Origin of the sequence: Streptomyces sp. NPDC048416 (assembly GCF_043200435.1) — a bacterium.
Taxonomy (GTDB): Bacteria; Actinomycetota; Actinomycetes; order Streptomycetales; family Streptomycetaceae; genus Streptomyces.
The window spans coordinates 1-57,671 of sequence record NZ_JBICXU010000039.1; the positions used below are offsets into that span (position 1 = coordinate 1).

At 70.1% G+C, this 57,671-nt stretch carries 47 protein-coding genes and 2 pseudogenes (1 of these 49 running past the window's edge); 27 read left to right on the forward strand and 22 right to left on the reverse strand.

Annotation, left to right across the window (positions count from 1 at the left end; translation table 11 throughout):
- The first annotated feature begins 240 nt into the window (after window positions 1–240).
- From ACGFW5_RS31855 to ACGFW5_RS31870, 4 genes and pseudogenes are all read left to right on the forward strand, one after another.
- Complete coding sequence (locus tag ACGFW5_RS31855) at window positions 241–630, forward strand: cell division protein SepF (protein WP_393837805.1); 390 nt, start codon at window positions 241–243, stop codon at window positions 628–630.
- 218 nt (window positions 631–848) lie between these two features.
- Entirely contained in the window at window positions 849–2,006 is a 1,158-nt protein-coding gene (locus ACGFW5_RS31860) for an AAA family ATPase (RefSeq protein WP_393837806.1), read from the forward strand.
- Window positions 2,003–2,323 (forward strand): annotated as a pseudogene (locus ACGFW5_RS31865) (nucleotide pyrophosphohydrolase); the annotation flags it as partial. The gene ACGFW5_RS31860 and the pseudogene ACGFW5_RS31865, both read left to right, overlap by 4 nt.
- A 263-nt stretch (window positions 2,324–2,586) precedes the next feature.
- Window positions 2,587–3,078 (forward strand): DUF6099 family protein, encoded by a 492-nt coding sequence (locus ACGFW5_RS31870; protein ID WP_393837807.1) that lies wholly within the window; start codon window positions 2,587–2,589, stop codon window positions 3,076–3,078.
- A gap of 191 nt (window positions 3,079–3,269) precedes the next feature.
- Here ACGFW5_RS31870 and ACGFW5_RS31875 read toward each other — a convergent pair whose 3' ends face one another.
- Window positions 3,270–3,524, reverse strand: a complete 255-nt coding sequence (locus tag ACGFW5_RS31875) for a hypothetical protein (protein ID WP_393837808.1) — start codon at window positions 3,522–3,524, stop codon at window positions 3,270–3,272.
- A 251-nt stretch (window positions 3,525–3,775) separates the two neighbouring features.
- Between ACGFW5_RS31875 and ACGFW5_RS31880 the strand changes: the two genes are divergently transcribed.
- The 3 genes from ACGFW5_RS31880 to argF all read left to right on the forward strand — a co-directional run bounded on the left by ACGFW5_RS31880 (window position 3,776) and on the right by argF (window position 7,239).
- Window positions 3,776–4,705 carry an LLM class F420-dependent oxidoreductase gene (locus tag ACGFW5_RS31880; RefSeq protein WP_393837809.1) on the forward strand — a complete coding sequence of 310 codons (930 nt, stop codon included), beginning with the start codon at window positions 3,776–3,778 and terminating at the stop codon, window positions 4,703–4,705.
- A 186-nt stretch (window positions 4,706–4,891) separates the two neighbouring features.
- Window positions 4,892–6,124, forward strand: coding sequence for an arginine deiminase (locus ACGFW5_RS31885; RefSeq protein WP_393837810.1), 1,233 nt, complete (start codon window positions 4,892–4,894; stop codon window positions 6,122–6,124).
- A gap of 89 nt (window positions 6,125–6,213) precedes the next feature.
- The gene (gene argF / locus ACGFW5_RS31890) at window positions 6,214–7,239 is read left to right on the forward strand and encodes an ornithine carbamoyltransferase (RefSeq protein WP_393837811.1); all 1,026 of its coding nucleotides are present in this window, start codon (window positions 6,214–6,216) and stop codon (window positions 7,237–7,239) included.
- A 53-nt stretch (window positions 7,240–7,292) separates the two neighbouring features.
- Here the strand turns inward: argF and ACGFW5_RS31895 are convergent.
- Window positions 7,293–7,807 (reverse strand): annotated as a pseudogene (locus tag ACGFW5_RS31895) (ATP-binding protein).
- Between the two features lie 298 nt (window positions 7,808–8,105).
- Between ACGFW5_RS31895 and ACGFW5_RS31900 the strand changes: the two are divergent.
- Window positions 8,106–8,933: an enoyl-CoA hydratase family protein gene (locus ACGFW5_RS31900; protein WP_393837812.1), complete on the forward strand. Its 828-nt coding sequence runs from the start codon at window positions 8,106–8,108 to the stop codon at window positions 8,931–8,933.
- Between the two features lie 2 nt (window positions 8,934–8,935).
- The gene (locus tag ACGFW5_RS31905) at window positions 8,936–11,251 is read left to right on the forward strand and encodes a bifunctional salicylyl-CoA 5-hydroxylase/oxidoreductase (protein WP_393837813.1); all 2,316 of its coding nucleotides are present in this window, start codon (window positions 8,936–8,938) and stop codon (window positions 11,249–11,251) included.
- A gap of 109 nt (window positions 11,252–11,360) precedes the next feature.
- Here the strand turns inward: ACGFW5_RS31905 and ACGFW5_RS31910 are convergent, their stop codons facing one another.
- Together ACGFW5_RS31910 and ACGFW5_RS31915 are read right to left on the reverse strand one after the other, a co-directional pair.
- Complete coding sequence (locus tag ACGFW5_RS31910; RefSeq protein ID WP_393837814.1) at window positions 11,361–12,233, reverse strand: PaaX family transcriptional regulator C-terminal domain-containing protein; 873 nt, start codon at window positions 12,231–12,233, stop codon at window positions 11,361–11,363.
- A 4-nt stretch (window positions 12,234–12,237) separates the two neighbouring features.
- Window positions 12,238–13,854 (reverse strand): AMP-binding protein, encoded by a 1,617-nt coding sequence (locus tag ACGFW5_RS31915; RefSeq protein WP_393837815.1) that lies wholly within the window; start codon window positions 13,852–13,854, stop codon window positions 12,238–12,240.
- 174 nt (window positions 13,855–14,028) lie between these two features.
- Here ACGFW5_RS31915 and ACGFW5_RS31920 point away from each other — a divergent pair, with 174 nt between their 5' ends.
- Together ACGFW5_RS31920 and ACGFW5_RS31925 are read left to right on the forward strand one after the other, a co-directional pair.
- Complete coding sequence (locus tag ACGFW5_RS31920) at window positions 14,029–15,138, forward strand: acyl-CoA dehydrogenase family protein (RefSeq protein ID WP_393837816.1); 1,110 nt, start codon at window positions 14,029–14,031, stop codon at window positions 15,136–15,138.
- Window positions 15,135–15,533: a RidA family protein gene (locus tag ACGFW5_RS31925; RefSeq protein WP_393837817.1), complete on the forward strand. Its 399-nt coding sequence runs from the start codon at window positions 15,135–15,137 to the stop codon at window positions 15,531–15,533. The genes ACGFW5_RS31920 and ACGFW5_RS31925 overlap by 4 nt, the downstream gene beginning before the upstream one ends.
- Window positions 15,534–15,605: 72 nt before the next feature.
- Here ACGFW5_RS31925 and ACGFW5_RS31930 read toward each other — a convergent pair whose 3' ends face one another.
- Entirely contained in the window at window positions 15,606–16,976 is a 1,371-nt protein-coding gene (locus tag ACGFW5_RS31930; protein ID WP_393837818.1) for an aminopeptidase P family protein, read from the reverse strand.
- A gap of 269 nt (window positions 16,977–17,245) precedes the next feature.
- On the opposite strand from ACGFW5_RS31930, the gene ACGFW5_RS31935 reads away from it, so the two are divergent.
- Window positions 17,246–18,157, forward strand: coding sequence for a dihydrodipicolinate synthase family protein (locus tag ACGFW5_RS31935; RefSeq protein ID WP_393837819.1), 912 nt, complete (start codon window positions 17,246–17,248; stop codon window positions 18,155–18,157).
- A 17-nt stretch (window positions 18,158–18,174) separates the two neighbouring features.
- Window positions 18,175–19,176 carry a proline racemase family protein gene (locus ACGFW5_RS31940; RefSeq protein ID WP_393837820.1) on the forward strand — a complete coding sequence of 334 codons (1,002 nt, stop codon included), beginning with the start codon at window positions 18,175–18,177 and terminating at the stop codon, window positions 19,174–19,176.
- Between the two features lie 76 nt (window positions 19,177–19,252).
- On the opposite strand, the gene ACGFW5_RS31945 is transcribed toward ACGFW5_RS31940, so the two are convergent.
- The 6 genes from ACGFW5_RS31945 to ACGFW5_RS31970 form a co-directional block, all read right to left on the reverse strand.
- Window positions 19,253–19,693, reverse strand: coding sequence for a hypothetical protein (locus ACGFW5_RS31945; protein WP_393837821.1), 441 nt, complete (start codon window positions 19,691–19,693; stop codon window positions 19,253–19,255).
- 204 nt (window positions 19,694–19,897) lie between these two features.
- Window positions 19,898–21,571 carry an MFS transporter gene (locus tag ACGFW5_RS31950; protein ID WP_393837853.1) on the reverse strand — a complete coding sequence of 558 codons (1,674 nt, stop codon included), beginning with the start codon at window positions 21,569–21,571 and terminating at the stop codon, window positions 19,898–19,900.
- A gap of 62 nt (window positions 21,572–21,633) precedes the next feature.
- The gene (locus ACGFW5_RS31955) at window positions 21,634–22,083 is read right to left on the reverse strand and encodes a MarR family winged helix-turn-helix transcriptional regulator (RefSeq protein ID WP_393837822.1); all 450 of its coding nucleotides are present in this window, start codon (window positions 22,081–22,083) and stop codon (window positions 21,634–21,636) included.
- Window positions 22,084–22,322: 239 nt separating this feature from the next.
- Window positions 22,323–22,580 (reverse strand): hypothetical protein, encoded by a 258-nt coding sequence (locus tag ACGFW5_RS31960; RefSeq protein ID WP_393837823.1) that lies wholly within the window; start codon window positions 22,578–22,580, stop codon window positions 22,323–22,325.
- Between the two features lie 371 nt (window positions 22,581–22,951).
- Window positions 22,952–23,221: a hypothetical protein gene (locus tag ACGFW5_RS31965; protein WP_393837824.1), complete on the reverse strand. Its 270-nt coding sequence runs from the start codon at window positions 23,219–23,221 to the stop codon at window positions 22,952–22,954.
- A 598-nt stretch (window positions 23,222–23,819) separates the two neighbouring features.
- A complete protein-coding gene (locus tag ACGFW5_RS31970) occupies window positions 23,820–23,993 on the reverse strand; it encodes a hypothetical protein (RefSeq protein WP_393837825.1) in 174 nt (57 codons plus the stop codon).
- 310 nt (window positions 23,994–24,303) lie between these two features.
- Between ACGFW5_RS31970 and ACGFW5_RS31975 the strand changes: the two genes are divergently transcribed.
- A complete protein-coding gene (locus ACGFW5_RS31975; RefSeq protein WP_393837826.1) occupies window positions 24,304–25,116 on the forward strand; it encodes an SGNH/GDSL hydrolase family protein in 813 nt (270 codons plus the stop codon).
- 56 nt (window positions 25,117–25,172) lie between these two features.
- Here the strand turns inward: ACGFW5_RS31975 and ACGFW5_RS31980 are convergent, their stop codons facing one another.
- Window positions 25,173–25,874, reverse strand: coding sequence for a response regulator (locus ACGFW5_RS31980; RefSeq protein WP_393837827.1), 702 nt, complete (start codon window positions 25,872–25,874; stop codon window positions 25,173–25,175).
- Window positions 25,871–27,121: a sensor histidine kinase gene (locus tag ACGFW5_RS31985; RefSeq protein WP_393837828.1), complete on the reverse strand. Its 1,251-nt coding sequence runs from the start codon at window positions 27,119–27,121 to the stop codon at window positions 25,871–25,873. The genes ACGFW5_RS31980 and ACGFW5_RS31985 overlap by 4 nt, the downstream gene beginning before the upstream one ends.
- A gap of 326 nt (window positions 27,122–27,447) precedes the next feature.
- On the opposite strand from ACGFW5_RS31985, the gene ACGFW5_RS31990 reads away from it, so the two are divergent.
- On the forward strand, window positions 27,448–27,723 hold the full coding sequence (locus ACGFW5_RS31990) for a DUF4190 domain-containing protein (protein ID WP_393837829.1): 276 nt from the start codon (window positions 27,448–27,450) through the stop codon (window positions 27,721–27,723).
- A 40-nt stretch (window positions 27,724–27,763) separates the two neighbouring features.
- Window positions 27,764–28,927, forward strand: coding sequence for a serine hydrolase domain-containing protein (locus ACGFW5_RS31995; protein WP_393837830.1), 1,164 nt, complete (start codon window positions 27,764–27,766; stop codon window positions 28,925–28,927).
- Between the two features lie 137 nt (window positions 28,928–29,064).
- Here ACGFW5_RS31995 and ACGFW5_RS32000 read toward each other — a convergent pair whose 3' ends face one another.
- From ACGFW5_RS32000 to ACGFW5_RS32020, 5 genes are all read right to left on the reverse strand, one after another.
- Window positions 29,065–30,591: a helix-turn-helix domain-containing protein gene (locus ACGFW5_RS32000; protein ID WP_393837831.1), complete on the reverse strand. Its 1,527-nt coding sequence runs from the start codon at window positions 30,589–30,591 to the stop codon at window positions 29,065–29,067.
- Window positions 30,592–30,978: 387 nt separating this feature from the next.
- Window positions 30,979–31,470, reverse strand: coding sequence for an HAD family hydrolase (locus ACGFW5_RS32005; protein WP_393837832.1), 492 nt, complete (start codon window positions 31,468–31,470; stop codon window positions 30,979–30,981).
- Window positions 31,471–31,679: 209 nt separating this feature from the next.
- The gene (locus ACGFW5_RS32010; protein WP_393837833.1) at window positions 31,680–32,540 is read right to left on the reverse strand and encodes an oxidoreductase; all 861 of its coding nucleotides are present in this window, start codon (window positions 32,538–32,540) and stop codon (window positions 31,680–31,682) included.
- Window positions 32,527–32,814, reverse strand: coding sequence for a hypothetical protein (locus tag ACGFW5_RS32015; protein ID WP_393837834.1), 288 nt, complete (start codon window positions 32,812–32,814; stop codon window positions 32,527–32,529). Before ACGFW5_RS32015 ends, ACGFW5_RS32010 begins: the two co-directional genes overlap by 14 nt.
- Window positions 32,700–33,164, reverse strand: coding sequence for a helix-turn-helix domain-containing protein (locus ACGFW5_RS32020; RefSeq protein WP_393837835.1), 465 nt, complete (start codon window positions 33,162–33,164; stop codon window positions 32,700–32,702). Before ACGFW5_RS32020 ends, ACGFW5_RS32015 begins: the two co-directional genes overlap by 115 nt.
- Before the next feature lie 487 nt (window positions 33,165–33,651).
- Here ACGFW5_RS32020 and acnA point away from each other — a divergent pair, with 487 nt between their 5' ends.
- The gene (gene acnA, locus ACGFW5_RS32025; protein WP_393837836.1) at window positions 33,652–36,390 is read left to right on the forward strand and encodes an aconitate hydratase AcnA; all 2,739 of its coding nucleotides are present in this window, start codon (window positions 33,652–33,654) and stop codon (window positions 36,388–36,390) included.
- A 78-nt stretch (window positions 36,391–36,468) separates the two neighbouring features.
- On the opposite strand, the gene ACGFW5_RS32030 is transcribed toward acnA, so the two are convergent.
- The 3 genes from ACGFW5_RS32030 to ACGFW5_RS32040 all read right to left on the reverse strand — a co-directional run bounded on the left by ACGFW5_RS32030 (window position 36,469) and on the right by ACGFW5_RS32040 (window position 42,627).
- A complete protein-coding gene (locus tag ACGFW5_RS32030) occupies window positions 36,469–37,410 on the reverse strand; it encodes an FG-GAP repeat domain-containing protein (RefSeq protein ID WP_393837837.1) in 942 nt (313 codons plus the stop codon).
- A 307-nt stretch (window positions 37,411–37,717) separates the two neighbouring features.
- Entirely contained in the window at window positions 37,718–38,653 is a 936-nt protein-coding gene (locus ACGFW5_RS32035; RefSeq protein ID WP_393837838.1) for an FG-GAP repeat domain-containing protein, read from the reverse strand.
- A 149-nt stretch (window positions 38,654–38,802) separates the two neighbouring features.
- A complete protein-coding gene (locus tag ACGFW5_RS32040; protein ID WP_393837839.1) occupies window positions 38,803–42,627 on the reverse strand; it encodes a GH92 family glycosyl hydrolase in 3,825 nt (1,274 codons plus the stop codon).
- Between the two features lie 484 nt (window positions 42,628–43,111).
- Here ACGFW5_RS32040 and ngcE point away from each other — a divergent pair, with 484 nt between their 5' ends.
- The 10 genes from ngcE to ACGFW5_RS32090 all read left to right on the forward strand — a co-directional run bounded on the left by ngcE (window position 43,112) and on the right by ACGFW5_RS32090 (window position 56,642).
- On the forward strand, window positions 43,112–44,536 hold the full coding sequence (gene ngcE, locus ACGFW5_RS32045; RefSeq protein ID WP_393837840.1) for an N-acetylglucosamine/diacetylchitobiose ABC transporter substrate-binding protein: 1,425 nt from the start codon (window positions 43,112–43,114) through the stop codon (window positions 44,534–44,536).
- A 45-nt stretch (window positions 44,537–44,581) separates the two neighbouring features.
- A complete protein-coding gene (locus ACGFW5_RS32050) occupies window positions 44,582–45,508 on the forward strand; it encodes a carbohydrate ABC transporter permease (RefSeq protein ID WP_393837841.1) in 927 nt (308 codons plus the stop codon).
- 10 nt (window positions 45,509–45,518) lie between these two features.
- Window positions 45,519–46,430 carry a carbohydrate ABC transporter permease gene (locus ACGFW5_RS32055; RefSeq protein ID WP_393837842.1) on the forward strand — a complete coding sequence of 304 codons (912 nt, stop codon included), beginning with the start codon at window positions 45,519–45,521 and terminating at the stop codon, window positions 46,428–46,430.
- Between the two features lie 225 nt (window positions 46,431–46,655).
- On the forward strand, window positions 46,656–47,855 hold the full coding sequence (locus ACGFW5_RS32060; protein WP_393837843.1) for an ROK family protein: 1,200 nt from the start codon (window positions 46,656–46,658) through the stop codon (window positions 47,853–47,855).
- A 133-nt stretch (window positions 47,856–47,988) separates the two neighbouring features.
- Window positions 47,989–49,092 (forward strand): sugar ABC transporter substrate-binding protein, encoded by a 1,104-nt coding sequence (locus ACGFW5_RS32065; protein WP_393837854.1) that lies wholly within the window; start codon window positions 47,989–47,991, stop codon window positions 49,090–49,092.
- A 202-nt stretch (window positions 49,093–49,294) separates the two neighbouring features.
- Window positions 49,295–50,083 (forward strand): ATP-binding cassette domain-containing protein, encoded by a 789-nt coding sequence (locus ACGFW5_RS32070; protein WP_328308512.1) that lies wholly within the window; start codon window positions 49,295–49,297, stop codon window positions 50,081–50,083.
- Window positions 50,080–51,384: a sugar ABC transporter permease gene (locus tag ACGFW5_RS32075; protein ID WP_393837844.1), complete on the forward strand. Its 1,305-nt coding sequence runs from the start codon at window positions 50,080–50,082 to the stop codon at window positions 51,382–51,384. The genes ACGFW5_RS32070 and ACGFW5_RS32075 overlap by 4 nt, the downstream gene beginning before the upstream one ends.
- A gap of 176 nt (window positions 51,385–51,560) precedes the next feature.
- Window positions 51,561–53,486, forward strand: coding sequence for a 1-deoxy-D-xylulose-5-phosphate synthase (dxs, locus tag ACGFW5_RS32080; protein ID WP_393837845.1), 1,926 nt, complete (start codon window positions 51,561–51,563; stop codon window positions 53,484–53,486).
- Window positions 53,487–53,633: 147 nt separating this feature from the next.
- Window positions 53,634–55,127: an amino acid permease gene (locus tag ACGFW5_RS32085; RefSeq protein WP_393837846.1), complete on the forward strand. Its 1,494-nt coding sequence runs from the start codon at window positions 53,634–53,636 to the stop codon at window positions 55,125–55,127.
- 363 nt (window positions 55,128–55,490) lie between these two features.
- Window positions 55,491–56,642 (forward strand): hypothetical protein, encoded by a 1,152-nt coding sequence (locus tag ACGFW5_RS32090; RefSeq protein ID WP_393837847.1) that lies wholly within the window; start codon window positions 55,491–55,493, stop codon window positions 56,640–56,642.
- Window positions 56,643–56,900: 258 nt separating this feature from the next.
- Here ACGFW5_RS32090 and ACGFW5_RS32095 read toward each other — a convergent pair whose 3' ends face one another.
- Window positions 56,901–57,671: the end of a 3-hydroxyacyl-CoA dehydrogenase NAD-binding domain-containing protein gene (locus ACGFW5_RS32095; protein WP_393837848.1), read on the reverse strand. Its footprint extends 1,362 nt past the window's final position; 771 of the gene's 2,133 nt are visible here — the last part of the coding sequence; its start codon lies off the right edge, out of view; its stop codon occupies window positions 56,901–56,903.

Genomic DNA, 57,671 nt, shown 5'->3' on the forward strand with positions numbered 1-57,671 from the left:
GTTGCCGAAACGCCCCGATAGCTCCGCTATCACGACGTTCCGGCGCCTTGCGATGCACCGCACCAGGCGCCGCACCCTGACCGACCCTGATCCACAAGACACCCCCTAGCGCTTCTCGTCGGCCGCCCGGCCAAAATGAGTCATGAGCGACACTCCGCAAGCCGTGTCGAAGTTGGGCTGAACGGGTGAGCGGCGTCATCATGGCCGGATGCAGATACAGCACGTGGGCGAGGTGGTCCGGTGAGCAGGTACGACGTCACCGACGAACAGTGGGAGGGCCTCGCCCAGGTCGTTCCGCTGCGCGGCCGCAACGAATGGCCGTCCAGAGTCGACCACCAGACCATCCCCGGCGACTACGCGACCGTCGAACACCGGCGCTTCGTGGTCCTACGGGTGCAGATCTTCGCCGACGCCCGCGAAGTGGCCGAATACCTCATGGCCCAGATCCCGGTCCTTCTCGACCTGACCGGCGCCGACCCGGACGTCGCCAAGCGCATCCTCGACTTCAGCACCGGCGTCGTCTTCGGCCTCGGCAGCGGAATGCATCGCGTCGACCGCAATGTCTTCCTGCTCGCCCCCGTCGGCACCGAGGTGGAAGGCATCGCGGCGGCAGCCGTCCCCCACCCCTGACCCACCCCTGTCCCCCTGACCCACCTTGTCCCCCCTGGCCCACAGCGGGCGCCACTGACGCCCCGCCCGCGCCTCGCTCTCCTTCGTCCCCCCTCGCTTTGGCCGTCGTGCCGCCCCCCACCCAGGACCGTCCCGCAACGCCGTGCCGTCCCTCATTCGTAGGAAGGCCGACGAGGCGGAACGGTTCGTCAGTTTTCGGGCTGCGTACGGTCCCAGCCATGACCACCATCAGTGACAGGAACGGCCGCCCCGATCGACCCACCGTCACCGAACTGCGGCTCTCGGCCTTCAGGACGCACCGCGGCGCGACCTTCTCCCTCGGCCCCCTCACCCTGGTCACCGGGCCGAGCGGCAGCGGCAAGAGCAGTGTCCTTGAAGCATTCGAAGCCCTCGCCAGACTCGGTTCCGGCGCGGCGCTGGGAGCCGTGTTCGGCGACCCGGTCGGCTGCGTGCCCGAACGCGCCGAAGCCGACGCACAGGGGCGCCGCGGATTCCGCATCGGCTGCACCGTGGACGGCCCCGCCGGACCGGTCCATCTCGACCTCGCGATCCAGGCCGAACCGGAACTCCGCGTCGTCGGTGAACGGTTGACGAGCGAGGGCCGGACGCTCCTGAGCACCGCCCTGCGGGACCCGGGCCGCTCCACCGTCCAAGCGGCCTGGCACACCGCGGGCGCGGTCCCCGTCACCCGCGCACCCCTCCCCGACGACCGCCTCGGCACCGCACTGCTGCCCCTGCGCGTCGCGGGGAAGACAGAAGGACAACGGCGCGTCCTGGCCGCCGCCGAGCAGGTCGTCGTCGCGCTGCGCTCGGTGTTCCCCTGCGATCCGCAACCCCAGCGCATGCGCGAACCCGTCGTCCCGGCCCAAGGAGCCGGCGGCGGGCGGCTGCGGCGCGGCTGCGACAACCTCGCCGAAATCCTGCTCCGCACCCGCACCGAGTGCGCCATCCGCCACGGCCGTCTCGTCACCGCGGCGCGCGCCGGCTGCCACGGCCCCGTCACCGGCCTCACCACCGAAGAGCTCGCCGACGGTACGTTACGAGCCGTACTCGCCCGCGGCGCCGACCGGCACGGCACCCCCGTCGGCCGCCTCGGCGAAGGCGAACTGCGCTATCTCGCCCTCGCCCTTGTGCTGCTCACGGGGCCAGGCGTGCTCGCCGTCGACACCGTCGCCGAAGTCCCCCCGGCCATGCAGACCCTCACCGTGCTCGCCGACGGCCTCGACCGCGCACTCGATCCGCGCCAGGCCCGCGAACTCATCACCCTCGCAGCCGAGATGTGCGCCCGAGGCCACCTCCGGCTGCTCGCCGCAGTCGGCGACGTGGCCGGCGCACGGGAGGCCCACGGGGCGACAGTGGTAGACCTGCGAGGGTGAATCCACTCGACGTACCGGCCCTGCAACGCAGGCTCGCCGCATTCGCCGCCGCCCGCGACTGGCAGCAGTACCACACCCCGAAGAACCTCGTCGCCGCGCTCAGCGTCGAGGCGTCCGAACTCCTCGAAATCTTCCAATGGCTCACCCCCGAGCAGTCGGCCCGGGTGATGGACGACCCGGACAAGGCCCACCGCGTCACCGACGAGGTCGCCGACGTCCTCGCCTATCTCCTCCAACTCTGCGACGTCCTCGGCATCGACGCCCTCGCGGCCCTCGCGGCCAAGATCGACCGCAACGAACTCCGCTTTCCCGCACCGGGCCCCGCTTCCGGCCGTGCACCCGCCCTTGACCCGGCCCTTGATTCCGCCCTCGACTCGGCCCTCGCACCCGCCACCGACCCGCCCGCGTCCTTGCACAACTCCCCGACAGACACGGAGAGTCACACTTTCGAGTGACCGGGATACTCACAATCGCCTTGCTGTGCACAGATTTCCGATTTCCTCTGGCTTTCCGGGCCGGGGGAGCTCACTCTAGGTAGTGGACGCGAACGCCGGGTCCATCACAGGGACGGGGGCATCGGATGGATGCAGCAAGGCTCTTAAAAGTCAGCCAACACGCACTGGCCCAGAGCCGGGCCGTGCTCGACATCGTCGCCGAGGCCTGGCAGGCGCAGGCGCTGGCCCAGGCGATCGGCGGCCACCTCGCGGCCTCCGGCCCCCCGGAGCTGAGGGGCGAAGCGCGTGGCCTCAGCGAAGCCGGCGGCCGGGGCTGCGCCGTCCTGGACCACCCCGGCATGCGCCGCGCCGGCATCCGGGCCGCCCAGCTGTCCGAAGTGGCCGACGCGGCAAGCGCGTTGACCTCTCTGAGCGTCCTGCTCGGCGACGTCGCCATGGCTTTGGTCTCCGTTGCCTGCGCCACGGACGACGAGAGTCTGTACTGGCAGTGCATGGAAGCCATCGACGCCGCCGACGAATCCAGCGACCGGGTCCGCGGAATGCTGCGCCGCCTCACCCTGCGGACCCAGGAAAGATCGCCGGAAGTGCTCCGGGACTCCACGACGGGTCCGCCATGACCGCCGCGAAGGGAGCCGCACGGGATTCCGCGATCCCGGTCGACGGGAAGGTGCCGCGAAGCCGGGCGACGCCGCCCCCACTCCGGCTCTGGGTGCGGCTACAACCGCGGCTACGGCTACGGCTACGGCTACGGCTACGGCTACGTCTACAACTACCGCTACAACTACGGCTACGGCTTTGCGATCTGCCGCTAGGGGCGGCCCTCGTGCTGCTCGCGCTTCGCGTCCCCGTGCGTCTGCCGCGCGTCACGCGGCTCGTCTTCGGGCGACGTCCGGTCGGTGGTGGACTGAAGATCCGCGTCGAGCTGCGTCAGATCCGCGTTCAGCGCCGCCATCAGCTCCTCCATCTGCTGCAACAGCCCCTTCGGCGCACCCTTCCGCTCGGATACGGCCTGCGGCACCGGCTGCTGCGGCACTGTCTGTTCCGGCGCGGCTTCCTGGGACATGGCGGCCTCCTCGGCCCAAGCCCTCCCGCAGGGGCGGACAGGGCGGAGAATCGGTCGACGCACCGGCCACGGCCGCCGACACGCGGGCCGGGCGCTCCGGCTCCGCCCGAGCCAACGACCGCTCGGCCTCAAACGTCACCGGTCAGAGCGGGCGCGAACCATCAGATCGACCAATTTTCACCCGACCGGGGTTCCATGGGGCGAGTGGTGAAGGCGGGGTTGACGACGGTCCCACGGTGCAGGATGGAGGCATGGATCTTCGCATCTTCACCGAGCCCCAGCAGGGCGCCGGTTACGACACCCTCCTGACCGTCGCCAAAGCCACCGAAGACCTCGGCTTCGACGCCTTCTTCCGCTCGGACCACTACCTCCGGATGGGCACCGCCGACGGGCTCCCGGGCCCGACCGACGCCTGGATCACCCTGGCCGGGCTCGCCCGCGAAACCAAGCGCATCCGCCTCGGCACCCTCATGACCGCCGGCACCTTCCGGCTGCCCGGCGTCCTCGCCATTCAGGTCGCCCAGGTCGACCAGATGTCGGGCGGACGCGTCGAACTCGGCCTGGGCGCAGGCTGGTTCGAAGAAGAGCACAAGGCGTACGGCATCCCCTTCCCCAAGGAGAAATTCGCCAGACTGGAGGAGCAGCTGGCCATCGTCACCGGACTCTGGGCCACCGAAACAGGCCAGACCTTCGACTACCACGGCACCTACTACCAGCTCAGCGACTCACCCGCGCTGCCCAAACCCGCGCAGACCAAGGTGCCCGTCCTGATCGGCGGACACGGCGCGACCCGCACACCGCGCCTCGCCGCGCAGTACGCCGACGAGTTCAACATCCCGTTCGCCTCCGTCGAGGACAGCGAACGGCAGTTCACCAGGGTCAGGGCGGCCGCAGAAGGCGCCGGACGCAGGGCGGACGATCTCGTGTACTCCAACGCGCTGGTGGCCTGCGTGGGCAAGAACGACCAGGACGTGGCCCGCCGGGCCGCCGCCATCGGAAGGGAGGTGGAAGAACTCAAGGCCAACGGGCTCGCGGGATCGCCCGCCGAGGTCGTCGAGAAGATCGGCAAGTACGAGGCGACCGGTTCGTCCCGCATCTACCTTCAGATGCTCGACCTCCAGGACCTCGACCACCTCGAACTGATCTCCTCGCAGGTGCTGCCCCAGCTGACCGGGGCCTGACCCAGCCGGTGGACCTGGACCCGGGGCTCTGACCCCGGACCGAGGTCTCCGGTCCGCCGGCGGCCGCCCCGCCCCGGGCCGTCGTTTCGTGCGGCGGGCCGGGCCCGGCCCCGTTGCCGGCGCGCTCGCCCGTGCGGCGGTTGTGTTCACCGGGTGAGCGGGGTCGTTGCGGGACAGGATGGGGGCATGGGATTCCATGTCGATTCCGAGACCGGGCGGCTGCGCCGCGTCATACTCCACCGGCCAGATCTGGAGCTGAAGCGGCTCACGCCCAGCAACAAGGACGCGCTGCTCTTCGACGACGTGCTGTGGGTGCGCCGGGCCAGACAGGAGCACGACGGGTTCGCGGACGTGCTCCGCGACCGGGGGGTGGAGGTGCACCTCTTCGGGGATCTGTTGCGCGAGTCGCTTCAGATTCCGGTGGCCCGCACCCTCGTCCTCGACCGGGTCTTCGACGAGAAGGAGTACGGGCCGCTCGCGACGGGCCATCTGCGGGCGGCCTTCGAGGACCTGCCGGTCGCGGAGCTCGCGGAGGCGCTGGTCGGCGGGATGACCAAGCGGGAGTTCCTGGAGGGGCATCCGGAGCCGACGTCGGTGCGCTTCCACGCGATGGACCTGGACGACTTCCTGCTCGGCCCGCTGCCCAACCACCTGTTCACCCGCGACACCTCCGCGTGGATCTACGACGGTGTCTCCATCAACGCGATGCGCTGGCCCGCGCGGCAGCGCGAGACCGTGCACTTCGAGGCGATCTACCGGCACCACCCCCTGTTCACGGGCGACCAGGCGGGCCCCTTCAACATCTGGTCGCAGGGCCAGAGCGACTATCCCTCGACCATCGAGGGCGGTGACGTCCTGGTGATCGGCAACGGCGCGGTCCTGATCGGGATGAGTGAGCGGACCACTCCGCAGGCCGTGGAGATGCTGGCGCGGGGGCTGTTCGCGGCGGGCTCGGCGCGGACCATCGTGGCGCTCGACATGCCCAAGCGGCGGGCGTTCATGCACCTCGACACCGTGATGACGATGGTCGACGGAGAAACCTTCACTCAGTACGCGGGCCTCGGCATGCTCCGCTCGTACACGATCGAGCCGGGCGCGGGCGAGCAGGAGCTCAAGGTCACCGATCATCCGCCGGAGCACATGCACCGGGCGATCGCGGCGGCCCTCGGCCTCGACCGGATCCGGGTGCTCACCGCGACCCAGGACGTGCACTCCGCCGAGCGTGAGCAGTGGGACGACGGCTGCAACGTGCTGGCGGTCGAGCCGGGGGTGGTCGTCGCGTACGAGCGCAATGTCACGACCAACACGCATCTGCGCAAGGAGGGCATCGAGGTCATCGAGATCCGGGGCAACGAGCTGGGGCGGGGGAGGGGAGGCCCGCGCTGCATGAGCTGCCCGGTCGAACGCGATGCCGTATAGTGATGCGCTCGAACGTATAGACTTCCAGCGTCTGACGGTCCTGCCGGACGACGTACGCCGCCCTCTACCCGTCCCCAGGAGCAGCCATCATGGCGATAGACCTCGCAGGCCGCCACTTCCTCAAGGAGCTGGACTTCACGGCCGAGGAGTTCCTCGGGCTCGTCGCGCTCGCCGCCGAACTCAAGGCCGCCAAGAAGGCGGGCAGCGAGGTCCAGCGGCTGCGTGGCCGCAACATCGCGCTGATCTTCGAGAAGTCCTCGACCCGTACCCGCTGTTCCTTCGAGGTGGCCGCGGCCGACCAGGGCGCGTCGACCACGTACATCGACCCGGCCGGGTCGCACATCGGCAAGAAGGAGTCCCCGCGCGACACCGCCCGGGTCCTGGGCCGGATGTTCGACGCGATCGAGTTCCGCGGCGATGCGCAGGAGACGGTCGAAATCCTCGCCGCGAACGCCGGTGTGCCGGTCTACAACGGCCTGACCGACGACTGGCACCCCACCCAGATGCTCGCCGACGTGCTGACCGTCACGGAACACACGGACAAGCCGCTCGGCGAGGTCGTCTTCGCTTATCTGGGTGATGCCCGCTTCAACATGGGCAACTCCTACCTCGTCACCGGCGCCCTGCTCGGCATGGACGTACGCATAGTGGCGCCGAAGGCGTACTGGCCGGCCGAGGAGATCGTCGCGCAGGCGCGCGAGGCGGCCGCGACGAGCGGCGCCCGCATCACCCTCACCGAGTCCGTCGAGGAGGGCGTGGCCGGCGCGGACTTCGTGGCCACCGACGTATGGGTCTCGATGGGCGAGCCGCAGGAGGTCTGGGCCGAGCGGATCAAGGCGCTCGTCCCGTACGCGGTGACCATGGACGTGCTGCGCGCCACCGGCAACGCCGGCGTCAAGTTCCTGCACTGCCTGCCGGCCTTCCACGACCTCGCCACCCAGGTCGGACGGGACATCTTCGAGCAGTTCGGGCTGACCGAGCTCGAAGTGAGCGACGAGGTCTTCGAGTCGGCGCACTCGGTCGTCTTCGACGAGGCGGAGAACCGGATGCACACCATCAAGGCCGTCATGGTCGCCACGCTGGGGGACCGGGCGGCAAGCGAAGGCGCCGCATAACCAGGCGCCGAACGGCTCGGGCGTGCGGCGAGGTGACCGCCGCTCCCGCCCGGTCAGCCGTGGCGGTTGGACAGCGTGAACCAGACCGCCTTGCCGTGCGCGGTGGGACGGTGGCCGCAGCCGAGCTCAGGGTGCGGATGAGCAGCAGACCGCGCCCGTGCTCCTGCCAGGGGTCGGGGGGCCCGCCGGACGCGGGCTCACCGAGGTCGCCCGGCGTCGCCGGTGAGCCGTCGTGCACCTCGACCTGGCAGCCCCACGCAAGCAGCTCCACCACGAGCTCGATCGGCTCCTCGGCCGCCGTGTGCTCGACGGCGTTCGCGACGAGCTCCGCGGTGAGCAGTTCGGCCGTGTCGCTGTCGGCGCCCGCGTCGAGGTCCGCGAGCGCCGTGCGGATCAGGGCGCGGGCGATCGGAACCGCCGCCGTGGTGTGCGGAAGCGCGATGCGCCACGCGGTGGGCGGAGTGTCGGGGGCGGGGCCAGAAGGCTCGGGCAAAGCGGAGATTCCGTTTCGGGTCGCGGGGGGGAGTCGTCCTGTCTTCCACGGTACGAAGCCGGGGCGCCGGGCCATAGAGGAGCCCGGCCGGGCCGTGGGGCACCGGCATACGGGACTTTGGGCCCTGTACCCCGGCACCCGCCCCTATAGCCCTGCCCCCGCGCAGCTCTCCCCGTCCACGTCTCCTCGCCCGCCTCCAGCCTGCACCTCCCTCCTCCGGTACCCCCGTCCACCCGCCGAGGCGCCCCGTACTGCCGGACAGAAGCCTTATCGCGTGCTCGTGACGACAGTCACAGGAGAGTGATACCTTCGGGAGCAGGCAGCAGAAGCAGTGGCGGCGTCCGCCGCCCCTCCGAAGGAGGCCGCAGCCCAGATGAGCCCCTTTCTCAGCTCCGCGTCCCGCACCGAGGACTGGCGCCATCTGCGTCTTTCGGTGTCCGACGGGGTCGCGACGGTCACGCTCGCGCGGCCCGAAAAACTCAACGCGCTGACCTTCGGCGCCTACGCCGACCTGCGTGACCTGCTCGCCGAACTGTCCAGGGAACGCTCGGTGCGCGCCCTGGTCCTGGCCGGCGAAGGGCGCGGATTCTGCTCGGGCGGCGACGTCGACGACATCATCGGCGCCACCCTGTCGATGAACACCGCCGAACTGCTCGACTTCAACCGCATGACTGGCCAGGTCGTCCGCGCGATCCGCGAATGCCCCTTCCCGGTGATCGCGGCCCTGCACGGGGTCGCCGCGGGCGCCGGAGCGGTGCTCGCACTCGCCGCCGACTTCCGGGTCGCCGACCCTTCCACGCATTTCGCGTTCCTGTTCACCAAGGTGGGCCTCTCGGGCGGCGACATGGGCGCCGCCTATCTGCTGCCCCGTGTCGTCGGCCTCGGACACGCCACCCGGCTGCTCATGCTGGGCGAACCGGTACGCGCCGCCGAGGCCGAACGCATCGGCCTGCTCAGCGAGTTGACGGATGAGGGCCGCGCGGACGAACGCGCCGCCGAACTCGCCCGCCGCCTCGCCGACGGCCCCGCTCTCGCGTACGCGCAGACCAAGGCGCTGCTCACCGCCGAACTCGACATGCCGCTCGCGGCCTCCGTCGAACTGGACGCGGCCACGCAGGCCCTGCTGATGAACGGCGAGGACTACGCGGAATTCCATGCCGCCTTCACCGAGAAGCGGCCCCCGAAATGGCAGGGACGCTAACGATGGCGAGCCCCCGGCCCGACACCCCCGCCCCCACCCAGCGCGCCCCCCTGCGGGTCGCCGTCATCGGGGGCGGGCCTGGCGGGCTCTACGCGGCGGCCCTGCTCAAGCGGCTCGACCCGGCACGGGACATCACGCTGTGGGAGCGCAACGCACCCGATGACACCTTCGGCTTCGGTGTCGTGCTGTCCGACGAGACCCTGGGCGGGATCGAACACGCCGACCCGGCCGTCTACCGGGCGCTGCGCGCCGAGTTCGTCCGGTGGGACGACATCGACATCGTGCACCGCGGGCGCACCCTCACCTCCGGCGGCCACGGCTTCGCCGCGCTCGGGCGGCGCAGGCTCCTGGACATCCTGCACGAGCGCTGCCACGCCCTCGGCGTCCAGCTGCGCTTTCGCGCCGAGGCGCCGCCCGCGGCCGAACTCGCCGCCACGCACGACCTGGTGATCGCGGCGGACGGCGTGCACAGCCCCACCCGCGCGGCGCACGCCGACCACTTCGCGCCGCACATCACCCGGCACCGCAACCGCTACATCTGGCTCGCCGCCGACTTCGCCTTCGACGCCTTCCGGTTCGAGATCGCCGAGACCGAGCACGGCGTGATGCAACTGCACGGCTATCCGTATGCGGCCGGCTCCTCCACGGTCATCGTCGAAATGCGCGAGGAGGTGTGGGCGGCCGCCGGCTTCGACGTGCTCGACGAGAAGGCCTCCGCCGACCAGTGCGCCAAGATCTTCGGCGACGCTCTCGGCGGGCGGCCCCTGCGCGGCAACAACTCCTCATGGACCGCGTTCCGCACCGTCGTCAACGACCGCTGGTCGTACGGCAACACGGTGCTGCTCGGCGACGCGGCCCACACCGCCCACTTCTCCATCGGCTCCGGCACCAAACTCGCCGTCGAGGACGCCCTCGCCCTCGCCGCGTGCGTCCAGGAGCAGCCCGACCTGCCCGCGGCCCTCGCGGCGTACGAGAGCGAGCGCCGGCCCGTCGTGGAGTCGACGCAGCGCGCGGCCGCGGCGAGCCTGCGCTGGTTCGAGGAGCTGGGCCGCCATCTCGACCAGCCCGCGCGGCAGTTCGCGTTCAACCTCCTCACCCGCAGCCGCCGGGTCACCCACGACAACCTGCGGTTGCGCGACCCCTCGTTCACCGACACCGTCGAGCGGGAATTCGGCTGCCCGCCCGGCACGCCGCCCATGTTCACCCCCTTCCGTCTGCGCGGCCTGGAACTGAACAACCGCGTGGTCGTCTCGCCCATGGACATGTACTCAGCCGTGGACGGCGTGCCCGGCGACTTCCACCTGGTGCATCTGGGCGCCCGCGCGCTGGGCGGCGCGGGCCTGGTCATGACCGAGATGGTGTGCGTCAGCCCCGAGGGCCGCATCACCCCCGGCTGCGGCGGCCTCTACACCGCCGAACAGGCCGACGCCTGGCGCCGGATCGCCGACTTCGTGCACGCGCAGGCACCCGGCACCGCCCTCGGTGTCCAGCTCGGCCACTCCGGGCGCAAGGGCTCGACCAAGCTGATGTGGGACGGCATGGACCAGCCCCTGGACGCCGGCAACTGGCCCGTCGCCGCCGCCTCCCCGCTCCCGTACCGGCCCGGTGTCAACCAGGTCCCGCACGCGCTGGACCGCGCGGGGCTCACCGAGGTCCGCGAGCAGTTCGTGGCCGCCGCCCGGCGCGCCGCCACCTGCGGATTCGACCTCCTCGAACTGCACTGCGCCCACGGCTATCTGCTGTCCGGATTCCTCTCCCCTCTCACCAACCAACGGACGGACGCCTACGGCGGTTCCCCGGCGGCCCGTCTGCGCTTCCCCCTCGAAGTCTTCGACGCGGTGCGCGAGAACTGGCCCGCCGACCGGCCGATGACGGTGCGCGTCTCCGCCACCGACTGGGCCGACGGCGGCACCACCGCCGATGACGCCGTGGAGATCGCCCGCGCGTTCGCCGCGCACGGCGCCGACGCCATCGACGTGTCCACCGGGCAGGTCGTCCCCGACGAGCGCCCCGAGTTCGGCCGCTCCTACCAGACCCCATACGCCGACCGGATCCGCAACGAGCTGGGCATCCCGGTGATCGCGGTCGGCGCCATCTCCTCCTGGGACGACGTCAACTCCCTGCTCCTGGCCGGCCGCGCCGACCTGTGCGCCCTGGGCCGCCCCCATCTGTACGACCCGCACTGGACACTGCACGCCGCCGCCGAGCAGGGCTACACGGGCCCCGGCGCGAGCTGGCCGCTGCCCTACCGCGCGGGCAGCCGCACGCCGCCGACGGGCCGCACCGACGCACCGAGACCCCGCCTCGGCCTGAACTGACCACCGGACCCGCACCCGTCCGCGGACGCGAAGCCGCGTCCCCGCACCCTCACGCCCGCACCCTCACGCCCGCACCCGGCCGCGGACGCGAAGCCGCGCCCCCGCGCCCTCACCCCGTCGTCGTCGGGGACGAGCGGGCGCCGGAGCTCGGCAGCGCGCCGCGCACGAACGCGGCGCCCGCGTCCCGCAGCAGCTCGTGCAGCCGGCCGAACACATCGGCGGAACGGCCGCCGGGCCAGGCGCGGGGCAGGAGTTCGGCGGGCAGTCCCGGGTCGGTGTACGGCAGCCGGCGCCAGGAATCCAGCGTCAGGAGGTAGTCCCGGTAGGCGGCCTCGGCGTCGGTCCTCGCGCTGTCGGGTGCGGCGGCCAGGCGCGACTCCCAGGCCCGCAGCGCCGGTTCGTGTCGTGCGAGGAATTCCTCGTGGCTCCGGGCGATGGCCGGCAGGTCCCACCAGCGGGCTACGGCCTGCGCGGTCGGCGCGAAACCGAGGTGGTCGCCCCTGAACAGCTCGACGTAGGGCGAGAGTTGGAGGCGTTCCAGGGTGTGCCGGGTCTCGTCGTACAGCCGGGCGGGAGCGAGCCACACGCCCGGCGCCGCCGTGCCGAACCCGAGGCCGGCCAGGCGTGAACGCAGCACGTGCCGCTTGCTGCGCTCCGTCTCGGGAACGGAGAACACCGCCAGCACCCAGCCGTCGTCGGCCCGCGGCGCGGGGTGGGCGTAGATACGCCGGTCGCCGTCGTCCAGAAGCTGCCGCGCGTCGTCCGAAAGGGCGTAGCCGGCGGCGCCCGCCGTGGTGGGCCGCGCCACCAGCAGCCCGCGGCGTTTGAGCCGGGACACCGAGGAGCGCACGGAGGGCGCGTCGACGCCGGCCACCGCGAGGAGCCGGATCAGTTCGGCGACCGCGAGGGAGCCGGGGGTTTCGCGCCCGTAGGCGCCGTACAGGGTCACGATCAAGGATCGGGGAGTGTGCAGCTCGGCCACGCGATCACTCTAGTTGCCGCAGCCGGAAGCGCTGGAGCTTCCCGGTGGGTGTGCGCGGGAGTGCGTCCAGGAAGACGATCTCGCGCGGGCATTTGTACGGGACGAGCTGCGACTTCACGAAGTCGCGCAGGGCGGCCGCCGTCTCCTCGCCGTGCGGCACCCCCGGCCGCAGCACGCAGTAGGCGACGACGACATGGCCCCGCCGCTCGTCCGGACGCCCCACCACCGCGGCCTCTGTGACGTCGGGGTGGCGCAGCAGGGCGTCCTCGACCTCCGGTCCCGCGATGTTGAACCCGGCCGAAATGATCATGTCGTCGGCGCGGGCCACATATTGGAACCAGCCGTCGCTGTCCCGCACATAGGTGTCGCCGGTGATGTTCCAGCCGTCGCGTACATAGGCGCGTTGACGTTCGTCGGCGAGGTAGCGGCAGCCGACCGGGCCGCGCACGGCGAGCAGCCCGGGCTCGCCGTCGGGCAGGGTCCTGCCGTGCGCGTCGACGATGAGGGCCTGCCAGCCGGGGACGGGCCGGCCGGTGGTGCCGGGACGGATGTCCTCGTCGGCCGCGGAGATGAAGATGTGCAGCAGTTCGGTCGCGCCGATCCCGTTGATGATGCGCACCCCGGTGCGCTCCCGCCAGGCCCGCCACGTCGCCGCCGGAAGGTTCTCGCCCGCCGAGACGCAGCGCCGCAGGGCGGACAGGTCGTGGCCGGCGAGTTCGTCGAGCATCGTCCGGTACGCGGTCGGCGCGGTGAACAGGACGGAGACCCGGTGCTCGGCCAGGGCGGGCAACAGCTGCTTGGGACCGGCCTGTTCGAGCAGCAGCGCCGACGCGCCGGCCCGCAGTGGAAAGACGACGAGACCGCCGAGTCCGAAGGTGAAGCCCAGCGGGGGGCTGCCCGCGAAGACGTCGTCGGGGACCGGCTTGAGGATGTGCCGCGCGAAGGTGTCGGCGATGGCGAGCACATCGCGGTGGAAGTGCATGCAGCCCTTGGGGCGTCCCGTGGTGCCCGAGGTGAAGGCGATCAGGGCGACGTCGTCCGCCGAGGTGTCCACGGCCGTGAACCGTCCCGACGGGGCTCGCTCGGCCCGCTTCACGAGGTCGTCGGGCCCGTCTCCGCCGTACGCGGTGATGCGCAGGCCGGGGGCCTCGGCGCGCTCCAGATCGTCCAGGACGCGGGCGTCGCACAGGGCGTGGCTGATGTGCGCGATGGAGCACATGACGTTCAGCTCGTGGGCGCGCTGCTGGGCCAGTACGGTGACGGCGACCGCGCCCGCCTTCATCACCGCGAGCCAGCAGGCGGCGAGCCACGGCGTGGTCGGCCCGCGCAGCAGCACCCGGTTTCCGGGCACCACACCGAGCTCGCCGGTCAGGACGTGGGCGATCCGGTCGACCCGGTCGCGCAGCTCCCGGTAGGTCCAGATCTCACCCGCACCGGTGCGGAAGGCGGGGCGGTCCTGGCCGAAGCGCTCGATCGTGGCGTCCAGGAGTTCGGCGCCGCAGTTGAGCCGTTCGGGGTAGGACGGCCCCGGCGGGCCGAGTACCAGCTCCGGCCACTGATCGGTGGGCGGCAGGTGGTCGCGGGGAAAGGTGTCGGCGTGCGCTGAGGTCTTCAGCTCCATACGGGATCGCCCCCTTGTCGCCTCTGGAGCGTATCGTTTGGATGACGACAGTCAACAGTTCGCGATAGCGCGGTCGGGGTCGTGCCTCCGGGCCCGCCCGGCCGGGCCTTGGCGGTCTGGTGCGTCGCAGGAGCCGAGTGGGACAGTCGGAACCCGAGTGGGAAAGGGGTGGCCATGCCCGGATTCGCGCTGGAGCCGGACCAGCTGGAATGGTGCGGGGAACTGCGGGAGCTCGCCGGGGCGCGGCTGCGCCCCCTCGCGGACAAGGGTGAGCCGGGCCGAGTCAACCGGCCACTCGTAGAAGCGCTCGGCGAGCACGGGCTGCTCGCCCGCCTCTTCGGCTCCGGCGCGCTCGACCTGTGCCTGATGCGCGAGTCACTGGCGTACGCGTGCACCGAGGCGGAGACCGCGCTCGCCCTCCAGGGCCTGGGCGCGCATCCCGTCGCCGCGTACGGGACGCCGGCGCAGCGCGAGCGCTGGCTGCCCGAGGTGACGGCGGGCCGCGCCGTCGCCGCCTTCGCGCTCAGCGAGCCGGACGCCGGCTCGGACGCGGCGGCCCTGAAGCTCGACGCGGCTCCGGACGGCGGTGGCTGGCGCCTGACGGGCGAGAAGTGCTGGATCTCCAACGCCCCCGAAGCCGACTTCTACACCGTCTTCGCCCGGACCACCCCGGACGCCGGCGCCCGGGGCGTGACGGCCTTCCTGGTCCCTGCCGACCGGCCCGGCCTGACCGGTGCGGCCCTCGACCTGCTCTCCCCGCACGCCGTCGGCAGCCTCGCCTTCGACGGCGTACCCGTGAGCCCCGACGACATCCTGGGGGAGCGGGACCGCGGCTTCCGCGTCGCGATGACCACGCTCAACCTGTTCCGGCCCAGCGTCGGCGCGTTCGCCGTCGGCATGGCGCAGGCCGCCCTCGACGCGACGCTCGAACACACCGCCCGGCGCACCGCGTTCGGCGGCCCGCTCAAGGACCTCCAGGCCGTGGCCCACCAGGTGGCCGACATGGCGACCCGCACCGAGGCCGCGCGGCTCCTGGTGTACGCGGCGGCCGCCGCCCACGACCGGGGCGACGCACACATCGCCCGCGGCTCGGCCATGGCGAAGCTGTTCGCGACCGAGACCGCGCAGTACGTCGTCGACACCGCGGTCCAGCTCCACGGCGCCCGCGCGCTGCAACGCGGGCACCTGCTCGAACACCTCTACCGTGAGGTCCGCGCGCCCCGCATCTACGAAGGGGCCAGCGAAGTGCAGCGCACGATCATCGCGAAGGAGCTGTACCGGTGAGCCTGGACCGAGTGAACCCCGCCGAGCTGTCCCCGGCGACCGGCTTCAGTCACGCCGTCGTCGCCACCGGCTCGCGCGTCGTCTTCCTCGCGGGACAGACCGCGCTCGATGCCGACGGCAAGATCGCGGGCGCCACGCTGCCCGAGCAGTTCCGCACCGCGCTCACCAACCTGCTGGCGGCGCTGGCCGCGGCGGGGGGCGGCCCCCAAGACCTCGCCCGGGTCACGGTGTACGCGACGGATGTCGCGGACTACCGCGCCCGGGCGCGTGAACTCGGCGCCATCTGGCGGGAGTTGGCAGGGCGGGACTATCCGGCGATGGCGGTCGTCGGGGTGGTGCGGCTGTGGGACACCGAGGCCCTTGTCGAGCTGGACGGGTTCGCCGTCCTGGCCTGACACCGTCCACGCGCCGATGACACGCCCCCGCGCCGATGACACGCCCCCGCGCCGATGACACGCCCCCGCGCCTCACCCCTCCAGCAGTCCCCCCATCCACTCCTCGACCCCCGCGACCGACCTCGGCAGCGCTCCCGACATCAGCCGGGCGCCGTCCTCGGTGATCACCAGGTCGTCCTCGATGCGGACACCGATGCCGCGCAGTTCGGGCGGCAGGGTCTCGTCGTCGGGCTGGAGGTAGAGCCCGGGCTCGACCGTGAGGACCTGGCCTGCCTCAAGGACACCGTCCAGATAGGTCTCCTGGCGGGCCTTCGCGCAGTCGTGCAGGTCGATGCCGAGCATGTGCCCGCTGCCGCACAGCGTGTAGCGGCGGTGCAGTTCGCCCGACGCGCTCTTGAGGACGCCCCACTCGGCCAGGCCCTCCGCGATGACGCCCATCGCGGCCCGGTGGAAGTCACGGAAGGCGGCGCCCGGCCGCAGCGCCGCGATGCCCGCGTCCTGGGCGGCCAGGACGAGTTCGTACACCTGGCGCTGGACGGGCGAGAAGCGGCCGGAGAGGGGGAGCGTGCGGGTGATGTCGGCGGTGTAGAGGGTGTCCGTCTCCACACCGGCGTCGAGCAGGAGCAGATTCTTGGGGTCGAGCCGGCCGTCGTTGCGTATCCAGTGCAGCACGCAGGCATGCGCTCCGGACGCGGCGATCGTCTCGTACCCGGTGCCGTTGCCCTCGGCGCGGGCCCGCAGTCCGAACGCGCCCTCGATCACGCGCTCGCCCCTCGGGTGGAGGAGGGCGCGCGGCAGGGCGCGTACGGCATCCTCGAAAGCGGCGGTCGTGTGGTCGACGGCGAGCTGGAGCTGGGCCACCTCCCAGGCGTCCTTCACGAGCCTCAACTCGGCCAGCACGGCGCCGAGTTCGGGTTCGGTGGTGGCGTCGCGTCCGTGGCCGACCGCCCCCAGCTCGGCCACGTGGGCACAGCGGATGCCCGTCAGGCGCTCGGCCTCGGCGAGGTCGGGGCGGCGGCCCACCCAGAACTCGCCGTACCTGCGGTCGCGGTAGAACGCCTCGTCGCCGCCGGCGCGCGGCGAGCGGGGCCGCACGTAGAGCACCGCCTCGTGGCCCGACCCCGACGGTTCGAGGACCAGCACGTGCCCGGGCTGGTCCTCGCCGGTGAGGCCGGTCAGCCAGGCGTACGCGCTGTGCGGGCGGAAGCGGTGGTCGCAGTCGTTGGAGCGGACCCTCAGCTCACCCGCCGGCACGATCAGGCGTTCACCGGGGAAGTGGGCGGACAGACGCGCCCTGCGGCCCTCGGTGGCCTCGAATCCCGCCACCCGGGTATCGGCGGGCAGCGGGCTCGGGGCCCAGCCGGAGGCCATGAAGGCGGTGAGTTCGGCGCCGACGGGCAGGTCGTGGCTACCGGTGTTGAGGCGGGCGGAATGCTCGGCCATGGGGGCTCCCGAAGTGAGGGACGGGCGGAGGGTGGAGGCGCTGAAGGGCGCTGACGGGCGTTGAAGGGCGCTGACGGGCGCTGACGGTCCTGGCCCGGATCAGTGCAATGTCACATTACTATGTCACGGGTCATCAAGGCAGTACCCTGTCGCTCAATCCCCCGCCGTAGACGGCTCGTTGAGGCCTGGCGCCGCCGTGTCGTCGAGCCTCTTGTGGGCAAGCCTCGGAGGTCAGTAAAATGTCACACACCACACTAGGGAGTTCGACCATGACGTCTGTAGCAGCACCCCAGCGCATCCGGCCCTGGCACGGAATCCTCGTCGCGACCGCCCTGCCCCTGCGGCCCGACCTCTCCATCGACTTCGCGGCCTACGCCGAGCACGTCCGCTGGCTGATCTCCAACGGAAGCGACGGCGTCGTGCCGAACGGATCGCTCGGCGAATACCAGACCCTCAGCGACGAAGAGCGCGAGCGTGTCGTGCACACGGCCGTCGAGGCGGCGGGCGACGGCGACCGCGTCATGGTCGGCGTCGCCGCGTACGGCAGCACCGAGTCCCGCCGCTGGGCGGAGCGGGCCGCCGCCGCGGGCGCGGGCTCCGTACTGCTGCTCCCGCCGAACGCCTACCGCGCCGACGACCGCTCCGTACGCGCCCACTACGCGGAGGTCGCCAAGGCGGGCCTGCCCGTCGTGGCCTACAACAACCCCTACGACACCAAGGTCGACCTGACGCCCGCCCTGCTCGCCCAGCTGCACGCCGATGGCAGCATCGTCGCCGTCAAGGAGTTCAGCGGCGATGTGCGCAGGGCCTACGAACTCGCCGAACTCGCCCCCGATCTCGACCTGTTGGCGGGAGCCGACGACGTCCTGCTCGAACTGGCGCTGGCCGGCGCCGTGGGCTGGATCGCCGGATACCCCAACGCACTGCCCGCCGCCTGCTCCCAGCTCTACCACGCGGCCGTCGCGGGCGACCTCGCCACCGCCCGCCCCCTCTACCGGTCCCTGCACTCGTTGCTGCGCTGGGACTCCAAGACCGAGTTCGTCCAGGCCATCAAGCTGTCCATGGACCTGGCGGGCCGCCCCGGCGGGCCCACCCGGCCGCCCAGGGAGCCGCTGACCGCCGAGCAGGACGCGGCGGTGCGCGCCGCCACCGAAAAGGCGCTCGCCGAAGGCCACCACTAGCCCGCGAGGGAGCAACCATGCGGACCCGACACGTCTACCACGCGGTCGACTCGCACACCGAGGGCATGCCCACCCGCGTCATCACCGGCGGGATCGGCGTCGTTCCCGGCGCCACCATGGCCGAGCGCCGCCTGTACTTCCTGGACCACCTGGACCACATCCGTACGCTCCTGATGTACGAGCCGCGCGGCCACGCCGCGATGAGCGGAGCGATCCTCCAGCCACCGACCCGGCCCGACGCGGACTACGGCGTCCTCTACATCGAGGTCTCCGGACTGCTGCCGATGTGCGGGCACGGCACCATCGGGGTGGCCACCGTGCTGGTGGAGACCGGCATGGTGACGGTCACCGAGCCCGTCACCACGGTCAGGCTCGACACCCCGGCCGGTCTGGTGAGCGTGGATGTGCGGGTCGAGGACGGCGAGGCGAAGGCCGTCACGCTGACCAACGTCCCCGCGTTCTGCGCGGCGCTCGACCGCAAGGTGCGGGTGCCCGGCCTGGGCGTGGTCACCTACGACCTCGCCTACGGGGGCAACTTCTACGCCTTCGTCGAGCTCGAATCCCTTGGCCTGCCCTTCGCCCGGTCCCACAAGGACGAGCTGCTGGCCGCCGGGCTCGCCGTCATGGACGCCATCAACGCCTCCGACTCTCCGGTGCACCCGGAGGACCCGGAGATCTCCGGGGTGAAGCACGTCTACCTCGCCGCCCCCGGGTCGAACGCGTCGCGTTCGCGGCACGCCATGGCGATCCACCCCGGCTGGTTCGACCGCTCTCCGTGCGGCACCGGGACGTCCGCCCGGATGGCACAGCTGCACGCGCGGGGCGAACTCCCGCTGCACCGCGACTTCACCAACGAGTCCTTCATCGGTACGCGGTTCACCGGCCGGCTCGTGGGCGAAACCATGGTCGGGCCGTTCCCCGCGGTCGTCCCCACCGTCACCGGCCGCGCCTGGATCACCGGGACGGCCCAGTACTTCCTGGACCCGTCCGACCCGTTCCCGCAGGGCTTCCTGCTGTGATCGAGCCCGCCGCGAGCGGCCCGGCCCCGCCCCGGCGGGGACCGCATCGCGGCGGAGGCCACCTCTCGGCAGGGGCTCAGAGCCCCGTGTCGTCGGCCCGGGCCGACAGGCGCGAGGCGCGTCCTGTGGACGTGTCCCACCACCGGTCCCCGACCGCTCGCGCCAGTTCCGCGTCGTACTGTTCCGCCTCGAAGTGGAAATCGAGGGGCAGTTGATCCTGGTAGGGCCCTTCCCAGTCGGACCAGACCACCAGGCCTCCGCAGCGTTGCACGACGGCGGTCAGGAACCCGCAGCAGCCGCCCGTGCACACCGGCTCGCCCAGCCTGAGACGACGGGCTTCACCGGTGGCTGCGAGCGGACCGGGCCGGTCCGCTCGCAGCACCTGCGGGGCGAGCGGGCCGCGCCCATCCGCGTCGAGTGCCGCCTCCACCACGTCGCGGCCGTCCACCCAGAACCGCACCTGGCAGCCCCAACGGCTCCCCGGCGGCAGCACGTTCATGGCCAGTCGATTGAACACAGTGCCCCCCTGTCGAACGCCGGTCGCTGCCGATCTCCCCGTCACGATCGAGACGACCGACCCGATCCCTCCATCGAACAAGTCCTTACGGTATCCCTGCGACCCGCGTCGACAGCCCACGCGGCTTGTCGTGCAAGGACCTGCAAAGAACCGCAAGGACCCTGCAACGGCCTGTGGGAGGAAGGGGCGGCCAGGGCTCGCCGGTTACGGGGTGGGTCGCCGTCCGCGCAGTGCCGAGGCGAGCGCCGCCACCAGGGACATGACCGTGGCCGCCCCGAACACGGTGACCAGGCCGTCGTGGAAGGGGCCCGAGACCAGCTCGGGGAAGAAGCTGTGTCCGGTCAGGACCGCGACGTCGTGCGCGGGCAGGGTGTGCAGCACGCCGCTGGGCGCGAGCAGATGGCTGATCGGGTTGTCGCCGAGGAACGTGGCGAACAGGGTACTGACCGGCGGCAGCCCCGCCACCTGCTCCGCCGTCCCCGCGGGCACGCCCTGCGCCTGGAGGCCGCTGCTCAACGCGTGGGGCAGCGAAGCGGCGAGGCCGACGATCATCAGCGAGAAGGAGAGCCCCATCGACAGGGCGGTGCCGGAATTCTGGAACGTCGAGCGCATCCCCGACGCCACCCCGCGCTGCTCCGGCGCGACACTGCCCATGATCGCCGAAGTGTTCGGCGCGGAGAACATGCCCTGGCCCACCCCGCTGAGCAGCAAGAGCCCCGCGAACAGCGGATACGAGAAGTCGACCGGCAGAGCCAGCAGGCCGAGGAACGAGCAGGCCACGAGGAGCAACCCACTCGTGGAGAAGAGCCGCGCTCCGAAGCGGTCCGAAAGGTAGCCCGAGACGGGCCCGGCTATGAGGAAGCCCAGGGTGAGCGGCAGCATGAAGATGCCGGCCCACAGCGGGGTGCGCTCGAAGTCGTAGCCGTGCAGGGGCAGCCAGATGCCCTGGAGCCAGATGATCAGCATGAACTGCATGCCGCCCCGCGCGATCGCGGTGAGCAGCGCCGCCATATTGCCCGCGGCGAACGCGCGATTGCGGAACAGCCCGAGCCGGAACATCGGCTCGGGAATGCGGGTCTCCACGATGCAGAAGACCACGAGGAGCAGGACACCCGTGCCGAGGCCGCCCAGCACGAAGGGGTTGGTCCAGCCCGTCGAGTGGCCGCCGTAGGGCTGGATCCCGTACGTGATCGACGTCAGCAGGGCGCCCGCCCCCGCGGTGAAGGTCAAGTTCCCCACCCAGTCGATCCGGCCCGGCCTGCGGCTGCCGGTCTCGCGCAGACTGCGGTACGACCAGACGGTGCCGACCACACCGATCGGCACGCTGACCCAGAACACCGCCCGCCAGTCCACGGTGGCGAGGAGGCCGCCCACGATGAGGCCGAGGAACTGGCCTGCCAGGGCGGTGATCTGGTTGACGCCCAGCGCCATGCCGCGCTGCCGGGAGGGGAAGGCGTCGGTGAGGATGGCCGCCGAGTTGGCCGTCAGCATCGACCCGCCGACCGCTTGGACGACTCGGAAGCCGATCAGCCACAGCGCGCCGCTGCCGCCCTTGAACGGGTCGAGGGAGAGGGCGAGCGAGGCGCAGGCGAAGACGGCGAAGCCCCTGTTGTACATGCGGACCCGGCCGAACATGTCACCGAGGCGCCCCAGCGAGACGACGAGCACGGCGGACACCAGCAGATAGCCGAGGATCATCCACAGCAGGTAGCCGATGTTGCCCGGGGCGAGCGGGTCGAGCCCGATGCCGCGGAAGATGGCGGGCAGGGAGATGATCACGATCGAGCCGTCGATCGTGGCGATCAGCACGCCGAGGGTGGTGTTGGACAGAGCGACCCACTTGTAGCGGTCGTTCCGCTCCTGGGGGGCGCGGGTCAGGGCCGTGCCGCCCGTGCCGCCCGTGCCGGAGGGGGCGTTGCCGGGTGTGGGGCCTTTGGTCGTCACAGCCGCTCCGCGAGTCGTCCGAGCAGCGACAGCGCGGCCACGAGTTCGTGCCGCTCGGCGCTGGTGAATTCGGCCTCGATCGCGTGCGCGAGGCCCTGTACCGACTCCGAGCGCCGGTCCCTGACCACCGTGCGCCCGGCGTCGGTCACCGTCATCACCACCCGGCGCCGGTCCAGGGTGTCCGGCTGCCGGCTGACGAGCCCCCGGCGCTCAAGGGCGGCCAGCGTGGTGGCCATGGCCTGCGGCCGGACGCGTTCCAGTTCCGCGAGCGCCCCCGGGGACTCGGGCCCGTCCCGTTCGAGCCGGGCCAGCACGGAGACCTCGGACAGCGTCGTGTCACCGACGGCGTGCGCCTGCCGGAGCTTGCGAGCGATCCGGCCGACGGTCAGTCGTAGAGTCGCCGCGACCTCGCTGGGGTCCTCCGGCGCGGGAGAGCTGTCGTCCATGAATAGTTACAATAGGCTTATCAAGCCGTCGTAACAATGGGTGTGGGAGGTCGCGGGAGCCGCGTAACGCTGGGGGAGGCCGCGGAACGCCGGGGAACGCCACCGAGCGCCGGGGGAGGCTCGACGTGGGAGGCCGCGGAATACCGCGGAAGGAGTCCCGCCCGCGGTCCGCGCAGGAGCGGGTGCGTCTCCGTCTCCGGGTGCCGCCCGCCGCCCCAACTGTCCTCACCCGCCTCGTTCTAGGTCAGGGTGACCCTCAGCTCGTACCGCTGGCCGGTGCTGATGGCCTCCGCCTGCTCGTACAGATCGGCCGACGTGAACCCGAGCAGCGCCTGGTCGGCGGCGCGGCGCAGGAGCGGCACGATCCGGTCCGGCGGCAGGCCGCGGTGCGTGGCGGCCAGCTCGGCGAACGCCTCCTGATAGGAGACGCCACGGCCGGCCGAGCCGTCGGCGAGGAGCCGTGGCAGCGCCCTCTTGTCGATGCGGATGGTGCCCATGGCCGCTCCCTCTCTCGATGACCCGGTCGGCCCGGCACGGGCCGACCCCAGGTTTCCGACGCTAGAGGGAGCCACTGACAATCCAGTCGCCCCTTGGCCGAGGGGGCCTTGAGCCCGTTGGCCGACCCGGGCGGATTGCACCGGCCCGCGCGAAGAATCCAGGGCATTTCACTCCGCCGCGAGAGGACGAATTACAGCGTCGCCCGGCGCAACCTCCCGCGCACCCACTTTCCCGCCCCACAGTCAATTCACAAACACGCGACATGAAACGAAGCGGCGCCTTCCGCCGGAATCCCGACAGAAGGCGCCGCGCCGCTTTTTATGCCCTCTTTAGAGGAGCCTCGCCAACTCTTTGCGCGAGCCTTGCGTCATTAACGGTGGCAGACCTTGCGCGCCTTGTGCCATGTCTTGGTCCAGTGGCCCGGGTGGACCCGGCCGTGCCGGTCGCGCGTGGCCTTGTGCCAGGTCTTCGTCCAGTACCCCTTGACTACGTGGCACCGCTCCTTGCCGCCGTGAGCCGCCGCCGCGACCGTGTGCTGCGGCGCCGCCTCAGCGACACCGACCGAGGAGAAAGCCACTCCTGCGGCGAGTGCGGCAGTAGCAGCACCGAGAGCGATCGCACGCTTGACGCCTTCAATCATGACTCCACCTTTCTGTTTTTTAACACCGTCCGACGAGTTGGACAACGACAGTTTTATCACCGATGACACGGAGGAATACGGGGGTCGCTCGGGCGCGCGGGAGCATTAAGCAGTTGCGAGTTAAACCACGCGCGCCCCCAGGAAAGCGACCCCGCCCTTCACCGCCAAAAGGGTGCTCTGTCTAATTCTGGAGCGGCTACAGGCGCGGGTACATGTCATTTATGGGCGACCCTGTTCCCGGGGCACGGCCCACACGCGAAAGCGGCGCCCACGGCCCATAAAGGCGCGAGCGCCACGCTCGGGTGCTGTCGGTGCTGTCGGTGCTGTCGGTGCTGTCGGTGCTGTCGGTGCCGTTGGGTACGGGGGGTCGGCGCCCGGGCAGTCGGGGCGGCCGGAGTGGAGTGGCCGGGTATGGCCGGGGCGGTCAGGTGCGGCGGTGGCCGGGGTGGCCAGGTGCGGCGCGGGTGGCCGGGGCGGTTGGGTGCGGCGCGGGTGCGGCTCGGGTGGTCGGGCGGCCCGGCCGAGGCCCCGGATGGGCATACCGTCGATCAGCCCGAAAAGTCCGCGCCACCGCGCCACCGCGCCCGTTCGACCGCGATTAACGCCGCCGGCGTCCCGACCAGCCGTTGCCGATGCCCGCCACATGCAGGGCCAGCAGGGCCAGCCCGATCAGCATGACGTTGGTGGAGGTGAACACATCGTTGGTCGAAATGTCCGCAGCGTTGATCAGAAACGCGATCGCGAACAGTATCGCCGCGCCTATGGCCAGCATGGCATCTCCCCTAATCCGGCCTATCCGGTTGATGCCCGCCGAGTACCCCTACTCACCGGCGGGAACCCCGTGCTTCCGGTCGCGCGCCAGGAAGGGGGCACGCGCCGTTTCCGCTTATGGCCGGGTGCCCAGAGCCAGGAGCGCCACGGCGAGCAGTCGCACTCCTACAAGGGCGAGCGAATCTGCTGCGAGTGGCAGAGAAAGTGCCCGGTGCGGGGCCCTGACCCCCCGCACGCCGCCTACCGGGTGGCCGTCCCAGCCGGACACCGGCCTGCCGTATCCGCCCCAGGTGTGACTCGTTGTGCGGATCATGGCACCCACCCCCCGCCGCTCGCTGCGGCCCACCTTGTTGCTGTCCGCGCTCCTGCTCACGGGCACCGGAACAGTGGCGGCACATGCCGTCGAAGCGCCTTCCGAGGGCAGTTATGCCGCCCTCGGCGACTCCTATTCCTCCGGTCTCGGCGCCGGGGACTACCGGGCCGGTGAGTCCTGCGGACGCAGCTCCCACTCCTACCCCGAGCTGTGGGCCGCCGCGCACCCGGCACGTCGGTTCGCCTTCACGGCCTGTTCCGGAGCCACCACCCAGGACGTCATGAAGAACCAGTTGGGCCCGCTGGACAAGGGGACCCGGCTCGTCAGCATCACCGCCGGCGCCAACGACGCGGGGTTCGCCGACGTGATGAGTGCCTGTGTCCTCGGCAGCGACAGCACCTGTCAGAGCAAGGTCGCCGCAGCCCGCGACTACGTCGTGAACGAGCTTCCCCCCGCCCTGGACGCGACGTACGGCGCCATCAGGGAGAAGGCCCCCAAGGCCCTCGTCGTCGTCCTCGGCTACCCCCGGCTCTTCACCCCGCACGGCACGTGTGCGCGCGGCATGAGCCAGGCGAAACAGAACACGCTCAACGACGCCGTCGACGTGATCAACCGGGTCATGTCCGAGCGGGCCACCAACCACGGCTTCACCTTCGGCGACGTCACCAAACGCTTTACCGGGCACGGGATCTGCTCCGCCTCGTCGTGGATCCACTCCGTCACGTTCCCCGTCAACGAGTCGTACCACCCCACCGCCAACGGCCAGGAACAGGGTTACCTCCCGGAGTTCACCAGGTTCGCCCGGCTCTGAGCCCCGGGCCCCGCCGCGCACGCCGTGACCTGGATGCCGTGGGGGCGCGAGCCGTCTCAGCCCGCTCCTCCCGGCACCACCAGGCCGGACTCGTAGGCGATCACCACCGCGTGGGTGCGGTTCTGCGCACCGAGCTTGCTGAGCACGTTCCCGACGTGGGTCTTCACTGTCTCCAGGCTCACCATGAGCGACGTCGCGATCTCCGGGTTGGAAAGGCCCGTGGCCATCGACCGCAGGACTTCCTCCTCCCGGTCCGTCAGCGTCGCGTGCGGCAGCGCCTGGGCGCAGTCCAAGGGCCGGGCGGTGACCATGCGGCGCAGTGCCGCCGGGAAGAGGATCGCCTCGCCCGTCGCCACCACCCGCACGGCCTCCGCGATCTGCGGGACCGGATGCCGCTTGAGCACGAATCCGGCGGCCCCCGCGCTGAGCGCGGCGGTGACATAACCGTCGTTCTCGAAGGTGGTGATCACGACGACCTTCGGCGGCCGGGCAAACTCGGCAAGGAGGCGGCGGGTGGCCTCAAGGCCGTCGCACCTGGGCATCCGGACATCCATCAGGACCACGTCCGGGCGCAGCAGCTCCGCCCGCTCGATCGCCTCGTGGCCGTCGGCGGCCTCCCCGACCACGGCGATCCCCGGTTGCGCTCCGAGCAGCAGCCGCAGACCGCTCCGGGTCACCGCGTCGTCGTCCGCGATCAGCAGGGTGACGGGAGCGGCGACAGGGGTGCTGACGGATGCGCCGGGGCCATGGGCGCTCATGCGGCCGGCCGTAGGGGCAGCCGGACCGCCAGCCGCCAGTGCCGCGGGCCGTCCGGACCGGTCTCGATCGTGCCGTGCAACAGCCGTACGCGCTCGGCGAGTCCCGCCAGTCCGTGGCCGGACGTCGGGAAGGGGTTCGGGCCCGGGGCCGTCCGCGTCTCGTTGACCACGCTGAGTTCCAGTACGGTCCGTGCGGCCGTCACCCGTACCTGGACCGGGCCGGCGGCCCCGTGCCGCAGCGCGTTCGTCAGGCCCTCCTGGACGATCCGGTACGCCGCCCTGGAGAGGGTGGCCCGCACCCGCGCCAGGTCGCCCGACAGCTCCGGCTCCACCACCGCGCCCCCGTGCCGCAGCCGTTCCAGGAGCTCGGGCAGGTCGGCCAGGGTGCGGGTGGGCGCGGTCGTTGCGTTCTCCGCGCGCAGCACGCCCAGTACGTAGTCAAGGTCCTCCAGGGCGGTTCGGGCCGACTCCTCGATGCTGCGCAGGGCGCCCCGGGCGGCGGCCGGGTCGGCGAGCAGCAGCTCGCCCGCCACGGCGGCCTGGATGGTGGTCGCGGTCAGTGTGTGTCCGATGGAGTCGTGCAACTCGTGGGCCAGTCGGTTGCTTTCGGCCAGCCGCAGCTCCCGCTCGGCGGCCAGCGCGAGCCGCTCGGCGGTCGAGGGCCCCAGCAGCCCGGGGGCCAGCCGGCGCAGGACGTACGTCACCCCCACGCACAGGGTCGCGGCGAGCAGCAGGCAGCCGAGCGCCAACGCCCAGCTCACCCAGCCGCCGTCGGCCCGCACGGTCCAGCCGAACAGACTGAGCCCCGCCTCGGCTTCGAACCACCCCCATGGCAGCGTCAGGCCCGCGATGACCAGCACCCCGCCGACCAGCGTCCCCGTCCACCCCGCCGCCACGTGCAGCAGCAGCCACAGCGATGTGCGCCAACGGTCGGTGGCGGGCCCGGTACGGGGCGAGCTCGTGGGCCGGCGCGGGGCCACCGGGTCCGGCAGCGGCACCCGCAGCAGCCGGCGGGCCGACACGATCAGCACGCGTCGTGTGGTGCGGGCGAGCCCCAGAGCGCCGATGAGCGCCCCCCAGACGAGAAGGGCCAGCGCCGTCCGCACGCCATAAGGGCCCGACGGCCACACGAGGACCGGCACCATCGCGAACGGCAGCGGAACAAGGCTCGCCAATGGGCCGCCCAGGGCGAAGAGCACGCCCGCATACGTGGAGCCGCGCACCAGCGGCCGAAGTCCCCTCAACATGATCCGGTCAGTATGACTGGCTCGCTGACCTGCGGCCTCCCCCGATCGAGGGAGCAGACTCTCCTGCCTTCAAGCGATGTGCGCCCGCGCCTGCGTGACACAGGATCGGGCCCTGCACGGATGGCGACAGATGACGGAGGCGGCCAGTGATCACAGGCGACGGTATGCGCGACCACACACGCGACCACACACGTGACGACACACGTGACCCCACACACATGGGCATCCAGGACCGCACACGCCTGGGCACTCCAGGGACGCACGCGCCGGGGACCGAGGTGCCGCCCGGGAGGAACGGGCCGGCCCTGGTCGCCATGGTGTTCGGCGTGTTGAGCCTCAGTACCTCGATCGTCCTCATCGGCGGTCCGCTCGGCGTCATCGGACTCGTCCTGGGCGTCGTCGCCCTGCTCACGGCGAAGCGGACCGGCGCCGGCCGGGGCAGAGCCGTCACCGCCGTGGTGACATCGGCGCTCGCGATCCTGGTCTCCGTCCTGACCGCGATCTTCCTCGCCTGGTACGCGAACCACACGCAGAAGTGCTATCGGCCCGACAGCTTCAGCCAGTACGAGCAGTGCGTGCGCCAGCAGCTCGCGGGCACCTGACGCGCGGCCGAACGCCCCCTATTCCACCAGGAGTTGACTCATGCGCAAGCAGGAACGGCACAGGCTCCGCCGACGCGGCGCCGTAACCGCGGTGGCCGTCGGCATCATGACGGCGGGTGTTCCGGCGCCGCCCCCGGCGTCCGCCGCCGGGCGCCCGGACCCGGTCCAGCGGGGCCTCGACGCGCTGGTGCGGGACGACGGTCTGCCGGCCGCTCTGGCCGGCGTCAAGGACAGGGACGGACACATCCGCAGCTACACCGCAGGCAGCGGTGACCTGGCCACCGGGTCGAGGGTGCCGACCGACGGGCAGGTAAGGATCGGCAGCAGCACCAAGACGTTCACTGCTGTCGTCGTGCTGCAACTGGTCGGGGAGGGCAAGGTGGGCCTCGACGCCCCCGTCGACACGTACCTGCCCGGACTGCTGCGCGGCGACGGCATCGACGGCCGTCACATCACGGTCCGGCAGTTGCTCCAGCACACCAGCGGGCTGCCGGAATACGGCAACTACCTCGACGACAAGGCCGTTCAGCACCGGTACTTCGAGCCCCGCGACCTCATCGACATCGCGCTCAAGCACAAGGCCGACTTCGCCCCGGGTGCGCGCTGGGAGTACAGCAACACGAACTACGTCCTGGCGGGCCTGATCATCCAGAAGGTCACCGGCCGCCCCCTCGCCGAGGAAATGGACCGGCGCGTCATCCAGCGCATCGGGCTGCGCCACACCTGCTTCCCGGCCCCCGGCGACCAGGCCCTGCGCGAACCGCACCCGCACGGCTACTACCAGGACGCGGCCGACGCGCCGCTGCGCGACGTCACGGAACTGGACCCCTCATGGGGCTGGGCCGCGGGCCAGCTGATCTCCACCAACTCCGATCTCAACCGCTTCTTCAGCGCGCTCCTGGGCGGCCGGCTCCTCCCGGCGGCCCAGCTCGCCCAGATGCGTACCACCGTCCCCGTCGGGAACAACGGAGCAGGTTACGGCCTCGGGCTCATGAGCAGGCCGTTGTCGTGCGGCGGCGTCTACTGGGGTCACGGCGGCGACATCCAGGGATACGAGGTCCGGGGCGGCGCCACCGACGACGGACGCGCCGCGAACGTGACCGTGACCGAGATCCCGCCCGAGGCGGCGGGCACCGACCGCGTCGAACGCGTCGTGGACACGGCCCTGTGCCGCGCTGCGCCGGGACGGCCCGGCTCCCGCTGAGGCGCCGCGGACGGCGAAGACCGCCGGCCGCGGCCGAGGCCTTACGGCCGCCGCCCCCTTCCCCGGCCCGCTGCCCGGCACGTCAGGGAAGGGAAAGGGAAAGGGAAAGGGAAAGGGGGAAAGAACTCGGCGGTGCCTCAGATGTCCCGGAAGATCTCGATCTGTGCGCCCACCGAGTTGAGGCGTTCCGCCAGGTCCTCGTAGCCGCGGTTGATGACGTACACGTTGCGCAGTACTGAGGTGCCCTCGGCGGCCATCATGGCGAGCAGCACCACCACGGCCGGGCGCAGGGCCGGGGGGCACATCATTTCTGCGGCGCGCCAGCGGGTGGGTCCCTCCACCAAAACCCGGTGCGGGTCGAGGAGTTGGAGGCGGCCGCCGAGGCGGTTGAGGTCCGTGAGGTAGATCGCGCGGTTGTCGTAGACCCAGTCGTGGATCAGCGTCTGGCCCTGGGCGGACGCCGCGATCGCCGCGAAGAACGGCACGTTGTCGATGTTCAGGCCGGGGAACGGCATCGGGTGGATCTTGTCGATCGGCGCCTCCAGCTTGGAAGGCCGTACGGTGAGGTCGATCAGACGGGTGCGCCCGTTGTCGGCGGGGTACTCCTCGGTGCGGTCGTGGTCGAGGCCCATTTCCTCAAGGACCGCGAGCTCGATCTCCAGGAACTCCACCGGGACCCGGCGGATCGTCAGCTCGGACTCGGTCACGACGGCCGCGGCGAGCAGGCTCATCGCCTCGACCGGGTCCTCGGAGGGGGAGTAGTCGACGTCCACGTCGATGTCCGCCGTGCCGTGCACGGTCAGGGTGGTGGTGCCGATGCCGTCGACCCGCACGCCCAGCGCTTCCAGGAAGAAGCACAGGTCCTGGACCATGTAGTTGGACGAGGCGTTGCGGATGACGGTGACGCCCTCGTTGCGGGCGGCGGCGAGCAGGGCGTTCTCGGTGACGGTGTCGCCGCGTTCGGTCAGGACGATCGGGCGCTCGGGCGAGGTGCGGTTCACCTCGGCGTGGTAGATCCCCTCGGTGGCCGTGATGTCGAGGCCGAACCGGCGCAGGGCGATCATGTGCGGCTCGATGGTACGGGTGCCGAGGTCGCAGCCGCCGGCGTACGGCAGCCGGAAGCGGTCCATGCGGTGCAGCAGCGGGCCGAGGAACATGATGATCGAGCGGGTCCTGCGGGCGGCGTCCGCGTCCATCGCGTCCAGGTCGAGCCGGGCCGGCGGCACGATCTCCAGGTCGGTGCCCTCGTTGATCCAACGGGTGCGCACACCAATGGAGTTGAGGACTTCCAGGAGCCGGTACACCTCTTCGATGCGGGCCACTCGGCGCAGCACGGTGCGGCCCTTGTTGAGCAGCGATCCGCAGAGCAGCGCGACACAGGCGTTCTTGCTCGTCTTGACGTCGATCGAGCCCGAGAGGCGGCGGCCGCCCACGACACGCAGGTGCATGGGGCCCGCGTAGCCGAGCGAGACGATTTCGCTGTCGAGCGCTTCTCCGATGCGCGCGATCATCTCAAGGCTGATGTTCTGGTTCCCGCGCTCGATGCGGTTCACGGCGCTCTGGCTGGTGCCCAGAGCCTCGGCCAACTGCGTCTGCGTCCAGCCCCGGTGCTGCCGGGCGTCACGGATGAGCTTGCCGATGCGTACGAGGTAGTCGTCTGCCATAGGGGCAGGTTATCTCAGATATGAGATGTGTTCTCGCTGGGGTGAGCCGTCGGGGTGAGGCGTCAAGGTGAAGGCCCGTCAACTCCGATCCTGTGCGCCCCGCGCGACAGCGGCAAACGGAACTGATCCGTCCGGGGTGCGTCGCAGTGTCGGCCCTGTCGGCCCCGGCGTGTCGCCGCGGAGTGCGCGCCCGAGAAGGCGAGGACGAGACACCCGAACAGTGGCCTGTCCTTGGGGCCAGGTGGGAGGTACGCGAACCACGGCCCGTCCCCAGAGGGCAGGGCGAGATGCGCCAACAGCGGCCCGCCTCGGAGGCCACGGCGAGACCCGCGTACCTCTGCGCGTCCGAGCGCCGCGCGTCCGAGCGCGGCGGGCCCGGCGGCGTCGTTATCGCGACGCCTCCATGACGTGGTGGATCGCGCGGGCGACATCGCCGGTGACGTGCGTGGGACGGTGACCGTCCTGCGGCCAGGCGCGACCGTCCGTCACCCACACGCTGCGCAGCCCGAGCGCGTCGGCGCCCGCGATGTCGGCGTGGGGCGCGTCGCCGATGACCCACGCGCCCAGGAGGGGAGCGCCGACCGCGGCGGCCGCCGCCCGGAAGATCCGCGGGTCGGGCTTCTTGTAGCCGACGCCTTCCGAGACGACCCAGCCCTGGACGAGTTGGTCAAGTCCGCAGGTACGGATCTTTGCTTCCTGCTGGCTGGTGCGGCCGTTGGTGACGATGACGCACGTCCAGCCGTTTGCCCGTGCCTTCTCCAGGGCCTCGCGGGTCGGGGGAGCGAGGAGGACGCGGTCGGCCCCGCCGTTGTCGAGGAGGGCGCGGATCGCGGCGGCCGGCACCGCGTCGCCGTACCGGCCGGCGAGGGCGGCGGCCACGTCGTGACGCGGGGGAAGCGGTGCGAGGGAAGCGGTGCGAGACGGTGGTGCAAGGTGGTGATCGTGTGCTCACCGCACCACCGGGTTCACGGCGGAGCGGATGACCTGACCGTGGCGTCGTTCCGGAGCGGGTGACCGACGCCTGTTGCGGAGCGGGTGACCGGTCCCTGTTGCGGAGCGGGTTACCCCCCCGTGTCCGGTGGCGCCGCTCAGCTCGCGGTTTGTTCCGGTGGGAAGTCGGCGCTGAGGGTCTCCTCCCGCCAGTCGTCGAACGTGGTCCTGAGGGAGTCCAGCTTGGCGGTGGCGATGTCGTATGCGGCCTTGCCCAACAGCAGGCGCAGCGGGGGCACTTCGGCCGTGACGGCGTCGATGACGGCCCGGGCGGCGCGTGCCGGGTCGCCGGGCTGGTGACCGTGGGTGGCCAGGGTGCTCGCGCGTCGGGTGCCCGCGGTCGCGGCGTAGTCGGCGATGGTGGTGGCGGACTGGCGCATGGAGGGCCCGGACCAGTTGGTGCGGAACGCGGCGGGTTCGACGATCGTGACCTTGATGCCGAGTGGCGCGACCTCGGCGGCCAGGGACTCGGAGAGCCCTTCCACGGCGAACTTGCCTGCGTGGTAATAGCCGGTGGCGCCGAAGGCGATGAGGCCGCCGAGGGAGGACACGTTCACGATGTGGCCGGTGCGGCGGGCTCGCATGCCGGGCAGGACGGCCTTGGTGGTGTCCACCAGGCCGAAGACATTGGTGTCGAACAAGGCACGCACCTCGTCGTCCTCGCCCTCCTCGACGGCGGCGAGGTAGCCGTAGCCCGCATTGTTGACCAGTACGTCGATCTGTCCGAAGGCGGCGTGTGCCTGGGCGACGGCGTCCGTGATCTGCCGGGCGTCGGTGACGTCCAGGGGCAACGCGATCGCGCGTTCCTCGTGCCCGGCGATCAGGTCGGCGGCCTTGCCGGGGTCCCGGGCCGTGACCACCGCCCGCCAGCCGTGTTCCAGTACGGCCCGGGCCAGCTCCCGGCCCAAGCCGGAGGAGCAGCCTGTGATGAACCAGACGGGAGAATCAGTGCAGGTCATGCGGAATATTCCCTTCATCTTGAGTGTCCGGGAGGGCGGTGAGGGCGAGGCTGCCCAGCAGGGCCAGCGACTGTTCGGCAGCGCTGCCGGGTTCGGCTCGGTAGACCACCAGATGCTGACCGGGCGCGCTGTTGACGGAGAAGGTCTCGAAATGCAGAGTCAGATCGCCGACCGACGCGTGGTGAAAACGTTTGGCCGATGCCGTCTTCGCCCGCACCTCGTGGCGCGCCCACATGCGGGCGAAGTCGTGGTCACGTACGGAGAGTTCGCCCACCAGCGCAGCGCCTCGCCGAGGGTGTTGACGGCCAGCAGGTCGAGGTGGCGGCCGTAGACCAGGGCCGGGGTGTGCGCCCAGGCGTCCAGCAAGGACACCAGGTGCGGGCCGGCGTACTCCCGGGCGGCCGCCGGGGGCCGTGCGTGCTGTGACGGATCGACGAGGGCGCGCAGGTGGGCGGCTTCCTCGTCCCCCAGCAGGAGTGCGGCGGCCAATGCCCTCTGGACCTGGGGCGAGGGATTGCGTTCGCGGCCCTGTTCCAGCCGCACGTAGTAGTCGGTGCTCACTCCCGCGAGGACGGCAACCTCCTCCCGGCGCAGACCGGGGGTGCGGCGCGTCCCGGCAGGCATCGCGTGGTCCCTCGGGCCGCACCAGTGCGCGCCGGGCCCGCAGGAACTCACTCAGCCGGTTCTTGTCCATGCCTGCCAACGTACGGGCCGGCACCGCCACCCGGGTGGCCCTGCCGCACCCACCCGGACGAAGGCGGTCAGCCGTTGCTCCAAGGCCTCGGCGTGGCTGCCTCGCGCGGCTGGGTTCGATGGCGAGGAAAGGCCGCACGACTGGGGTGCGCTGAGTGGGCGGCCCGGTTCGACGACGGCGGTGGGCGCGGTTCGACGGCGGCGCCAGGCCCGCCTCGACGGCGGCGGACGGGCTCGCCCGCGCATGACCTACCGGCGGCGATGTACTAGAGTTATCTCGACATCGAGATATCTACCGAGGCGCACCGCAGCCGACGCTCGGTAAGGGTTACCTAACTTAGCCTTACCTCAGCGGATCGACAACACGTCGTGGCGGCAGGATTGTGGTGGAACGCGCACATCAATGAAGGAGACTGTCGTGTCGGCGAACAGCTTCGACGCCCGCAGCACGCTGCGCGTGGGCGACGAGTCGTACGAGATCTTCAAGCTGGACAAGGTCGAGGGCTCCGCGCGCCTCCCTTACAGCCTGAAGGTTCTCCTGGAGAACCTGCTCCGCACCGAGGACGGCGCGAACATCACCGCCGACCACATCCGGTCGCTCGGAAACTGGGACTCCCAGGCCCAGCCCAGCGAGGAGATCCAGTTCACGCCGGCCCGCGTGATCATGCAGGACTTCACCGGTGTGCCCTGTGTCGTGGACCTCGCCACCATGCGTGAGGCCGTCAAGGAGCTCGGCGGCGACCCGGCGAAGGTCAACCCGCTCTCCCCGGCAGAGCTGGTCATCGACCACTCCGTCATCGCCGACAAGTTCGGCACCAAGGACGCGTTCGCGCAGAACGTGGAGCTGGAGTACGGCCGCAACAAGGAGCGCTACCAGTTCCTGCGCTGGGGCCAGACCGCCTTCGACGACTTCAAGGTCGTCCCGCCGGGCACCGGCATCGTCCACCAGGTCAACATCGAGCACCTGGCCCGTACGGTCATGGTGCGGGGTGGCCAGGCCTACCCCGACACCCTCGTCGGCACCGACTCGCACACCACCATGGTCAACGGCCTCGGCGTGCTCGGCTGGGGCGTCGGCGGCATCGAGGCCGAGGCCGCGATGCTGGGCCAGCCGGTCTCGATGCTCATCCCGCGCGTCGTCGGCTTCAAGCTGACCGGCGAGCTGAACCCGGGCACCACCGCGACCGACCTGGTGCTCACGATCACCGAGATGCTGCGCAAGCACGGCGTCGTCGGCAAGTTCGTCGAGTTCTACGGCGAGGGTGTGGCGGCCACGAGCCTCGCCAACCGCGCCACCATCGGCAACATGTCGCCGGAGTTCGGCTCCACCGCCGCGATCTTCCCGATCGACGACGAGACCCTGAAGTACCTGCGTCTGACCGGCCGCGACGCCCAGCAGGTCGCGCTCGTCGAGGCGTACGCCAAGGAGCAGGGCCTCTGGCTCGACCCGGCCGCCGAGCCCGACTTCTCCGAGAAGCTGGAGCTCGACCTCTCCACGGTCGTCCCCTCCATCGCCGGCCCCAAGCGCCCGCAGGACCGCATCGTCCTCGCCAACGCCGCTGAGCGCTTCGGCCAGGACGTGCGCAACTACGTCGAGGACGACGACGAGGCGGGCAAGGAGTCCTTCCCGGCCTCCGACGCCCCGGCCACCACCAACGGTGTGCCGAGCCGCCCCACCCCGGTCACCCTGGCCGACGGCACGACGTTCGAGATCGACCACGGCGCCGTCACCGTCGCCGCGATCACCTCGTGCACCAACACCTCGAACCCGTACGTCATGGTCGCCGCGGCGCTCGTCGCGAAGAAGGCCGTCGACAAGGGCCTGACCCGCAAGCCGTGGGTCAAGACCACCCTGGCCCCGGGCTCGAAGGTCGTCACCGACTACTTCGACAAGGCCGGCCTCACCCCCTACCTCGACAAGATGGGCTTCAACCTCGTCGGGTACGGCTGCACCACCTGCATCGGCAACTCCGGTCCGCTGGACGAGGAGATCTCGAAGGCGATCAACGAGCACGACCTCGCGGTCACCTCGGTGCTCTCCGGCAACCGCAACTTCGAGGGCCGGATCAACCCCGACGTCAAGATGAACTACCTGGCGTCCCCGCCGCTGGTCGTCGCGTACGCCATCGCCGGCTCGATGAAGGTCGACATCACCACCGAGGCCATCGGCACCGACACCGAGGGCAACCCGGTCTACCTCAAGGACATCTGGCCCACCGAGGCCGAGGTCAACGACGTCGTGGCCAACGCCATCGGCGAGGACATGTTCAACAAGTCCTACCAGGACGTCTTCGCGGGTGACGCGCAGTGGCAGTCGCTGCCGATCCCGACCGGCAACACCTTCGAGTGGGACTCCGAGTCCACCTACGTCCGTAAGCCCCCTTACTTCGAGGGCATGACGATGGAGACCACCCCGGTCTCCGACATCCAGGGCGCCCGCGTCCTGGCGAAGCTGGGCGACTCGGTCACCACCGACCACATCTCCCCGGCCGGTGCGATCAAGGCCGACACCCCGGCAGGCAAGTACCTCACGGAGCACGGCGTCGAGCGTCGTGACTTCAACTCCTACGGCTCGCGCCGTGGCAACCACGAGGTCATGATCCGCGGCACCTTCGCCAACATCCGCCTGCGCAACCAGATCGCGCCGGGCACCGAGGGCGGCTTCACCCGCGACTTCACCGTCGAGGGCGGCCCGGTCTCCTTCATCTACGACGCCTCGCAGAACTACCAGGCCGCCGGCACCCCGCTGGTCATCCTGGCGGGCAAGGAGTACGGCTCGGGCTCGTCCCGCGACTGGGCCGCCAAGGGCACCGCGCTGCTCGGCGTCAAGGCCGTCATCGCCGAGTCCTACGAGCGCATCCACCGCTCGAACCTCATCGGCATGGGCGTCCTGCCGCTCCAGTTCCCCGAGGGCGCGACCGCTTCCTCGCTCGGCCTGACCGGCGAGGAGACCTTCTCCTTCACCGGCGTCGAGGAGCTGAACAACGGCACCACGCCGCGCACGGTGAAGGTCACCACCGACACGGCCCCCGGCGAAGCCGACAATGTACGCAGTGAGTTCGACGCGGTCGTGCGCATCGACACCCCCGGCGAGGCGGACTACTACCGCAACGGCGGCATCATGCAGTACGTGCTGCGCAGCCTGATCCGCAAGTAGGCACGGCAGAGCGTCAGAACGGCGGCAGGGCCGCACCCCCCGGAAGGGGGGTGCGGCCCTGCCGTGTGTGATGATGCGTCAGGAAGTCAGCAGGCGGTAGGTGTTGTAGCCGTAGCCGATCTTCACGCGCGACTGGAACGGGTCCGCGGCGTTGCCGGTGCCCTTGTAGAGCCACAGGTTGCCGTCGGTGTCCCGGGCGAGCAGGTCGGTCTTGCCGTCGAGGTCCACGTCGCCGGTGGAGACGAGCGTGTTGAACATGTTCCACCCGCCGCCGATCTTGGTGCGGGAGGCGAAGGGCGCGGTGCGCTCGCCCGTGCCCTTGTAGAACCAGAGGTCGCCGGCCTTGTCGCGCGCGACGATGTCGGCCTTGCCGTCGCCGTCCAGGTCGCCCTTGCCGGCGAGCTGGGTGTAGGCGTCCCAGCCCCCGCCGACCTTGACGCGGCTGGTCACGGTGCCGTCGCCGTAGCCGAGGTAGAGCCACAGGTCGCCCGCGCTGTCACGCGCGATGATGTCGTAGCCCTGGGCGCCGGCGAGGTTGCCCGGGGAGAGCTCCTTGTCGTAGGTGTTCCAGCCCCCGCCGATGACCTTGTCCGGCGCGTCCTCACCGGCGAAGTAGTGCAGGTTGCCGGTCTTGTCCCACTGCCACTCGCCGTCCAGGTAGCCGTCCGCGTTGTTGTCGACGAACGCGTCGTTGGCCAGGTACGGGAGGTAGCCCGCCGACGTACGGGCCGTCAGGCCGCCGGTCGTGTTGGGCCCGTAGGCCCAGGCGAGGCCGTCGTTGTCGACGCCGAGCAGCGGGAAGATCGGGTTCGCGGCGAGGTTCGGCGCGGCCGCCGCGGCGAAGCTCCTGGCGTGCGGGGCCTTCGGCGCGTGCGCCGGCAGCTTCGGCAGCGGGTGCGCCGGAGAGACGCTGTCGGCCGAAGCCACGCCGGCGCCGGCGGCGACCAGCGCCGCGGCTATCGCCGCCACGCCGAAGCGGGAGAGCGCCTTGCCGCGCTTACGGCCCTTGAGGATGGCCACGAAATGCTCCTTCGGTGAATCGCAACACAACACTGGTGGGGTGCCGTACGACCCATGAGCCGCAGGCACACCCTCATGATCGTTGCACGACATCTTCACAAGTCAAACCGTTTAAGGCGTAAAGGGGCACAACAGCGCGCCTGACATGGGAAGTTGGGCAGCGACACCGTGGCGACGCCGTGACGTTGTCCGCTGCGAGCGGGTTACGGCGCAGGGGGCAGCGGCAATCGGCCGGAGCGACGGCAGGGCCGCACTTCCCGGAGGAGGTGCGGCCCTGCCGTGCGGGTGCCGATGTGTCAGGACGTCATCAAGACGTCATCAGGCGGTAGATGTTGTAGTTGGTGCCGATCTGCACGCGTGCCTCGTAGGGATCGCCGCCCTGGCCGTTGCCCTTGTACAGCCACAGGCCGCCGTTGGTGTCCCGGGCGAGCAGGTCGGTCTTGCCGTCGAGGTCCACGTCGCCGGTGGAGACGAGGGCGTTGAACATGTTCCACCCGCCGCCGATCTTGGTGCGGGGCGCGAACGGCGCGGTGTAGTTGCCCGTGCCCTTGTAGAACCAGAGGTCGCCGGCCGTGTCGCGGGCGACCATGTCGGGCTTGCCGTCGCCGTCCAGGTCGCCCTTGCCGGCGAGTTGGGTGTACGCCTCCCAGCCGCCGCCGACCTTGATGCGGCTGGTCACGGTGCCGTCGCCGTAGCCGAGGTAGAGCCACAGCACGCCCGCGCTGTCACGCGCGACGATGTCGTAGCCCTGGGCGCCGCCGAGGTTGCCGGGGGACAGCTCCTTGTCGTAGATGTTCCAGCCGCCGCCGATCACCTTGTCCGGCGTGTTGTAGTCGACGAGGTAGTGCAGAGTCCCGTCGTTGGTCCACTGCCATTCGCCGTCGAGGTAGCCGTCCGCGTCGTTGTCGACGAACGCGTCGTTGCGCACGTTCGGAAGGTTGCCCTCCTTCACCCGGGTCGTCAGACCACCGCTGCCGTCGGGCCCGTACGCCCACTCGTCCCCGGCGTTGTCGAAGCCGAGCAGCGGGAAGACCGGGTTCGCGGCGGGGTTCGCCTCGGACGCGATCGCGAGGCTCCTGGCCTGGGGGGTGGTGTGCGCCGGCATCTTCGGCAGCGGGTGCGCGGGCGCGGAGCCGTCGGCCGATGCCGCGCCGGCGCCCGCTGCCACCAGGGCGGTGGCTATCGCGGCCACGGCGAAGCGGGAGAGTGCCCTGCCACTCTTACGGACCTTGAGATGGGCCACGTAGTGCTCCTTCGGTCAAGCGCATCACGGTTGAATGCGGTACGACCCATGAGTCGTACCGCATCCCCGCGACCGTCGCACGGCATCTTCACAAGTCAACTGGTTTGGGACACAACGGAGATGATCTGTGCGAAAGCCGTGCGACGTATTCAGGACAGCAGTTCGACCTCCGCCAGCGTCGCCGTGCCGCCGCCGCTCACCAGCCGGTAGTGCGCGTAGGAGCCAGGGGAGCGGACCGAGAACACACGGGTCTGGCGGTCCCAGCCGAACGTCTCGCCCACCCGCCGGTCGACGTCCTTCCACGTCGTGCCGTCGACGGACGCCTGGAGCGTCCAGGACGCCGGAGCCTTCGCGCGGTCCGCCGAGGTGAGCGTGTACTGGACGCAGCGCGTCGCGGCGGACACCGGCAGCTCCACCGACGTGAACGCGGCGGACGTGGCCGAGGAGTTGTCGAACAGCGGTCCCGAGCCGGTGATCGCGTCGCTCGGCGGCGTGGGCACCTTGGCGTCCTTGGTGATCGAGACCGGCGCCGCGTTCTTGCCGGTGCCCCACGACGAGGGGTGCGCGCCCATCGAGAAGTCGAGCGTGCCGCCCCGCGCAAGCAGATCGTGCGGGAGCGCCGTGGAGTTCCAGGCCTTGCCGTTCACCTTCAGGGACTGCACATACACGTTGGCGTCGCTGTTCTTCGGCGCCTTCACCACCAGGTCGCGGCCGTTCTCCAGATGGACGGTCGCCTTGGTGAACAGGGGCGAGCCGATCGCGTACTCACCGCTGCCCATCACCAGCGGGTAGAAGCCCAGCGCCGAGAACACGTACCAGGCCGACTGCTCGCCGTTGTCCTCGTCACCGTGGTAACCCTGCCCGATCTCACTGCCGTTGTAGAGCCGCCTGAGGACTTCGCGGACCTTCTCCTGCGCCTTGGAGGGCTGCCCCGCCGCGTCGTACATGTACGTGACGTGGTGTGCGACCTGGTTGGAGTGGCCGTACTGGCCCATCCGCACGTCCCGCGCCTCGGTCATCTCGTGGATGACGCCGCCGTAGGAGCCGGCCAGCTCCGGGGAGGCGGTCTCCGGCGTCGAGAAATAGGTGTCGAGCTTCTTGGCGAGACCGGCCTGGCCGCCGTAGAGGTTGGCGAGACCGCGGGAGTCCTGCGGGGCGGTGAAGGCGTAGCCCCAGCCGTCGGTCTCGGTGTAGTCGTAGCCCCACACCCGCGGGTCGTAGGCGGCGCTGTCCACGCGCCACCTGCCGCCCGCGTCCTTGCCCTGGAAGAAACCGGCCTTGGAGTCGAAGAGCTTCACGTAGTTCTGGGCGCGGCCCATGAAGTACGCCGACTCCTCCTTGTAGCGGGGCTTCTTCGTCTTCTCGTACAGCGCCTGGCCCATCTTCGCCAGGCCGTAGTCGTTGACGTAGCCCTCCATCGACCAGGACAGGCCCTCGGGGGTGGAGGTCGGGGTGTAGCCGAGGAAGGGCGAGGAGTCCATGCCCTTGCGGCCGACGCCCGACGAGGGCGGGGCGACCGTGGCGTTCTTCAGGGCCGCCTCGTACGCCGCCTCCGCGTCGAACTTCACGCCCTTCACATAGGCGTCCGCGAAGGCCACGTCGGAGCTGGTGCCGGTCATCAGGTCCGCGTAACCGGGTGAGGACCAGCGGGAGATCCAGCCGCCGTCCTTGTACTGCTGCACGAAGCCGTCGACCATCTCGCCGGCCTTCTTCGGCGTGAGCAGCGAATAGGCCGGCCAGGTGGTGCGGTAGGTGTCCCAGAACCCGTTGTTGACGTACACGGAACCGTCGACGATCTTCGACCCGGTGCGGGTCGGGGTGTCCTCGCCGGCCTTCGGCGCGAACGGGCTGGCGTACTGGATCTTTGAACCGACCTTCTCGGAGCCGGAGTTGGGGTAGAGGTAGAGCCGGTAGAGCGAGGAGTACAGGGTGGTCAGCTGGTCGTGCGAGGCGCCCTCCACCTCGATGCGGCCGAGGATCTTGTCCCAGGCCTGCCGCGCCCGGTCCTTGACCTTGTCGAAACCGGTCTTCGCGGGGATCTCGGCGGCGAGGTTGGCCTTCGCCTGGTCCACACTGATGAGTGAGGTCGCCAGGCGCAGGGTGACGGTGCGGTCCTTGCCGGGCTTGAAGCGCGCGTAGCCGGTGACGTCGGCGCCCCCGCCGCCGGGCAGCTTGCCGCTCGCGGTGACGGGCGCGTCGAAGACGCCGTACACGAAGAGCCGTCCGGCCCCCGCCGACAGGCCGCTCTTCACGTCCGAGTAGCCGGTGAACGAGGACGTCGCCGCATCGAGGGTGAGGCCGCCCTGGTTGGTGACGTTGTCGAGGATGAGACTCGCGTCGTCACCGGGATAGGTGAACCGCATCATCGCCGCGTGGTCGGTCGGCGTGATCTCCGTCTTCAGACCGTTCTCGAACGTGACGCCGTAGTAGTACGGCTTCGCGGTCTCGTTCTCGTGCCGGAAGGGCAGGGCGCGGGCGGTCCGCGAGGCGTCGGGGGTGCCGGCCGCCGCCGACGGCATCACCTGGAAGGTCTGCCGGTCGCCCATCCACGGGCTCGGCTCGTGGCTGGCGCCGAACGCCTGGAGGGTGGGCAGGTTGTCGGCGTTGTTGCGGCGCGCGTAGTCGTACAGCCAGTCCTGCGAGCCGGCGTTGGTGACCGGGGTCCAGAAGTTGAACCCGTTGGGGACCGCCGTCGCCGGGAAGTTGTTGCCGCGCGAGAACGAGCCGCTGGAGTTGGTGCCGCGGGTGGTGAGCGCGTAGTCCGAGAGGTGCGCGAGCGGCTTCTCGGCCTTCTTCGGAGCGATCGAGAGGTCGTCGATCCAGCCCTGGAACTTGGCCGGGCCCTTGGGGGAGTCGTACGCGACCAGGATCCGGTCCACCGTCTTGCCGGCGGCGACCGTGCCGATCACCGAGGAGACCTGGTTCCACTGGTTGACGTAGAGGGTCTTGGCGGCGCCCTGGCCCTGCGGGCTCAGCAGGCCGCCGTGCGCGTCGAGGGCCCCCAGTTCACTCAGATGGGTGCCGTCGGTGAAGGCGAGGTCCACGGACACGTTCGTGGCGGGGTAGGTGAGGTCGGTGTCCGTCATCGACGGGAAGATCTTGTAGTCGAGCTCCGTGTCGCGGCCGACGCGGGTGTTCACGTCGAAGACCTTGTTGTAGGAGTACGCGCGGCCCTCGGCCTTGTGGGTGCCCGCGTACCGCAGCGCCCGGAGCCCGGTGAAGCCCGCGTGCGCCTTGGCGGTGGGGGAGCCGCCGGGCCCTTGGTCGGCGGTGGTGAGCATGTCCGGGGGGACCGGGGTGTTGGTGTCGCCGTCGGAGAACTGGACATCGGCGAGCTGGGTGATGGGGGCGCCGCCGTTGGCCGTGATCTCCAGGCGGTAGTGGGCGTACGCGGTGGTGTTCGCGAAGTCGTACGTGGTGGTCTGGCCGCGGCCCTTGAAGCTCTCACCGGCGCGGCTGTCCAGGGTCTTCCAGTCCTTGCCGTCCAGCGAGCCCTTCAGCGTCCAGTCCTTCGGGTCCCGTTCGGGCGCGTCATTGGCCGAAGTCAACGCGTAGGTGACCGTCTTCACTCGTTCGGACAGATCGAATTCGAGCCATGCTGTCGGCTGGAAGGCGAGCCATTTCGTGCCGGGCTGTCCGTCGACCAGGTTCTCCTTGACCTCGCCGCCGTCGGGGTTCTCGGCACTGGCCCGGACGGCCGTGACCTTGTCGGTCACATTGCCGGGTATCCCACTGGCGAAGCCCCCGTCCACACCCGACGACCGCTTGTTCCCGGCGTGGTCCGTATCGACGGAATTGCTCCAGTCCGGCTGTGGTTGGCCGGTTTCGAACGAGGTGCTGAAGCGGCCGTCCGCGGGCGGCCGGGCGGTCGCGGACGGCGCGCCGACGGCCGACTGTGCCGTCACTACGAGCAGGAACGAGGCCGCCACGAGGGCGGCCGCCGGTCCTCGTCGGTACCGGGATCTGGGCAGCATGCGGGCCCTTTCCTTCGGCGCAGGCCGGTGGATACCGGCCGATGCGAGGTGGACAACGTTGTCAGAGTGAAAACGCAGGATCCAGTAGCGCGGCAAGTGCGGCGTGGTGTCAAGGGCGTTGGGAAGGAATGCGTGGCCGAAATCGTGGGGCAATGCCGGCGTCAAGGTGTGTAATGCGCGGCAAAAGGAGCACCCACATCCGCATTGGTACGTACCAACGGATATATCCGCGAGGTCTCAACTCGGGAAAGACTGTCGGCCAACCCTGCTTTCGATCTTGCTCAGTTGACGGGAAGTGGACTATACCTGTCGGCGTCCGGGCAACCCGCTGAACGCGGGCGGGGGGAACCGCGTGCGGGCCGGTCGGCCCGGGACCGGGCAGCCTCCGCGATGGATGTACGGCATCACTCACGCTTCAACTGTTCGCGGGCGCCGGCGGATTCCGCTGCACCGCATGAGTCCTGGAGAAGGCGAGGACTTGAGCATGGGATCCGAGATCAACCGCCGTGACGCACTCAAGCGGGCCATGGCAATCGGCCTGCTGGCTGTGCCGGCGACTTCACTGCTGAGCGCGTGCGCGAGCTCAGACAGCGGGGACAGCACCAAAAAGCCTGACTCCCGGGGCACCAAGTCGGCGGACAATCCGCTCGGCGTCAACAAGGGCACGGCCCTTGAGGCGTTCGTCTTCAAGGGAGGTTTCGGCGACGACTACATCAAGTCCGCCGAGGCCGACTACAACGCCAAGTACGGCATCACGGTCAAGCACACCGGCACCCAGTCGATCGGCCCGAAGCTCCAGCCCCGCTTCGCGAGCAGCACCCCGCCGGACTTCATGGACAACTCCGGCGCCGACAACCTCGACACCGCCGCCCTCGCCAAGACCGGCAAGCTCCAGGACCTCACCGCGCTCCTGGACGCCCCGACCATCGACGACCCGTCGAAGAAGGTCCGCGACGTACTGATCGCCGGCACGGTCGAGCAGGGCCAGTTCGGCGCCAAGGAGATGTACGCGTTCAACTACGCGTTCACCGTCTACGGCACCTTCTACTCCAACAAGCTGTTCAAGGACAAGGGCTGGACGTACCCGCAGACCTTCTCGGACATGCTGGCGCTGTGCAAGAAGATCAAGGCCGCGGGCATCGCCCCCTTCACGTACCCGGGCAAGTACCCGTACTACGTCCACTTCGACCTGCTGCACCAGATCGGCAAGGTCGGCGGCAAGGAAGCCCTCAACGCGATCGACAACCTCGACGACGGTGCCTTCAAGACCGACGCGGTCAAGGAAGTCATCTCGTACTACGAGGAGCTGGCCGGGCAGGGCTACTTCCTCCAGGGCTCCGAGGGCATGACCCACATCCAGATGCAGACCGCCTGGACGCAGGGCCGCGCCGCGATGGTGGCCGACGGTTCCTGGGTGGAGAACGAGGCCGCGCCCACCATGCCGAAGGACTTCGACCTCGCCGTCGGCTCCCTCATCGGCTCGGGCCCCAGCGACAAGCTGCCCTTCGGCGCCCTGTACGCCGCGGCCGGTGAGCCCTTCATCGTCGCCAAGGACGGCAAGAACCCCACCGGCGGCATGGAACTGCTGCGCATCATGCTCAGCAAGAAGCAGACCACCAACTTCACCAACGCCATCAAGTCCCTGACCTGTGTCCAGGGCGCCGCCGACGGTCTGTCCCTGACCCCGGGTCTGACCTCCGCGAACGCGGCCCTGAAGGCGGCCGGCCCCAACGTCCTCAACTCGCGGCTCCAGGACTGGTACAAGAAGCTCAACAACGAGACCATCGGCAACCTCACCCTCGACCTGCTCTCGGGCAAGATCAAGGCGGCCGAGTGGATCGACAAGGCCCAGAAGGCTTCGGACGACACGAAGAAGGACTCCTCCGTCCCGAAGTTCAAGCACCTCTGACGAGGACGCTTACCACTACTGGCTGAGACGAGAGCGACCGGCGACATGCGACACGGCAAGTACCGGTTCATCATCGGATTTTTGGCAATTCCCCTGGCGCTCTACGGGGTCCTCGTGATCTCGCCGTTCCTCCAGGACTTCCAGATTTCGATGACGAGCTGGAGCGGATTGACGCCCGAGAAGAACTTCATCGGGCTGGACAACTATCAGAAGCTGATCCACAACGACCTGTTCTGGAAGGCGTTGTGGCACAACGTTCTTCTGCTGCTGTGCGTGCCGGTCGTCACCTTGGCCTTCGGTCTCTTCTTCGCCTTCATGCTGAATGTCGGCGGCCGCCGCAAGGGTTCCGCGGGGGTCGCCGGCGTACGGGGATCCGGCCTTTACAAGGTCATTTTCTTCTTCCCCCAGGTCCTCTCCATCACGATCATCGCGATCCTGTGGCAGCAGATCTACAACCCCGACCCCGAGAACGGGATGCTCAACTCGCTCCTGTCGAGCGTCGGTCTGAGCTCGCTCCAGCAGTCCTGGCTCGGCGACTCCAGCATCGCGCTCATCTGCATCATGGTCGTCATGGTGTGGGCGAACGTCGGTTTCTATGTCGTCCTGTTCTCCGCCGGCATGGCCTCCATCCCGGGGGAGATCTACGAGGCGGCGCTCCTGGACGGCGCCTCGCGGGTCAAGACGTTCTTCCGGATCACCCTGCCGCTGCTGCGGGACACGGTGGCCACCGCCTGGGTCTACATGGGCATCATCGCCATGGACGCGTTCATCTATGTGCAGCTGATGTCCGTCAACGTCGGCGGCCCCGACGAGTCCACCGACGTGGTCCCGCTGCTGCTCTACAAGACGGCGTTCCGGGACAACAGCCAGTACGGGATGGCCGCCGCCATGGGTGTCGCGATGCTGATCGTGACGCTGGTGTTCGCCGTTCTCAGCATGCGTCTGTCGCGCCGCGAGCGCATCGAATTCTAGGGATGGCGCGATGACGACCGAAATCATGAAGGTGGACGGCGAGAAGTCGCCCGCCCCCACCGCGAGCGCCGCCCGCTGGAAGTGGCGCAGCAGCGAGGGAGGCGTGCTCAACGCCTTCTCCCACGTCTTCCTGCTGGTCTGGGCGCTCATGGTGGGCGTGCCCCTGCTGTGGGCGCTGTGGAGCTCCTTCAAGACCTCGGGTGACATCCTCACCCACCCCTGGTCGCTGCCGAGCGAGCTCCACTTCGACAACTGGTCGAGGGCCTGGAGCAAGGCCAACATCGGGCGGTACTTCCTCAACACCGCCTTCGTGGTGGGCTTCTCGACCGTCGGCACCATGCTGCTCGGTTCGATGGCGGCCTATGTACTGGCGCGGTTCGAGTTCCCGGGCAACCGGTTCATCTACTTCCTCTTCGTCGGCGGCATGGCCTTCCCCGTGGTCATGGTGCTCGTCCCGCTCTTCTTCGTCACGAAGAACCTGGGCATCCTCAACACGCTGCCCGGTCTGATCCTGATCTACATCGCGTACTCGCTGCCGTTCACGGTCTTCTTCATGACGGCGTTCTTCCGGACGCTGCCGACCACGGTCGCCGAGGCCGCCCTGATCGACGGGGCCTCGCACACCCGCACCTTCTTCCAGATCATGCTGCCGATGGCCAAGCCCGGCATCATCAGCATCGGCATCTTCAACGTCCTGGGCCAGTGGAACCAGTACCTGCTGCCCCTGGTGCTCAACCAGGGCGACACCAAGAACTGGGTGCTGACCCAGGGCCTGGCCGACCTCGCCGTGCAACAGGGCTACCAGGGCGACTGGGGCGCGCTCTTCGCGGGGCTTTCCATCGCGATGCTGCCCGTGCTCGCCGTGTACGTCGTCTTCCAGAAGCAGGTCCAGGCGGGCCTGACCGCGGGGGCGCTCAAGTAGCGCCGCCGGGCACCAGCCCCCCTCTCCCGACCGCCCGTGGGCCCCGCGCCCACGGGCGGTCGCGCGTTCCCAGTGCGCTCCGCATCTGCTCAGGTCTTGACGGGAGACCACCCAGAAGGCTGAGCTTAGGGTTCACATGTTGGAGAAAAGACGGGGCCTCAATGCTGCGGCTCCGTGCGGGGGCGGCCGTCGTGCCGTCCGCCTACGGCGGGAGTGGATGAGTCGATGGAGACTCCGGGGTCGCAGACGTCACTGCACCGGGCCAACCTTGAGCGGGTCGTACGCGCCGTGCGGATGGCGGGCTCGCTCACCCAGGCCGAGATCGCCCGAACGACCGGCCTGTCCGCGGCCACGGTCTCCAACATCGTGCGGGAACTGAAGGACGGCGGCACCGTCGAGGTCACCCCCACGTCGGCAGGCGGCCGCCGGGCCCGCAGCGTCTCGCTCAGCGGCTCGGCCGGCATCGTCATCGGGGTCGATTTCGGCCATACGCACCTGAGGGTGGCCGTCGGCAACCTGGCCCACCAGGTACTCGCCGAAGAGGCCGAGCCCCTTGATGTCGACGCCTCCTCCGCGCAGGGCTTCGACCGGGCGGAAGAGCTGGTCAAGCGGCTGATCGCGACCACCGGCATCGGCCAGGACAAGGTGATCGGGGTGGGGCTCGGCGTGCCGGGACCCATCGACGTGGAGTCCGGCACGCTCGGCTCCACCGCGATCCTGCCGGGCTGGACCGGCATCAACCCCAGCCAGGAGCTGTCCGGGCGCCTCGGCGTCCCGGTGTACGTCGACAACGACGCCAACCTGGGCGCGCTCGGCGAGCTGGTCTGGGGCAGCGGGCGCGGGGTGCGCGACCTGGCGTACATCAAGGTCGCGAGCGGTGTCGGCGCAGGCCTGGTCATAGACGGGCAGATCTACCGCGGGCCCGGCGGCACCGCGGGCGAGATCGGGCACATCACCCTGGACGAGTCGGGCCCGGTGTGCCGCTGCGGCAACCGGGGCTGCCTGGAGACCTTCACCGCGGCACGCTATGTGCTCCCCCTGTTGCAATCCAGCCACGGCGCGGATCTGAGCATGGAGCGTGTGGTCCAGATGGCCCGCGAGGGCGACCCCGGGTGCCGCCGCGTGATCGCGGACGTCGGGCGCCACATCGGCAGCGGCGTGGCCAACCTGTGCAACCTCCTGAACCCCAGCCGGGTCGTGCTCGGCGGCGACCTCGCGGAGGCCGGCGAGCTCGTTCTCGGGCCCATCAGGGACTCCGTGTCGCGCTACGCGATCCCCAGCGCCGCACGGCAGTTGTCGGTTCTTCCGGGGGCGCTCGGCGGCCGCGCGGAAGTCCTGGGCGCGCTGGCCCTCGTCCTGAGTGAAATGGGGGATTCGACCCTCTTGGACAGTGCCCTGCCGTCCTCGGCGCCTGCCTTCACTTAGATAACGGATGGCACCGTTGTCATCTCGTTAAGGATTTACTCCTTGACGGTGGGCTTAACGCCGAGTTGACTTCCAGCCACCTCGGCCGCAACGTCGCGGCCTCGTCAGGGAGGTTTCTGAAGTGAACACGAACATGCGTCGTGCCGCTGTAGCCGTTGCCGCCACCGCGATGGCCGTCACTCTCGCCGCCTGTGGCAGCGCCAAGGAGTCGGGCGGCGGCACCAAGTCGTCCGGCAGCGCCAAGAAGGGCGACGACCTGAAGATCGGTCTGCTGCTCCCCGAGAACCAGACCGCGCGCTACGAGAAGTTCGACAAGCCGCTGATCGAGGCCAAGGTCAAGGAACTGACCAACGGCAAGGGCCAGATCGTCTACGCGAACGCCAAGCAGGACGCGACGACCCAGAACCAGCAGGCCGACACGATGATCACCAACAAGGTGGACGCGCTCATCGTGGACTCGGTCGACTCCAAGGCCATCGCCGGTTCGATCAAGAAGGCCAAGCAGGCCGGTATCCCTGTCGTCGCCTTCGACCGCCTCGCCGAGGGCCCCATCGACTCCTACGTCTCCTTCGACAACGAGGAAGTCGGCCACGTGCAGGGCAAGGCCCTCCTTGAGGCCCTGGGCGACAAGGCCAAGTCCGGCGACATCGTCATGATGAACGGCGCCGTCACCGACCCGAACGCCAAGCTCTTCAAGAAGGGCGCCCACGCCGAGCTCGACGGCAAGGTGAACATCGGGAAGGAGTACGACACCAAGGAGTGGAAGCCCGAGAACGCCAACGCCAACATGGAAGGCGCGCTCTCCGCCCTCGGCAAGGACAAGGTCATCGGCGTCTACTCCGCCAACGACGGCATGGCGGGCGGCATCATCACCGCCCTCAAGGCGGCCGGCCTCTCCAAGCTCCCGCCGGTCACCGGCCAGGACGCCGAGCTCGCGGGCGTGCAGCGGATCCTGTCGGGCGAGCAGTACATGAGCGTCTACAAGTCCTACCCGCAGGAGGACGCGATCGCCGCCGAGATGGCGGTCAAGCTCGCCAAGGGCCAGGACCTCGGCTCGCTCGCCCCGAAGAAGCTCGACTCGCCGACCACCAAGGGCGTGCCGTCGAACATCGTCCCGGTCGTCTCGCTGACCAAGGCCAACATCAACGACACGGTCATCAAGGACAAGATCTACACGGTCGCCGAGCTCTGCACGCCGACCTACAAGGCCGCCTGCGACGCGGCCGGCGTCAAGTAGTTCCCCGCGTCATGTCCCCTTCGTCGCAGGGGACATGACCGCACGCGCCACCCCCTCCGGCGCCCTTGCGCCCGCTCGTGCGGTCCCGCGATGGTGCGGGGCGCCGGACGAAACGTTTTCCCTTTTTCTGTTCTCTTCTGCTCGACCACCGCGCCCCCACCCCTTCGGGCGCGGCATCCCCGCCGGTCAGGCGGCGAAGGAGATGGTTCACGTGTCCGCTACGCCCGTGTTGGCGTTGCGTGGGGTCTCCAAGCGGTTCGGTGCCGTCCAGGCGCTCACCGACGTAGAGCTTGAGGTCCACGCCGGTGAAGTGCTCGCCCTGGTGGGCGACAACGGCGCCGGAAAGTCCACGCTGGTCAAGACGATCGCCGGCGTGCACCCCATCGATGACGGAGTCATCGAGTGGGAAGGCAAGGCCGTCCAGATCGGCAAGCCGAACGACGCCCAGAACCTGGGCATCGCGACCGTCTACCAAGACCTCGCACTGTGCGACAACATCGACGTCGTCGGCAACCTCTACCTCGGCCGCGAGCTGAAGAAGCGCGGCATCCTCGACGAGGTCGAGATGGAGCGCCGCTCGCGCGAACTGCTGACCACACTGTCGATCCGCATCCCGAGCGTGCGCATCCCGATCGCCTCGCTCTCCGGCGGTCAGCGCCAGACCGTGGCCATCGCCCGCTCGATGCTCGGCGAGCCCAAGCTGGTCATCCTCGACGAGCCGACCGCGGCCCTCGGTGTCGAGCAGACCGCGCAGGTCCTCGACCTGGTGGAGCGGCTGCGCGAGCGCGGCCACGCGGTCGTCCTCATCAGCCACAACATGGCCGACGTCAAGGCCGTCGCCGACAAGGTCGCCGTGCTCAGGCTCGGCCGCAACAACGGTGTCTTCGACGTGAAGACCACCTCGCAGGAAGAGATCATCTCCGCCATCACCGGGGCCACGGACAACGCCGTGACCCGCCGTGCGGCGCGCAACGCGGAGGTTCAGAAGTGAACACCGACAAGACCTCCCCGACCGACCTCGGCAAGCCGGCCGCCGCTCCCGTCGACGCGCCGCCCGCGGCGGACGCCGCGACCACCGCCGTCGACCCCCGGCTGCTCGTGCGCGAGCAGGGCTTCGGCGGCTATGTGGGCGAGCTGAAGCGCAAGATCCGCGCCGGTGACCTGGGCGCCCTGCCCGTCATCATCGGCCTGGTCATCATCTGCATCGTCTTCCAGAGCCTGAACTCGAACTTCCTCACCGCGGGCAACCTGTCCGACATCTCCGTCGCCATGGTGGGCACGGGCATGATCGCGGTCGGCATCGTCTTCGTCCTGCTGCTCGGCGAGATCGACCTGTCGGTCGGTTCGGTGAGCGGTCTTGCGGGCGGCGCCTTCGCGGTCCTCAGCGTCACCCACGGCATGTCCCAATGGCTGGCCCTCGTCCTGTCCATCCTCACGGGTGCGGTCGCCGGCGCCATCCACGGCTACATCTTCGCGAGGATCGGCGTCCCCGCGTTCGCCGTCACCCTGGCCGGTCTGCTCTTCTGGAGCGGACTCATGCTGAAGGTCCTCGGCGACAACGGCACGATCAACACCAGCGAGACGGGCGTCTTCTACGACCTGTCGAACTACTTCTTCAGCGATGTCGCCGTCGCCTACGGCGCCGCCGCGGTCGCCGTGGCCGTGTACTTCCTGTCCGCCTTCTTCGACGGCCGCCGGCGTGAGGCAGCGGGCGTTCCGTCCCGCCCGCTGGGCGAGATCGTGCTGCGCACGGTGCTCCTGGCGGTGGTGGCCTTCGCCGCCGCGTACATGTTCAACCAGAACAAGGGCCTGCCGCTGGCCGTGGTCATCTTCGTGCTGGTGCTCGTCCTCACGGACTTCGTGCTCCGCCGCACCTCGTACGGCCGCATGATCTTCGCGCTCGGCGGCAGCGTCGAGGCCTCGCGGCGTGCCGGTATCAACATCGTGCTCGTCCGTACCTCGGTCTTCGCGATCTCCGGCACCTTCGCCGCCATCGGCGGTCTCTTCCTGGCCTCCAAGATCAGCGCGGCCAACCAGGGCGCCGGCAGCGGCGAGCTCCTGATGAACGCCATCGCGGCGGCCGTCATCGGCGGCACCAGCCTCTTCGGCGGCCGGGGCCGGACCTGGAACGCGCTCCTCGGCGTGCTGGTGATCGTGTCGATCCAGTACGGTCTGGCGCTCGAAGGCGTCGCGGCGGCGGTCCAGCAGATGATCACCGGCGGTGTGCTGCTGCTCACCGTGATCATCGACGCCGTCACCCGCAAGACCCAGAAGTCCGCGGGCCGCGCCTGACCTGCGCCGCTCCCGACGTGCCCGGTGCCCCTGTGGCACCGGGCACGGCTGCGTTCCCGGCGTTTGCACACCATGGGAGTGACACAGAACGCACAACCCTGCGACCGTCAGCGCGGGCGGAACATTAGACTCATCGGATCGGCATGCTCGACCAGCACGGATGCAAGGAGGCACGGGTGCCGCTGCTTACCCGAATCAGGGGACCGCGCGATCTTGACCGGCTCAGCCCGGAGCAGCTCGACCAGCTGGCGGCAGAGATCCGGGCCTTCCTGGTGGACGCGGTCTCCAAGACCGGTGGCCATCTGGGCCCGAACCTCGGCGTGGTGGAACTGACCATCGCGCTGCACCGCGTCTTCGAGTCCCCCAAGGACAGGGTCCTGTGGGACACGGGACACCAGAGCTACGTCCACAAGCTCCTGACGGGGCGACAGGACTTCTCCCGGCTGAAGATGAAGGGCGGCCTCTCCGGTTATCCGGCGCGCGCCGAGTCGGAGCACGACGTCATCGAGAACAGCCACGCCTCCACCGTCCTCGGCTGGGCCGACGGCCTCGCCAAGGCGAACGAGGTCCTGAAGAAGGACGACCACGTGGTGGCCGTCATCGGTGACGGCGCCCTCACCGGCGGCATGGCCTGGGAGGCGCTGAACAACATCGCCGCCGCCAAGGACCGCCCCCTGGTGATCGTGGTCAACGACAACGAGCGCTCGTACGCGCCGACCATCGGCGGCCTCGCCAACCACCTCGCCACGCTGCGCACCACCGACGGCTACGAGCGCTTCCTGGCCAAGGGCAAGGACCTCCTGGAGCGCACCCCGGTCGTCGGCAGGCCGCTGTACGAGACGCTGCACGGCGCCAAGAAGGGCCTCAAGGACTTCATCGCCCCGCAGGGCATGTTCGAGGACCTGGGCCTGAAGTACGTCGGTCCCATCGACGGCCACGACATCGAGGCCCTGGAGTCGGCGCTCCAGCGCGCCAAGCGCTTCGGCGGCCCCGTCATCGTGCACTGCCTCACCGAGAAGGGCCGCGGCTACCAGCCGGCGCTCGCGGACGAGGCCGACCGCTTCCACGCCGTGGGCAAGATCCACCCGGACACCGGCCTTCCCGTCTCGACCTCCGGCCTCGACTGGACCTCCGTGTTCGGTGAGGAGATGGTCAAGCTCGGCAAGGAGCGCGAGGACATCGTCGCGATCACCGCGGCCATGCTCCAGCCCGTCGGCCTCGACAAGTTCGCCAAGGCGTTCCCCGAGCGGGTCTACGACGTCGGCATCGCCGAGCAGCACGCCGCGGTCTCCGCGGCCGGGCTCGCCACCGGCGGACTGCACCCCGTCTTCGCGGTGTACGCCACCTTCCTCAACCGTGCCTTCGACCAGGTCCTCATGGACGTCGCCCTGCACAAGTGCGGCGTGACCTTCGTGCTCGACCGGGCCGGTGTCACCGGCACCGACGGCGCCTCGCACAACGGCATGTGGGACATGTCGCTCCTCCAGGTCGTGCCCGGCCTGAGGATCGCGGCACCGCGCGACGCCGACCAGGTGCGCGCCCAGCTGCGCGAGGCCGTCCAGGTCGAGGACGCGCCGACGGTGGTCCGCTTCTCCAAGGGCGCGGTCGGGCCCGCCGTCCAGGCCGTGGGCCGCGTCGGCGGCATGGACGTGCTGCGCGAGCCTTCCACGGCCGCCGTCCGTCCCGACGTGCTGCTGGTCTCGGTCGGCGCGCTCGCGCCGATGTGCCTGGAGATCGCCGACCTGCTCGACGCCCAGGGCATCTCGACGACCGTGGTCGACCCGCGCTGGGTCAAGCCGGTCGACGAGGCGATGGCGCCGCTCGCCGAGAAGCACCGCGTGGTCGTCACCGTCGAGGACAACAGCCGCGCGGGCGGCGTCGGTTCGGCCATCAGCCAGGCGCTGCGCGACGCGGGCGTGGACGTGCCGCTGCGCGACTTCGGTATTCCGCCGCGCTTCCTCGACCATGCCTCGCGCGCCGAGATCATGACGGAGATCGGTCTGACCGCTCCCGACATCGCCCGCCAGGTCACCGGCCTCGTCTCCAAGCTGGACGGACGCTTCGAGGAGAGCCGTACGACGGTGGAGCCCGCCCGCGACTGATCATGTGCCACGGGCCGACGGGCCGGACCGATCTCCCTTTCGGGTGATGGGTCCGGCCCGTTCGCGTGAATAATGCGCTCAGCCCGGTACCCGTACCGCCACTCCTCCCGATCATGGCGAGGACGATGAGACAGCGGAGGTACACGGGTGGCCAGTAGCGGTCTGTTCCGGACCAAATCGATCGAGCAGTCAATCCAGGACACAGAGGAGCCAGAACACGCACTCAAGAAGTCCCTGTCCGCTCTCGACCTCACGGTCTTCGGGGTCGGAGTCATCATCGGCACCGGCATCTTCGTCCTCACGGGCAAGGTCGCCAAGGAGAACGCAGGACCGGGGGTCTCCCTCGCGTTCGTGGTCGCGGGCATCGTCTGCGCGCTCGCCGCGCTCTGCTACGCCGAGTTCGCCTCGACGGTGCCGGTGGCGGGATCGGCGTACACCTTCTCCTACGCCTCGCTCGGCGAGCTCCCCGCCTGGATCATCGGCTGGGACCTGGTGCTCGAATTCGCGCTCGGCACGGCGGTGGTGGCGGTCGGCTGGTCCGGCTACGTCCGCTCGCTGCTCGACAACGCCGGCTGGCACCTGCCCGAGGCGCTGAGCGGCCGCGACGGCGCCCACGGCTTCGGCTTCGACATCCTCGCCGCCGCCCTCGTCCTGGTGCTCACCGGCGTCCTCGTCCTCGGCATGAAGCTGTCGGCCCGGGTCACCACGGTCGTCGTCGCCATCAAGGTGACCGTCGTCCTCATCGTGATCATCGCGGGCGCGTTCTTCATCACGTCCTCCAACTACTCGCCGTTCGTCCCCAAGGCGCAGCCCCAGACCGCCGGCAGCGACCTCAAGGCCCCGCTCATCCAGCTGATGTCGGGCTACGCGCCCACCAACTTCGGCGTGATGGGCATCTTCACCGCCGCCTCGGTCGTCTTCTTCGCCTTCATCGGCTTCGACATCGTGGCGACCGCCGCCGAGGAGACCAAGAACCCGCAACGGGACATGCCCCGCGGCATTCTCGGCTCCCTCCTCATCTGCACCCTCCTGTATGTGGCCGTCTCCATCGTGGTGACCGGCATGCAGCACTACACCGCGCTCTCGGTGGACGCGCCGCTCGCCGACGCCTTCAAGGCCACCGGGCACCCCTTCTTCGCGGGCGTCATCAGCTTCGGCGCCGCCGTGGGCCTCACGACGGTCTGCATGATCCTGCTGCTCGGCCAGACCCGGGTGTTCTTCGCGATGAGCCGGGACGGGCTCCTGCCCGTCTTCTTCTCCCATGTCCACCCGCGTTTTCGCACCCCGCACCGCCCGACCATCCTGCTCGGCGTCATCATCGCGATCGTGGCCGGTTTCACCAGCCTCAGCGAACTCGCCGACCTGGTGAACATCGGCACCCTGTTCGCGTTCGTCGTCGTCGCCGTGGGCGTGGTCATCCTGCGCCACACCCGCCCCGACCTGCCGCGCGCCTTCCGCACCCCGCTGGTGCCCTGGGTGCCCGCGCTCGCGGTCGCCGCGTCGCTGTGGCTGATGATCAACCTGCCGGCCGAGACCTGGGTCAGGTTCGGCGTCTGGATGGTGATCGGCGTGGTCTTCTACTTCCTGTACGGCCGCAGGCACAGCCGGCTTGAGGCCCGTGCCCCTCGCGACGCACGGTAGCCCGGCCCGGACCCCCGGCGGCCCCGTATGTCCCGGCCCATCGGGCATACGGGGCCGCCGGGTGGCCCGCCCAGGTCTTCTCCGTACGCGCCCGCCGGCTGACCGGAGTCCGCGCGGCCGCCGGTTGACCGGAGTATGCGCGGCCGCCGACTCACCCGCGTACGCGCCCGCTGACTCACCCGACCGGGCGAACCGGGTGCGATGCGGCGCGGAGGCCTTTCCCAGGTGGCGAAAAGCCGCACGTCGGGACGGAAATCCCAGGGGAAATCGGGGGTGGCGGGCAGTGTTATGGTCGCAGAAAGTCGCTTGTTTGCTGGACCCGGACGCTCGCGCGGAACCGGTGGGGAAAGGTGGTCGCGGACCATGGCACTGAGGTCTCGCCAGACATCGAAGCAGGGGCCCGCAAGGCCCGGTGGCATCCGGACCGCACCGACTCCCGCCACCCCCGTCGTGGCGGCCGAGGACGGCAGCGCCACCGTCACCGACTGGCTGCGGCTCGGCAAGGACGGGCGCCTGTCGGCGTACGCACCGGCCGAGGGCGGCGTCGCCCGCTGGACCGAGTCGGCGCCCGACGGCACCTGGACGGGGCCCGAACTGGTCGCCCCGGGCGTCGGACTCCAGTCGCACCTCTCGATCGCCCAGGGCGCCGACGGCTACGTACACATGGCGGCGCTGCGGCACACCCCCATGCAGGACGGCGGCACCTGGACGGAGCTGGTGCACGCGATCCAGTACCAGTCGGGCCGCCCCGTCAAGAGCTGGGCCGCGCTCGGCTCCCCCTATTCGCGCAAGGACTGGCAGGACGGCCTGAGGATGGGGCACCCCTCGGTCGGCGTGGACTCGGCGGGCAACGCTCAGGTCGTGGTGCGCAATGCCTTCGGCGGGGTGTCCGCGCGCGGCCAGGAGCCGTCCGGCAAGTGGGCGGGCTGGGCCGACCTCAACGGGAACGGCGCCGACCGCTCGATATCGATCGTGGCGGCCGAGGCCGGCCGGATGGTCATCCACGCGCCGTGCGACTCCGGCATCCATGTCTACGTACGCTCCTCGGGGGACGACGAGTTCGCATGGCTCGACCCGATCGCGGGCACCCCGGCGACGGGCACCGTCAACGGCATCCAGACCGGAGAGGGCGGCCGCATCACCTTCTTCCTGCGCGACGCCAAGTCGGGCGAACTGCGGGCCTGGCGTGACGAGGAGCCCGCCGAGGCCATCGGCGGCAGGGGCGCGGGCCCGGTCGCGTTGCTGCGTCACGAGATCGACGGCGTCGACTGCATGGTGCTCGCCCAGCGCGACACCGAAGGACGCCCGGCGATAGCCGTCTACCCCACCGAGCAGGAGGCGGCCGGGGTCACCTGGACGCCGACCGGCGAGGCGAGCGCGGGCGCCCCGGCGCTGACCGTGGACGCCGAAGGGCGGGTCGTGCTCGGGGTGTTCACCCCCGAGGGCCGGCTGCGCATCGCCCGCCAGCGCACGGACGCGCCGGGCCTCGCCTTCGCGGCCTGGCAGCAGATCTGAGCACCGATCCGTAGTCCCATCCCCTGGCCCCGCCCGGTGGGCCCACCCCCTGGCCTCACCCCGTACGTCACAGGGCCCGGCGCCGCTCAGGCGGTGCCGGGCCCTGTGACGTACCGTCAACCGCCGTGGCCCGGGCGGGATTTGCTCGGGCATCGTGACGTACCGCCCCGACCCGCCCCAGCGGGACCCGCCCCGGCGGGACGTACGGAAACACCAACGGCCCCGCACCGAAGTGCGGGGCCGTTGCCGTGGAACGGGTTACGCCGGGACGCTCGCGACGCCCTGCGCAAGGAACTTCTTGCCGTTGACGCGCTCCGAGACGCCCTCGCGGTCCAGGTACGGCGTGATGCCGCCCAGGTGGAAGGGCCAGCCGGCGCCGGTGATCAGGCAGAGGTCGATGTCCTGGGCCTCGGCGACGACGCCCTCGTCCAGCATCAGACCGATCTCCTGCGCCACCGCGTCCAGGACGCGGTCACGGGTCTGCTCCTCGGTCAGGGCGACATCGCCCTGCTTGAGGAGGGCTGCGACCTCCGGGTCCAGCTCCGGCTTCCCGGAGTCGTACACGTAGAAGCCGCGCTTGCCCGCCTTCACGACCGCGGCCAGGTTCTCGGAGACCGTGAAGCGGTCCGGGAAGGCGCGGTTGAGGGTCTCGGACACGTGCAGGCCGATGGCCGGGCCGACCAGTTCGAGCAGGACCAGCGGCGACATCGGCAGGCCGAGCGGCTCGATGGCCTTCTCGGCGACGGCGACCGGGGTGCCCTCGTCGATGATGTTCTGGATCTCGCCCATGAAGCGGGTCAGGATGCGGTTGACGACGAACGCCGGGGCGTCCTTCACCAGGACCGCGGTCTTCTTCAGCTTGCGCGCGACACCGAAGGCCGTGGCCAGCGAGACGTCGTCGGTCTGCTCGCCGCGGACGATCTCCAGGAGCGGCAGGATCGCGACCGGGTTGAAGAAGTGGAAGCCGACGACCCGCTCGGGGTGCTTCAGCTTCGACGCCATCTCGGTGACCGAGAGCGAGGAGGTGTT

Coding starts and splice junctions, on each gene's coding strand:
- ACGFW5_RS31965 (WP_393837824.1), bottom strand. CDS start 23,221: ATGATTGAAGGCGTCAAGCGTGCGATCGCTCTCGGTGCTGCTACTGCC.
- ACGFW5_RS31900 (WP_393837812.1), top strand. CDS start 8,106: ATGAGCCCCTTTCTCAGCTCCGCGTCCCGCACCGAGGACTGGCGCCAT.
- ACGFW5_RS31860 (WP_393837806.1), top strand. CDS start 849: ATGACCACCATCAGTGACAGGAACGGCCGCCCCGATCGACCCACCGTC.
- ACGFW5_RS32060 (WP_393837843.1), top strand. CDS start 46,656: ATGGAGACTCCGGGGTCGCAGACGTCACTGCACCGGGCCAACCTTGAG.
- ACGFW5_RS31935 (WP_393837819.1), top strand. CDS start 17,246: ATGACGTCTGTAGCAGCACCCCAGCGCATCCGGCCCTGGCACGGAATC.
- ACGFW5_RS31885 (WP_393837810.1), top strand. CDS start 4,892: ATGGGATTCCATGTCGATTCCGAGACCGGGCGGCTGCGCCGCGTCATA.
- ACGFW5_RS31920 (WP_393837816.1), top strand. CDS start 14,029: ATGCCCGGATTCGCGCTGGAGCCGGACCAGCTGGAATGGTGCGGGGAA.
- ACGFW5_RS31970 (WP_393837825.1), bottom strand. CDS start 23,993: ATGCTGGCCATAGGCGCGGCGATACTGTTCGCGATCGCGTTTCTGATC.
- argF (WP_393837811.1), top strand. CDS start 6,214: ATGGCGATAGACCTCGCAGGCCGCCACTTCCTCAAGGAGCTGGACTTC.
- ACGFW5_RS32070 (WP_328308512.1), top strand. CDS start 49,295: ATGGTTCACGTGTCCGCTACGCCCGTGTTGGCGTTGCGTGGGGTCTCC.
- ACGFW5_RS31905 (WP_393837813.1), top strand. CDS start 8,936: ATGGCGAGCCCCCGGCCCGACACCCCCGCCCCCACCCAGCGCGCCCCC.
- ACGFW5_RS32040 (WP_393837839.1), bottom strand. CDS start 42,627: ATGCTGCCCAGATCCCGGTACCGACGAGGACCGGCGGCCGCCCTCGTG.
- ACGFW5_RS31985 (WP_393837828.1), bottom strand. CDS start 27,121: ATGTTGAGGGGACTTCGGCCGCTGGTGCGCGGCTCCACGTATGCGGGC.
- ACGFW5_RS31930 (WP_393837818.1), bottom strand. CDS start 16,976: ATGGCCGAGCATTCCGCCCGCCTCAACACCGGTAGCCACGACCTGCCC.
- ACGFW5_RS31960 (WP_393837823.1), bottom strand. CDS start 22,580: ATGGGCACCATCCGCATCGACAAGAGGGCGCTGCCACGGCTCCTCGCC.
- ACGFW5_RS32000 (WP_393837831.1), bottom strand. CDS start 30,591: ATGGCAGACGACTACCTCGTACGCATCGGCAAGCTCATCCGTGACGCC.
- ACGFW5_RS31875 (WP_393837808.1), bottom strand. CDS start 3,524: ATGTCCCAGGAAGCCGCGCCGGAACAGACAGTGCCGCAGCAGCCGGTG.
- ACGFW5_RS31955 (WP_393837822.1), bottom strand. CDS start 22,083: ATGGACGACAGCTCTCCCGCGCCGGAGGACCCCAGCGAGGTCGCGGCG.
- ACGFW5_RS31975 (WP_393837826.1), top strand. CDS start 24,304: ATGGCACCCACCCCCCGCCGCTCGCTGCGGCCCACCTTGTTGCTGTCC.
- ACGFW5_RS31880 (WP_393837809.1), top strand. CDS start 3,776: ATGGATCTTCGCATCTTCACCGAGCCCCAGCAGGGCGCCGGTTACGAC.
- ACGFW5_RS32010 (WP_393837833.1), bottom strand. CDS start 32,540: ATGACCTGCACTGATTCTCCCGTCTGGTTCATCACAGGCTGCTCCTCC.
- ACGFW5_RS32065 (WP_393837854.1), top strand. CDS start 47,989: ATGCGTCGTGCCGCTGTAGCCGTTGCCGCCACCGCGATGGCCGTCACT.
- ACGFW5_RS32050 (WP_393837841.1), top strand. CDS start 44,582: ATGCGACACGGCAAGTACCGGTTCATCATCGGATTTTTGGCAATTCCC.
- ngcE (WP_393837840.1), top strand. CDS start 43,112: ATGGGATCCGAGATCAACCGCCGTGACGCACTCAAGCGGGCCATGGCA.
- ACGFW5_RS31940 (WP_393837820.1), top strand. CDS start 18,175: ATGCGGACCCGACACGTCTACCACGCGGTCGACTCGCACACCGAGGGC.
- ACGFW5_RS31995 (WP_393837830.1), top strand. CDS start 27,764: ATGCGCAAGCAGGAACGGCACAGGCTCCGCCGACGCGGCGCCGTAACC.
- ACGFW5_RS31980 (WP_393837827.1), bottom strand. CDS start 25,874: ATGAGCGCCCATGGCCCCGGCGCATCCGTCAGCACCCCTGTCGCCGCT.
- ACGFW5_RS32055 (WP_393837842.1), top strand. CDS start 45,519: ATGACGACCGAAATCATGAAGGTGGACGGCGAGAAGTCGCCCGCCCCC.
- ACGFW5_RS32020 (WP_393837835.1), bottom strand. CDS start 33,164: ATGCCTGCCGGGACGCGCCGCACCCCCGGTCTGCGCCGGGAGGAGGTT.
- ACGFW5_RS32090 (WP_393837847.1), top strand. CDS start 55,491: ATGGCACTGAGGTCTCGCCAGACATCGAAGCAGGGGCCCGCAAGGCCC.
- ACGFW5_RS31870 (WP_393837807.1), top strand. CDS start 2,587: ATGGATGCAGCAAGGCTCTTAAAAGTCAGCCAACACGCACTGGCCCAG.
- ACGFW5_RS31915 (WP_393837815.1), bottom strand. CDS start 13,854: ATGGAGCTGAAGACCTCAGCGCACGCCGACACCTTTCCCCGCGACCAC.